General features: G+C 35.6%; 42 protein-coding genes (1 of these 42 running past the window's edge). 17 read left to right on the top strand and 25 right to left on the bottom strand.

From position 1 onward, the window contains the following. Window positions 1-760: 760 nt before the first annotated feature. The 5 genes from JML65_RS18780 to JML65_RS18760 all read left to right on the top strand — a co-directional run bounded on the left by JML65_RS18780 (window position 761) and on the right by JML65_RS18760 (window position 7,137). Window positions 761-1,927, top strand: coding sequence for a T9SS C-terminal target domain-containing protein (locus JML65_RS18780; RefSeq protein WP_202271701.1), 1,167 nt, complete (start codon window positions 761-763; stop codon window positions 1,925-1,927). 140 nt (window positions 1,928-2,067) lie between these two features. Further along, window positions 2,068-4,719 (top strand): 4-alpha-glucanotransferase, encoded by a 2,652-nt coding sequence (locus tag JML65_RS18775; RefSeq protein ID WP_202271700.1) that lies wholly within the window; start codon window positions 2,068-2,070, stop codon window positions 4,717-4,719. Window positions 4,720-4,858: 139 nt separating this feature from the next. Then, window positions 4,859-5,875 carry a hypothetical protein gene (locus JML65_RS18770; RefSeq protein WP_202271699.1) on the top strand — a complete coding sequence of 339 codons (1,017 nt, stop codon included), beginning with the start codon at window positions 4,859-4,861 and terminating at the stop codon, window positions 5,873-5,875. 178 nt (window positions 5,876-6,053) lie between these two features. Continuing rightward, the gene (locus tag JML65_RS18765; protein WP_202271698.1) at window positions 6,054-6,500 is read left to right on the top strand and encodes a hypothetical protein; all 447 of its coding nucleotides are present in this window, start codon (window positions 6,054-6,056) and stop codon (window positions 6,498-6,500) included. A gap of 127 nt (window positions 6,501-6,627) precedes the next feature. After that, entirely contained in the window at window positions 6,628-7,137 is a 510-nt protein-coding gene (locus JML65_RS18760; protein ID WP_047494702.1) for a ferritin, read from the top strand. Between the two features lie 334 nt (window positions 7,138-7,471). Here the strand turns inward: JML65_RS18760 and JML65_RS18755 are convergent, their stop codons facing one another. After that, on the bottom strand, window positions 7,472-7,696 hold the full coding sequence (locus JML65_RS18755) for a hypothetical protein (RefSeq protein WP_047494706.1): 225 nt from the start codon (window positions 7,694-7,696) through the stop codon (window positions 7,472-7,474). 139 nt (window positions 7,697-7,835) lie between these two features. Further along, on the bottom strand, window positions 7,836-10,976 hold the full coding sequence (locus JML65_RS18750; RefSeq protein ID WP_202271697.1) for a UvrD-helicase domain-containing protein: 3,141 nt from the start codon (window positions 10,974-10,976) through the stop codon (window positions 7,836-7,838). Between the two features lie 182 nt (window positions 10,977-11,158). Between JML65_RS18750 and JML65_RS18745 the strand changes: the two genes are divergently transcribed. The 4 genes from JML65_RS18745 to JML65_RS18730 all read left to right on the top strand — a co-directional run bounded on the left by JML65_RS18745 (window position 11,159) and on the right by JML65_RS18730 (window position 14,366). Then, entirely contained in the window at window positions 11,159-11,905 is a 747-nt protein-coding gene (locus JML65_RS18745; RefSeq protein ID WP_202271696.1) for a hypothetical protein, read from the top strand. Between the two features lie 6 nt (window positions 11,906-11,911). Further along, entirely contained in the window at window positions 11,912-12,721 is an 810-nt protein-coding gene (locus JML65_RS18740; protein ID WP_202271695.1) for a hypothetical protein, read from the top strand. Window positions 12,722-12,838: 117 nt separating this feature from the next. Next, window positions 12,839-13,555 carry a carboxypeptidase-like regulatory domain-containing protein gene (locus JML65_RS18735; RefSeq protein WP_237390934.1) on the top strand — a complete coding sequence of 239 codons (717 nt, stop codon included), beginning with the start codon at window positions 12,839-12,841 and terminating at the stop codon, window positions 13,553-13,555. A gap of 76 nt (window positions 13,556-13,631) precedes the next feature. After that, on the top strand, window positions 13,632-14,366 hold the full coding sequence (locus tag JML65_RS18730) for an SIMPL domain-containing protein (RefSeq protein WP_047494717.1): 735 nt from the start codon (window positions 13,632-13,634) through the stop codon (window positions 14,364-14,366). A 119-nt stretch (window positions 14,367-14,485) separates the two neighbouring features. Here JML65_RS18730 and JML65_RS18725 read toward each other — a convergent pair whose 3' ends face one another. The 3 genes from JML65_RS18725 to JML65_RS18715 are packed head-to-tail and all read right to left on the bottom strand — an operon-like array spanning window position 14,486 to window position 16,486. Further along, a complete protein-coding gene (locus JML65_RS18725; RefSeq protein WP_047494720.1) occupies window positions 14,486-14,998 on the bottom strand; it encodes a GNAT family N-acetyltransferase in 513 nt (170 codons plus the stop codon). Window positions 14,999-15,000: 2 nt separating this feature from the next. Then, window positions 15,001-15,222: a PspC family transcriptional regulator gene (locus JML65_RS18720; RefSeq protein ID WP_047494723.1), complete on the bottom strand. Its 222-nt coding sequence runs from the start codon at window positions 15,220-15,222 to the stop codon at window positions 15,001-15,003. A 1-nt stretch (window position 15,223) separates the two neighbouring features. Further along, window positions 15,224-16,486 (bottom strand): DUF2851 family protein, encoded by a 1,263-nt coding sequence (locus JML65_RS18715; RefSeq protein WP_202271694.1) that lies wholly within the window; start codon window positions 16,484-16,486, stop codon window positions 15,224-15,226. A gap of 240 nt (window positions 16,487-16,726) precedes the next feature. Here JML65_RS18715 and JML65_RS18710 point away from each other — a divergent pair, with 240 nt between their 5' ends. Continuing rightward, on the top strand, window positions 16,727-17,407 hold the full coding sequence (locus tag JML65_RS18710; protein ID WP_202271693.1) for a hypothetical protein: 681 nt from the start codon (window positions 16,727-16,729) through the stop codon (window positions 17,405-17,407). Between the two features lie 104 nt (window positions 17,408-17,511). On the opposite strand, the gene bshA is transcribed toward JML65_RS18710, so the two are convergent. Together bshA and JML65_RS18700 are read right to left on the bottom strand one after the other, a co-directional pair. Next, window positions 17,512-18,660, bottom strand: a complete 1,149-nt coding sequence (gene bshA, locus JML65_RS18705) for an N-acetyl-alpha-D-glucosaminyl L-malate synthase BshA (RefSeq protein ID WP_047494729.1) — start codon at window positions 18,658-18,660, stop codon at window positions 17,512-17,514. 4 nt (window positions 18,661-18,664) lie between these two features. Further along, window positions 18,665-20,377 carry a glycoside hydrolase family 3 protein gene (locus JML65_RS18700; protein ID WP_202271692.1) on the bottom strand — a complete coding sequence of 571 codons (1,713 nt, stop codon included), beginning with the start codon at window positions 20,375-20,377 and terminating at the stop codon, window positions 18,665-18,667. A 116-nt stretch (window positions 20,378-20,493) separates the two neighbouring features. Here JML65_RS18700 and JML65_RS18695 point away from each other — a divergent pair, with 116 nt between their 5' ends. Then, a complete protein-coding gene (locus JML65_RS18695; protein WP_084087774.1) occupies window positions 20,494-21,039 on the top strand; it encodes a hypothetical protein in 546 nt (181 codons plus the stop codon). Window positions 21,040-21,267: 228 nt separating this feature from the next. Here the strand turns inward: JML65_RS18695 and ribA are convergent, their stop codons facing one another. From ribA to JML65_RS18655, 8 genes are all read right to left on the bottom strand, one after another. After that, window positions 21,268-21,864, bottom strand: a complete 597-nt coding sequence (ribA, locus tag JML65_RS18690; RefSeq protein ID WP_047494913.1) for a GTP cyclohydrolase II — start codon at window positions 21,862-21,864, stop codon at window positions 21,268-21,270. Between the two features lie 15 nt (window positions 21,865-21,879). Beyond that, entirely contained in the window at window positions 21,880-22,341 is a 462-nt protein-coding gene (locus JML65_RS18685) for a hypothetical protein (RefSeq protein WP_047494916.1), read from the bottom strand. Further along, window positions 22,338-22,952: a DUF4254 domain-containing protein gene (locus tag JML65_RS18680; protein ID WP_047494919.1), complete on the bottom strand. Its 615-nt coding sequence runs from the start codon at window positions 22,950-22,952 to the stop codon at window positions 22,338-22,340. Before JML65_RS18680 ends, JML65_RS18685 begins: the two co-directional genes overlap by 4 nt. A gap of 15 nt (window positions 22,953-22,967) precedes the next feature. Further along, window positions 22,968-23,180 carry a twin-arginine translocase TatA/TatE family subunit gene (locus tag JML65_RS18675; RefSeq protein ID WP_047494921.1) on the bottom strand — a complete coding sequence of 71 codons (213 nt, stop codon included), beginning with the start codon at window positions 23,178-23,180 and terminating at the stop codon, window positions 22,968-22,970. Window positions 23,181-23,211: 31 nt separating this feature from the next. Beyond that, window positions 23,212-24,774, bottom strand: a complete 1,563-nt coding sequence (locus tag JML65_RS18670) for a peptidoglycan DD-metalloendopeptidase family protein (RefSeq protein WP_084087776.1) — start codon at window positions 24,772-24,774, stop codon at window positions 23,212-23,214. Further along, on the bottom strand, window positions 24,771-25,616 hold the full coding sequence (locus JML65_RS18665; protein ID WP_084087777.1) for a DUF4292 domain-containing protein: 846 nt from the start codon (window positions 25,614-25,616) through the stop codon (window positions 24,771-24,773). Before JML65_RS18665 ends, JML65_RS18670 begins: the two co-directional genes overlap by 4 nt. A gap of 111 nt (window positions 25,617-25,727) precedes the next feature. After that, window positions 25,728-26,744 carry a sugar phosphate nucleotidyltransferase gene (locus tag JML65_RS18660; RefSeq protein ID WP_047494930.1) on the bottom strand — a complete coding sequence of 339 codons (1,017 nt, stop codon included), beginning with the start codon at window positions 26,742-26,744 and terminating at the stop codon, window positions 25,728-25,730. A 144-nt stretch (window positions 26,745-26,888) separates the two neighbouring features. Beyond that, a complete protein-coding gene (locus JML65_RS18655; protein ID WP_202271691.1) occupies window positions 26,889-28,316 on the bottom strand; it encodes an oligosaccharide flippase family protein in 1,428 nt (475 codons plus the stop codon). A 100-nt stretch (window positions 28,317-28,416) separates the two neighbouring features. On the opposite strand from JML65_RS18655, the gene JML65_RS18650 reads away from it, so the two are divergent. Beyond that, entirely contained in the window at window positions 28,417-29,754 is a 1,338-nt protein-coding gene (locus tag JML65_RS18650) for a dihydroorotase (RefSeq protein WP_047494938.1), read from the top strand. A 296-nt stretch (window positions 29,755-30,050) separates the two neighbouring features. Here the strand turns inward: JML65_RS18650 and JML65_RS18645 are convergent, their stop codons facing one another. Beyond that, window positions 30,051-32,348: a GH92 family glycosyl hydrolase gene (locus JML65_RS18645; RefSeq protein WP_202271690.1), complete on the bottom strand. Its 2,298-nt coding sequence runs from the start codon at window positions 32,346-32,348 to the stop codon at window positions 30,051-30,053. A 126-nt stretch (window positions 32,349-32,474) separates the two neighbouring features. Between JML65_RS18645 and JML65_RS18640 the strand changes: the two genes are divergently transcribed. The 3 genes from JML65_RS18640 to JML65_RS18630 all read left to right on the top strand — a co-directional run bounded on the left by JML65_RS18640 (window position 32,475) and on the right by JML65_RS18630 (window position 36,542). Then, complete coding sequence (locus tag JML65_RS18640; protein ID WP_047494941.1) at window positions 32,475-33,356, top strand: SDR family oxidoreductase; 882 nt, start codon at window positions 32,475-32,477, stop codon at window positions 33,354-33,356. A gap of 74 nt (window positions 33,357-33,430) precedes the next feature. Continuing rightward, complete coding sequence (locus JML65_RS18635; protein WP_202271689.1) at window positions 33,431-35,629, top strand: M1 family metallopeptidase; 2,199 nt, start codon at window positions 33,431-33,433, stop codon at window positions 35,627-35,629. Between the two features lie 85 nt (window positions 35,630-35,714). After that, the gene (locus tag JML65_RS18630; RefSeq protein ID WP_047494946.1) at window positions 35,715-36,542 is read left to right on the top strand and encodes an endonuclease/exonuclease/phosphatase family protein; all 828 of its coding nucleotides are present in this window, start codon (window positions 35,715-35,717) and stop codon (window positions 36,540-36,542) included. A gap of 2 nt (window positions 36,543-36,544) precedes the next feature. Here JML65_RS18630 and JML65_RS18625 read toward each other — a convergent pair whose 3' ends face one another. Together JML65_RS18625 and JML65_RS18620 are read right to left on the bottom strand one after the other, a co-directional pair. Then, window positions 36,545-37,231 (bottom strand): response regulator transcription factor, encoded by a 687-nt coding sequence (locus tag JML65_RS18625; RefSeq protein ID WP_202271688.1) that lies wholly within the window; start codon window positions 37,229-37,231, stop codon window positions 36,545-36,547. After that, window positions 37,221-38,540, bottom strand: a complete 1,320-nt coding sequence (locus JML65_RS18620) for a sensor histidine kinase (RefSeq protein ID WP_202271687.1) — start codon at window positions 38,538-38,540, stop codon at window positions 37,221-37,223. The genes JML65_RS18625 and JML65_RS18620 overlap by 11 nt, the downstream gene beginning before the upstream one ends. Window positions 38,541-38,775: 235 nt before the next feature. On the opposite strand from JML65_RS18620, the gene JML65_RS18615 reads away from it, so the two are divergent. Continuing rightward, window positions 38,776-41,145 carry an outer membrane beta-barrel family protein gene (locus JML65_RS18615; RefSeq protein ID WP_084087784.1) on the top strand — a complete coding sequence of 790 codons (2,370 nt, stop codon included), beginning with the start codon at window positions 38,776-38,778 and terminating at the stop codon, window positions 41,143-41,145. Window positions 41,146-41,249: 104 nt separating this feature from the next. Continuing rightward, window positions 41,250-43,115, top strand: a complete 1,866-nt coding sequence (locus tag JML65_RS18610; RefSeq protein ID WP_202271686.1) for a M1 family metallopeptidase — start codon at window positions 41,250-41,252, stop codon at window positions 43,113-43,115. Between the two features lie 50 nt (window positions 43,116-43,165). Here JML65_RS18610 and JML65_RS18605 read toward each other — a convergent pair whose 3' ends face one another. From JML65_RS18605 to JML65_RS18575, 7 genes are all read right to left on the bottom strand, one after another. Continuing rightward, entirely contained in the window at window positions 43,166-44,551 is a 1,386-nt protein-coding gene (locus JML65_RS18605; RefSeq protein ID WP_202271685.1) for a phosphatase PAP2 family protein, read from the bottom strand. 101 nt (window positions 44,552-44,652) lie between these two features. Further along, window positions 44,653-45,645, bottom strand: a complete 993-nt coding sequence (locus JML65_RS18600; protein ID WP_202271684.1) for a zinc metalloprotease — start codon at window positions 45,643-45,645, stop codon at window positions 44,653-44,655. A gap of 447 nt (window positions 45,646-46,092) precedes the next feature. Then, window positions 46,093-47,112, bottom strand: a complete 1,020-nt coding sequence (locus tag JML65_RS18595) for a zinc metalloprotease (RefSeq protein ID WP_202271683.1) — start codon at window positions 47,110-47,112, stop codon at window positions 46,093-46,095. A gap of 441 nt (window positions 47,113-47,553) precedes the next feature. Next, entirely contained in the window at window positions 47,554-48,558 is a 1,005-nt protein-coding gene (locus JML65_RS18590) for a zinc metalloprotease (protein ID WP_202271682.1), read from the bottom strand. A gap of 243 nt (window positions 48,559-48,801) precedes the next feature. Then, entirely contained in the window at window positions 48,802-49,443 is a 642-nt protein-coding gene (locus JML65_RS18585; RefSeq protein ID WP_047496819.1) for a response regulator transcription factor, read from the bottom strand. Next, complete coding sequence (locus tag JML65_RS18580) at window positions 49,440-50,225, bottom strand: sensor histidine kinase (protein ID WP_047496817.1); 786 nt, start codon at window positions 50,223-50,225, stop codon at window positions 49,440-49,442. Before JML65_RS18580 ends, JML65_RS18585 begins: the two co-directional genes overlap by 4 nt. Then, window positions 50,204-50,596, bottom strand: partial view of a hypothetical protein gene (locus tag JML65_RS18575; RefSeq protein ID WP_047496813.1) — the 3' portion only. 252 nt of this gene lie beyond the right edge of the window; the window shows 393 of its 645 coding nt (coding positions 253-645); its start codon lies off the right edge, out of view — the gene reads right to left on this strand; it ends in the stop codon at window positions 50,204-50,206. The genes JML65_RS18580 and JML65_RS18575 overlap by 22 nt, the downstream gene beginning before the upstream one ends.

Below are 50,596 nucleotides of genomic sequence, written 5' to 3'. Positions count from 1 at the left end.
ATAGGTGATAGGTGATAGCACTGTCAACCCTCAACTCCTAACTCTGAACTCCTTAACTCATTACTCCTTAGAATATATATTGAAGTCTCAATACTGAGATCCCTACGGGATGACAAAGGAGGTGGAGTATGATAAAGTAATGCTGGACACTGTTAACTCCTAACTATCAACTCTCAACTCTTTTCTATTTTTACAAAGAATGGGCTAAAGCCCGTCTCTACTGAATATCCATATTCTGGATAAACTAACTTTTGTAACCAGGAGTCAATCATTGACCATTCACTATTTATACTCATAACTCATCACTCCTCATTTATTATTTCTGGACTCATTTCATTATTCAATAGAAATGGGCTAAAGCCCATTTACTAAAAATGATTTTCCAATAGGGCTTTAGCCCAAACTTAAGAATGGCAACGTATGCAAGATAATTATACGGGTTTATGTTTGGGCTAAAGCCGATGGATTGTTTTTGTATTTTTATAAGAACGGGCTAAAGCCCGTCCCTATTGAATATCCATATTCTGGATAAACTAACTTTTACAACCAGGAGTCAATCATTGATCGTTCACTATTCATCACTCTTAACTCATCATTATTCTTTTTTGACTGATAACCTCCCTTATTTGCAAAATATCAGTATTTGGATTAATTTATTGTAAATATTATTCAAATACCGGTGTATTTTTGTTTTTTCAATTTTAAAATTATGTAACTTAGTCATAACCAAAATGATTACGAATTCTAGAATATACATATTATGAAAAAACATTTACTCCCTCTATTTGTATTATTATTAGGTACGAATGTTCATGCCCAGCAAGATTTCTTTGCGATAACCGGAAAGGATACCCAGAGTATTAATTTTAATGACTTTCGGGTAATTGATCCTGCAAGTGGACTATCTGGCGAAAAAGTCTTTACAGCAGAATCTTCTGCTAAAGTATTTTCACAGATCAGAAAAACTACGGTAATGGAAGATAGAAATTCTTCCCATAACTCTCAGGCTGCGACGATGGCTGCACTAGCTTATAATTCTTCTAATAATAACTTAGTGTACATACCCATGTTCTCTTCCAATGTTTATATTTTACATCCTGAAACTAAGGAAATCACTTTAATAGAAAATAATATAGGAAAGGCTTCGTCCTGTGATATCAATTCTCATATAACGAGAATGACTGCCGGTTATGACGGCAACATTTATGCTGTGAATAATGCAGGAACACAGTTTTTGCAGATCACGAATAGAAATGGTCAATATGAAGTAAACGACTTAGGAATTATAAAAGATGACAGTTCTAATGGTAAAAATTCATTTACTGCTATAGAAACCGGTTTTGGAGGGGATATGATTGCTGATACAGATAATAATTTCTATATTTTTGCGGCATCCGGAAATGTTTTTAAGGTATCAATAAAAGAGTTGAAAGCAAAGTTTATAGGTAAAATTGCAGGTATTCCCGATAACTATTCTGTAAATGGCAGCGCTGTGAATGCAAAAGGTAAAGTTGTTATTGCAAGTGCAAAGGGAGCTCCTTTATACGAAGTGGATTTAGGGACTCTGCAGGCACAGCAGATTCCGGGAGAACAAAATCTCCACATTTATGATCTGGCCAGCAAATATTTTGCTAATGATAAGGCCTCTTCAGCTAATACATTGACTAATATTGATGTTTATCCAACGAGAGTTAATGAGCATTATGTCAATGTTTATATGAACAATAAAAATATTAAAGGAACTATTCACTTTAATGTTTTTGATATATCCGGAAAAAATGTGATGACACAAAGCTTGAATGTAAAAGATGGCTCTTTACAAGATAAGGTATATTTCAAAAACCTTGTGAGTGGTGCCTATATTATAAGTATTGTTGATGCATCCGGAAAAATATTACTGAATAAAAAGATTTTGGTGACAGAATAAGTTTAATTCTCGAGAACAAAATTTTGTCCATAAAATATAGAACCTTCTTAGATTAATTTGAGAAGGTTTTTTAATGATTATTTGATATTCGATAAGTTTTATCTTTCGATATTAAAATGTAATTTTATAAAAAAATATAGATGAAGCTATACTTTAATGTAGGCTATGTTGCAAAGGCCGGAGAAAATCTGCAATTAATTATTGGTGAGGAAGGAGCTTCAGCCCATATTCATACTATGTTTTATGCAGAGAATGGACTATGGAAGTGTGAAGTAGATTTCTTTTCCAAATCAATTTCTTACAAATATCAGCTTGTAGATGAAAAAGCTCGTGTTTTAAGAGAAGAGTTTGTTTTACATCATCTTAATTTTCCACATAATTATAAGGAGTTTATTATTTTCGATGAGTGGAATAATAAAAACTTTCCTGAGCATTATTTAAATAATAAAATTCTATATAATAAATTGCATGGGTTTCTCCCGGAGAAAGTACCTGTCTTAAAAAAGCATACACATTTATTCAGGTTGGAAGCTCCTATTTATAATTCTGATTGGAAAATTGTATTGTTTGGAAGTACAAAATCATTAGGAAGCTGGAATATAGATAATGCCGTTCATTTGTACCAAACTGACTTTGGAGTTTGGGAAGCCTCCGTTGAAATTCCGGAAAATGAATTTATTCAATTCAAATATTGTCTTTATGACGTCAAAGAAAAAAGGGCAATAGATATTGAAACCGGTGAGAACAGATTTACGGTAGCTAATCCTTTTACAGATGTTCTTCAGATGGTTTCTAACCACTATTTTAAATTCAAGGCATATCAAATGTATCATGATGCCGGAGTAGCTGTGCCCGTCTTTTCCTTAAGAAGTGAAGAAGGATTTGGGGTTGGCGAGTTTTCGGATATTAAAAAGTTAGCAGACTGGACCCAGGAAACTAACCTCGGAATTATTCAGATCTTACCCATCAATGATACTACGGCGAACTATTCCTGGACAGATTCTTATCCTTATGCTGCAGTATCAGTGTATGCACTACATCCACAATATATTTCGCTTGAAAAACTTGATTTTCCTTTACCGGAAAAACTAGTTGATGCTTATCTGTCTGAAAAAGAAGCTTTAAATACCCTTGAGCTGATTGATTATGAAAAGGTGATTGCCGGTAAGTGGAAATATCTGAAAGCCATTTTTAATACAGAAAAAGAAAATGTTTATAAAGATCGAGGTTTCAAAAAATTTATAAAAGACAATGAATCCTGGCTTGTTCCTTACGCCGCATTTTGCGTGCTGAGAGATAAGTATAAGACTCCTAATTTTAATGAGTGGAAAACCCACAAAAAATATATAGCTGGGAAAATCTTACAGTTTTTTACTCCAAAAAGTAAAGACTATGATAGTTCTATGCTTCATGCTTGGGTACAGTATCAGCTTCACAAACAGTTGAAAGATGCTGTTGATTATGCCCATAACCTTGGTATTTCTTTAAAGGGAGATCTTCCTATAGGTATTTACAGATATTCTGTAGAAGCATGGGCAGAACCTGAATTATTCGGTATGGATTTTCAGGCTGGAGCACCACCGGATCAGTTTACAGAGCTTGGTCAGAACTGGGAATTTCCTACCTACAACTGGGAGGCGATGAAGGAAGATGACTATAGGTGGTGGAAAAATAGGTTCAAAGCATTGGAGCAGTATTTTGATGCGATGAGAATTGATCATATTTTAGGGTTTTTCAGAATCTGGAGAATGCCAATTTCAGCTGTACAGGGTATTTTAGGATATTTTTATCCGGCTGTTCCTATTGTTGCTGATGAATTTAAAGCCTGGCAGATTCCGTTTAATTTTGACAGATACTGTAAACCATTTATCAATACTCAGATCTTATGGGATTACTTTGGAAATAATAGTGAAAAAGCCCTTGAATTTATTGATCGTAATCAGGATGGTACCTATTCTTTTAAGGAAGAATTTAATACCCAGAGAAAGCTGGCCGATTTCTTTAAAAAGCATCCTGGTGGAGTGCTTGAAGAACGGCTGATCTCACTTTGTGCCAATGTGTTATTTTTAACGGAGGAAAGAAATGGTGAGCTGGTTTATCATCCGAGATTCAATGTATATCATACAGAATCGTATAAATACCTGCCGGAATCTGAAAAGAAAAGCATTTACGATTTATACCATGACTATTTCTTTAGAAGACAGGACCATCTATGGTACGAAAAAGCTATGGAAAAACTTCCTGTAATTCTGAATGCCACCAAAATGCTGATCTGCGGGGAGGACCTCGGAATGGTTCCTGCATGTGTACCAATTGTCATGGATGAACTGGCTATTATTGCCCTGAAAGTGCAGCGTATGCCTTCAGAAAATATTCCATTCTATAATCCTAAGAATGCCGGTTATATGAATGTGGTTACGGCCTCTTCCCACGACAGTTCTACATTAAGGCAATGGTGGAAGGAAGATTCTGTTTTGACACAGAAGTATTTTAACCAACAGTTGATCCAATACGGAAAAGCTCCGGAAGATCTGAACCCAGATCTTGCTGAGATCATTATGAAGCAGCACCTATACAACGATGCTATGCTGGCTATTTTCCCTATCCAGGAATTTTTTGCTACAGACGCAGAACTGTCCAATAAAAATATTAATAACGAAAGAATCAATAATCCTGCTGTTTTTCCGCATTATTGGCGATATAGAATGCATATAAAACTGGAAAGTCTAAAAGAAAAACAAGTTTTCAATGAAAAAATATCCCACTGGATAATAGATAGTGGAAGAAGATAAATTTAACAGCTGATTATCAGTGAGTTAAAAATATATTAAAAGAAGTTTAATCTTATGATTTAACTTCTTTTTTTTATTTGAATCAAAAAGATAGAATTAAGATATTCTGCTATATATTAACCAATTAACGACTATAGAGATGAAAAAAATATTTTTGGGATTAGCTCTAGGCTTTGGCGTCTTGACGCTAGCTCAGCAATATCCGAATAATGGTTGGGAAGATGATGGTTATTATCAGAATGGAGATGGCTATTATAGCAACGATGATGACAGGAATTATTTTCCGGATGATTATTACTACAACTATCCTCAGGATTATTATCCTGGCGATTATTATCAGAGTTATTATAACGATTACAGAAATAGTATTATTAATATTGACTGGAACGGTTTTTTCGTACAAAACAGATTAAATCGTTGGCAAGTCGACCAGATTATGAGATTGAATAATCTGTATTCAAGTTTTACAACTTGGGACAATTTTTACAGATATAATCCGGACAGATGGTATTATGACAGATTTTATGCACTGGAAAGAATTTTAGGACCTAGAGTTTTTGTCGTTTTCCAAAATAACTATTATCGTGGCTCAAGCCCAATTATTTATTTCCAAAATTACAGAAGAACATATTATGTACCAAGATATGCTGTAATGCCAAGATACAGAAATGTAAATATCAATATTTACAGAATGGACAGATCAAGATTCCGCAGAATGGATAATCCTACTTTTGATATCATCAGAAGAGATAGCAGATCTAATAACGGATTTAGAGGCCCTGTAAGAGATGGCAGTAATTCCGGAGGTTTCAGGGATAATGACAATTCGGGAGGTTTCAGAGGTAATAACGGAGGTGGATTCAGAGGAAACAGTGGCGAAGTCAGAAAAGAAAATAATGGAGGTTTCAGAGGTAATTCCGATAATTCCGGAGGCTTCAGAGGTAACAATGGAGGAGGATTTAGAGGAAATAGTGGCGATGCCAGAAAAGAAAACAGTGGCGGCTTCAGAGGCAATAGTGGTGAAAGCAGAAAAGAAAATAATGGTGGCTTCAGAGGAAATAGCGGAGGCTTTAGACAAAAGTCTGAAAGTTCTGCACCAAGTCAACAAAACCGTGGTAATAGCGGTGGCTTTAGAGGCAGTTTGGTAAGGAATTAATTTTCATATATTATATTTAAGTGGTGTGAAGGGCAGGTTTTTATAATCTGTCCTTTTTTTGTTGTTTTATTGATTTATTTTAATTAAAATTTAACATTATTTATGAATATGTTAATTTAACTTGTGTTTTAATTGTTAATCAAAAAGATGTAACAACAATTAATTAAAATTTTTAAAGATGAAAAAATTAGTTTTAGCAATAGCATTTATCGGAATGGGAAGTTTTGCAATGGCACAACAAACCACTCCTCAGGACAAAGAAGCAAGAAGAGCTGAGATGCAGCAAAAGAGACAGCAAAAAGAACAGGAGCATTTGGCACAAATGCAGAAGGATCTTAATCTTAACCAGTCACAGGTAGCACAAATAAAAGATCTGCATGAAAAAAGAAAGGCTGAAATGAAGGCTGATTTTGAAAAAAATAAAGAGACCAGACAGGCCAAGATGGATGAGATGAAGGCTAAAAGAGCACAAATGGATGCTGATATGAAACAGATTCTTACTCCTCAACAATATGATAAATGGCAGGCTGACAGAAAAGCTAAGATGGAGCAGAGAAGAGTAGCAATGAAAGATAGAAAAATGATGAAGAAGCCCATGAATACAGCTACTCCTGAAGTAAAATAGTAGTTTGTAATTGTAGTTTTTTAATGTGTAAAGGATGGGAGTTTTTCCATCCTTTTTGTATTAATTTTCGGTAAAACTTTTGATTTCGGGCATTTATTCCCTATTTTTGAATATAAATTTAATACTTATGGTTAGCGAAAAAATTGCAAAATTAATTAACGAACAAATTGCCCACGAACAATATGCTGCTCAATACTATCTTTCAATGTCTGCCTGGTTTTCAGGAAAAGATTTAGATGGAATTGCCAACTATTTCAGAGTGCAAAGCAAAGAAGAGTTGATGCATGCGGATAAAATGTTTGATTATTTAAATGATGTAGGGGGAGAAATTATCATTGGAGAAATTGCAAAACCTCCTCATGAGTTCGATAATGCAACAGATATTTTCGAGAAGGCGTTGGCACATGAGAAAATTGTTACTAAAAGTATTTTCAATATTGTAAAGAATGCTAACGAAGAAGGTGATTTTGCAACGACATCTTTCCTACAATGGTTTATCAACGAACAGGTAGAAGAAGAAGCAAGTGCTTCGCAGTATGTGACAAAGATTAAGATGGTTTGCGACAACCCATCTGCATTATATCTTTTTGACCAGGAATTGGCACAAAGAGTCTTTACTCCTGATCCAGCTGCTTAGTACTCAGCTATTTTTAAAATATAAGACCGCTTTTCAACAGAACAGCGGTTTTTTATTTCTATGGTTACAATAGGCTGTAAAAAGCTATAATGGCTGATCAGGGTAACGATGCTACAGAAGGCGAAAAGACACTAGCAAAGAAAATAAAGTCTGAAAATCAATTATTTCAATGTTTGTATTAGATAGCAGCTTATGGGCGGGTTTATGCCAAATAATAGACAAAAGGTAAGAGAATGAATAAGGTAAAATGATCAGCTGGACATTAAATATAAACTTCCAGTTCCTGATGATGCAGCTTTTTAGTTTAATTATTTGAAATAGAGTTAGTTGGGTTTCATCTTTTCTGCCTTTCTCTCTGTACTTTAACCGCTGCGATAAAAGTGATCGCTGTTATTATCAAACTGCCAATGATAGATTTTGCGATGTTTTCTGTGGGCATATAGGGATGTCCGTCATCTGTTACCGGGGGATCTAGATAATCTGCAATATTGTAGATGGCAACAGCAGAGAGTATCATCATAACAATACTTATAAGGACTGAGATTAAATATATTTTCATGGTTAGTTATTGTCTTTTATCAATTCAAATACACGACTGGTTAATGTTTAATGACTAAAAATAATCAAACCTTTTGTATTTTATGGTTTTTTTTAAGACAATTCTATTATATTACTGCGAATAAAGGCATTAGAGAGGTTTATAAATAGATAATTTGAGTTTTGAGAACCTTTTTACCCAGTCTTTCGAGAATATTTTTATATCCCTCCACCTGAGCTTCATCTTTACTTTTTTGTTCCCCGGTTTTGAAATCTACAATGATATACCCTTCATCGCTTTTTAAAATACGGTCCGGCCTTAAGATAAAACTTTCTCCATTTTCTGAAATCATGATGTCTTTCTCATTAATTACTTCCCATTTCTCATCAAAGAACTCGGCATAGGTCCGTACAATTTCCTCTAAAGTGCCCTGAATTTCATTTTTTTCCTCTAATGTAATCTGACCTTCCAGTGCATAACCTTCCAGTACCTTTGAAATATCTTTTTCCGTATTTATTTTTGAGAGAAGTTCGTGAACAAAAAGCCCTATCCTTACTTTTTCATTTCTTACCTGATAATTTTTTGATGGAGTGGCAATCTTTATGGAAGTTGTCTTTTCATTGACATTTTTCAGATCCTGAATATTCTGGGTTTTGAAAGGCGAGCTTTTGTCTTTGGAATACTTTTTCAGCATTTCAGGTTTCACTTCATACAAATCAAACTCATCAGCTTCATCCGTATTTTTTGTTTTAATAAACTCTAAAATTTCCAGATTGTTGGAAGTCTTATTGGGCTTCTGAAGATAGAAGAATAGCTGTTCAACAGGCCTTGTGGTAGCAACATACTGAAGACATAATCGGTCAATCAGGTTTTTATAAGAATTTTTCTTGTTGAATAATTGAATTTCGCTGTCATAGGCTTCCAGATTCTTACTGAACTGATTAATGTTGACTGCTTTTAAAGCGTCATTTTCATGCGTATCAAACCAATTCGTAAACTCATTATCTCTGTTTTTGTTCATCATAGGAATAAAAACAATAGGGAATTCCAGTCCTTTAGACTTGTGAATGGTCATAATCTGAATGGCATCAATATTCTCTGAAGCCTGAATGGTATAGGAAGATGCCTCCTCATCCCAATATTTCAAAAATTCTTTTGTACTTACTCCAGCCGTTTGGGTAAAATTAAAAAGCATTTCCATGAAGTTGAGCAGGAAGTCTGTTTCTTTATTCTCAACGGAAAATTCATTGATATAATATTCTACAAAGTTGTAGAGATTAAACCTTGGAAAGTTATCCTGTTTAAGCTGTAATGAGTATTTTTCTTTAATACCCTCAAGGATTTCTTCATGGCTTTCAATATCCAAAATCTCTTTCATCTCCAATGTGAAATCAGCCATATGAATTTTGCCCAATGTATTCAGATAATACATCATCATGATCAGGCAGTGTTTATTCTTAGGATTTATTTCCCATCTTAGAAATTCAATAACTGCTTTTAATGTATTGGACAGTTCCAAGGTAAGTCCTTTATCGGAGATTGTTTTTATATTGGTCTCTTCACCTCGGTAGTTTACTTTTAAGTTTCCCAGCTTTTGGGAATAGCTGAAAATATCAAAATTTCCACGGCAGAGAATGGTGATATCAGAAAATTTGAATCCATTATCCAGACATTCCTGAATATCTTTTCGCATTTTCTCAGAAGTATCCTCATAAAATTCTTCGTTCGTGAGATTTTCAATGAGGTTTACCTTTACCCTTCCATCCATTGGAGATTTTGGAGTTTGTTCGGCATCCGTTCCAAAAATATTCTGGTGTTCCTCTTCCAGTTCCCCGGAGTGGAAACGGTAGAGTTCATTGTTAAACTGTACAATATTTCTGGCACTTCTCCAGTTATCTTTTAGAACCAGAAGATCAGCTTCTTTAGGAGAAAACTCTTTCTTATTGATAATATCGAGCATCAGCTTACTTTCTCCTCCACGAAATCTGTAAATACTCTGCTTGGGATCTCCAACCAGTGTAAAAGAAGTATTTTCAGAAGAAACACTATGGTCTCTTAACGGAACAAAATTCTGCCACTGCAGTTCCGAAGTATCCTGAAATTCATCAAAAAAGTAATGTTGAAACTGTGAACCTACCTTTTCATAGATAAATGCGGAGGGTTCATCTTTAAGGTTTTCATTGATCAGAATATTAAATTTTGAAAGCAGGACCAGGTCATTTTCTTCCTCAATCTTTTTGAGCTCATCCTGAATATCCTTATTAACTTTTAAAGGAAGAAGTGCCGACAGTATTTTTTCTTTCTTTTGGGTTTCAATATACAGCAGAATAAGCTGCATTCTGTTGTCAAGCAGTTGATCCAGGATCTCTATAATATCAGCTTCCTTATGTTTTGATTTTGAAGAAGCTCCTTTTCTGTAATTGTTGACTACAGATTCTTCCTGAGTAGTAGGAAAGGGAAAACCTGCTCTTTTCTGTTGATAAAAGTCGATAACCTTAAGGAAAAAGCCTCCAATCCCATTTTTTCCCTGGGCAAAATCTTCAACCTCAATATTTCTGGCTTTAAATAGCTCAATAGATTTTGCAGCAAGTTCTGCAGCCTGTTTTTTATGAAGAACAATCTCTTTACGAAGCGTGGTTTTTATAGTGTCATAATGAGCATCATCAAAACTTTTGTTGCTTTTCAGATGTTCGTAATGAATATCTTTCACGAATTCTTTTGCTGAGTCATACAGGTTTTTGTTGAGATTGATCCTTTCATTGTTTTCAAGACTGTAATCTACATAATCCATGAAAGAATTGGAAATCGTTTCGTTTTCACCAATCTGATCGAGCATTTTGTCCACTGCTTCAATCAGGTAAGGCTCAGCCTCAATTTCAAGATTAAAATTTTTAGCCAGTCCCAATTCATAAGAAAAGCTTCTTACCAGCCTTGAGTTAAAACGGTCAATGGTTCCGATATTCAGTGTAGAATAATTATGAAGGATATAGTCCAAAAGTTTTTTTGAACGCAGATGGAGTTCATCAATTGTAATTTTTAATCCTTGTTCAGCAAAAGCTTTTTGAATATTTTTAAGATCCGCATTTTCGGTATAATTACTGGCGGAAAAATTTCCCAGCCATGTCAGAATTCTTTCCTTCATCTCATTCGCTGCTTTATTGGTAAATGTCAGAGCGAGGATATTCCTGATCGATTGGTGTTGATTAGGATAACGGAGACAAATCATCAGCAGTCTCTGAACCAGAGCATATGTTTTCCCTGATCCTGCAGAAGCATTGATGACTGTATAAGAATTTTGCATTGTGAAAAGTAGAATTGAGACTGCAAGTTAGCTAAAATTTAAAAGAAATTTTAACAATTCGCTTCTGCTATTTAACAGTTTCAACAGCAAAAATCGAAAAGAAATACTAAAAGGCGTTAACTGTGGTTAAACTTGTGGAATAATTTAAAAATAATTTTAGCTTTGCTTTATAAAAACAGCCCGTGAAACTTAAACTATTCTTTTTTTTATTTCTTATTTCTTCCATTACCGCCAGTGCTCAAAGTTATATCTTCGGTAAAGTAACTTCAGAGGGAAGTTCCGAAATACAGGATGTCAACGTAATCAATATCAGAACGGACGAACTGGTACTCTCTAACAGCGACGGACATTTTATGATTTCCGGAAAAGCAGGAGATGAATTACGCTTTATAAAACCTGGCTATGAGCGTTTAGCCCATATCGTGTCTCAGGAAAATATCCAATCTCCATTGAATGTCAGTTTAGTGAGAGTTACCATCCAGATTCCTGAAGTTGAAGTGAAACAAGGGCTCACCGGAAATTTAAAAATAGATTCCAAAATATATAACAAACCTAAAAAGGTTGAAAAATTGTCTAGTGAAATAGGGAAGTATATTGCCCAAAAGTCTGATCCCAGAATACTCGCTGCAAGAGCAGGAGAATTTGTACAGCCAAAGGGACAAGGATTTTCAATAGGAAAAGTAAAAAATCAATGGGATGATATCGATTTAATGAAGTATCTCGAGGCGAGCCTGGGTGAAGACTATTTTGTCAGCTTAAAAATAGATAAGTCTCAGATTGATCATTTTATTTCTTACGTTCTTGCGGGTGGTTTTGAAAGGAAGAAAATTTTAAAATATGGCTTCTGCAGTGATGCTGATCTGAACCGGTTTCAACGTTTTGTACTCACCAGAATATCATCCTACCGGGCACCGCAGACTCAAAAATAACCTCATATGAAGACTTTCGTTAAACTGTGCTGGATATTTTTATTTGTGGCCGGAAAATTGTTCTCACAACAGAGCATTACAGGGCAAATTACAGACGGCAGTACCATACATGTAAATCCTGTTTTAATAATAAATATTTCTGCTCAGAAAAGCTCCCTTAGCACTATGTCGGGAAATTTTACGATTGATGCTTCGGAAAATGATGAAGTCAGATTTGTAAAAGAAGGCTATTACCGTTTTGAAAAGAAAATTACAAAAGAAGATTTAGCATCACCGTTACATATAATTCTGAAAAGAATGGAAATACAGATCCCTGAAGTGGAGATTGTTTATAAGCCCACAGGAAATCTGGCAAAAGACTCTAAGTATTTAAGTGAATCCGGAAAATTAAAGGCCTTAAAATCTGATATAACAATGTATATGAAAAGTCCTCTCAATGAGCCTATGCCGGATCATACGATCTCCAAAACATTTACCGGACATGATTTTAATGCCGGCCAGGTAAATGCGGCTGGCGTTTTTAAAGCTATTTCAGGGATCATTAAGAAGGCATCAAAACCGAAAATCACTAAAGCAGATTATAATGAAACTCAAAACTTTCTTACCAGAGTAAAAAGTGAAATTAATCTGGATTTTCTGAAAAAATATGGCATGGATGAAGAGCAGATTGACAGATTCCTTCTCTACGCCAATAAAACCAGGATGCTGGCAAAAAACTACAGGAAAGACTTTCAAAATGATGTGGTAGAATATGAAATAAAAGTGGCCTTTGGAGAATACCGAAAGCTGCATAAACTGGATAGCTGGGAAAAATAAATCAGATAAAATTTTAAATAAAGATTGGTTAATACTGTTGAGAATATAAATATTTTTTGGAGGAAAAGAATTTTTCTTTTATTTCTTTTTCTTTGTAATGCTCTGTTTTCTCAGCAAATGATAACAGGAAGAGTTATTGATGATAATAATGAAGATTTAAGTGGAGTAACGGTCATCAATATGTCTACCGATAAAAAAGTATATTCCAATTCATTGGGAATGTTTTCTATTGAAGCATCTTCGAATGATGAACTCAGGTTTGTAAAAGAAGATTTCAGAAGACAGTCTAAAAGAGTTCTTACAGATGGAGTTAATTCTCAGCTGTTAATACAGCTTTTTCAGATTCCCAAAGAAATAGAAGAAGTGAAAATCGTAAAAAGACTGACCGGTGATCTTGAACAGGATTCCAGAATTGTGGCTAAAGTAGACAAAGGAGAAATAGTTCGGGATGCAGTAGGTTTACCACAGCCTGTTGGAAAAATGAGAGAAAAACCGGCAGAAGTGAAGCAGGTTCTGCTGCCCATACTTTTAGGAAACCTGAATGTTCAGGGAGCTTATGATCTGATAAGTGGTAAAGCCCGAAAACAAAAAAGGTTGTACAGATATGATGATTTACAGGAACATATTGCCTGGATTAGAGATAGAGTGGAAGATGATTATTTTACAAAAGCCGGAATTCCGGCAGATAGAATCTCAGAATTTATAGAATTTTCATTTGTTGCCAAACCTCAGGTACGTACCTATGTAAAAGCAAAAAATCTATCGGGTGTTCTGCTGAGGCTGGAAGAAACCATTCCTTTGTATGTTGAGAGGCTGAAGAAGAGTGGTAAATAGTGTTAAGAAAATCTTAAAATATTGGAATGGAAATTGATGCATTACTGATATTAAATCAATCAAATCCACAAATCTTATGAATAAAAATAGTATTGCAGTAGCAATAGGGGCTTTAGGTTTTGTAATAGGGCTTGGCTTTTTAGGAAATGCTATCAAAAACAGAAATAAATCTGAAAATACCATCTCCGTTACAGGTCTGGGAACAAAACAGTTTGTTTCCGATCTTATTACCTGGTCCGGAAGTTTTTCCAAAAACAATATGGATCTTAAATCAGCTTATGATGAATTGGCTTTGGATAGAAAGGTAATCAATGATTATCTTCTTTCAAAAGGAATTAAGCAAGCTGAAATTGTATTTTCATCGGTAGATATTCAGAAGCAGTTTAGAAGTTATAATGATTCCAATGGAAATTATGTACAGGGTGAGTTTTCGGGGTACAACCTGACTCAAAAAGTTTCTATTGAAAGTAAGGAAGTAGCTAAAATTGAAAACCTTTCCAGAAATATTACCGAAATTATCAATCGTGGAATTGAGTTTACCTCTTCTTCACCTTCTTATTTTTATACCAAGTTAGCGACTGTAAAGCAGGAAATGATAGCCAGTGCGACAAAAGATGCTAAAGAACGGGCTGAAAAAATTGCGGAAAACTCAGGTAGTAGCCTGGGGAATCTTAAAAAAGCAACAATGGGAGTTATTCAGATCACTGCTCCCAATTCCAATGAAGATTATTCATATGGAGGTACTTTCAATACTTCTTCCAAAGATAAAGAAGCCAGTATTACCATAAAGCTGGAATATCAAGTGAATTAGAAATATCAATTGCTTAGGTAGATAATGTTGCACAATTAAAAATGACATATGCAAAAATCCTTTTAGCAACCTGTAACCAATATAAAAATAAACGCCGGAAATATTCCGGCGTTCTTATGTTAAGGATATACAATATCACAAATTTCATTTTTAAGCTCCTCTACATTCTCAGGAGCATAGTTGGCAAGCAGCCATAGGTGTAAAGATTGTTTTCCTTCACCATAGCTGGGCTGTATGTGGTTGGTATCAATCAGGCTGAAACTGTTTCGTTGATAGAAGGAATAACGGCGTTGCGCATCCTCACTCAAATCTGCAGGTTCAATTTCCAAAATGATTTTAGGATAGGTTTCCAATAAATATCCCATAATATGTGAGCCCAGTTTTTTACTTCTGAAGGCTTCAAAAACTTCAAAATGTTCTACAAAAACAAAAGAGCTCATTTCCCATAAGATGAGATAGCCAATAGCTTCAGATTCGTGAACAACAGACATGATTTTTGTCTGTGGATTTGAAAATAGTTCCAGAAACTGTTCTCTATCTCTTTGTTCGTCTACAGGAAACGTGCTGATATAAGAATTATAGATTTCCTGAACTCTATCATCCTCAGCATTAATAATCGGTAAAAATTCCATAATTATAAATCAAAGACGCTTGGTCTTCTTGTGATAAAAATATCTTTAATCCACAAAGTAAATGCCAATCCCAAATAAATGAGAAAGAAAAAACCGGCGGTAGCAAAAGTAGAGTAGATGAAGAAAACCCTTAATTTAGATACAGGTATTCCCAGTTTAGCTCCTGTTCTTGTAAGAACACCAAACCATTCTCTCTCCATTTTATGACGGATATTACTTAGCATTTCAAGATTCTTTTAATAGTTTAAATCCAATACTGCAAGTTAAGCAATTTTTTTCTTCACAGGAATGTTTGTAGTGATAAATCAGGCTCTGGCTTTCCAATGCATTCTTTATATCGAGACCCAGATTTTTCCATCCGCTTATTACTGAATTTTTTTCTGCAGTAATTTGCGTGTAGAATTCCAGAATTTCATCGGCTATTTCTTCATTATGATACCGGTGGTAAGTATATTTTAACGGAAGTACAGTATTTAAGATGAGGAGATCAATAAAATCCTTACTCAACATTTTGGGAGTAGGTTTTGAAATGGCTCCGAAATTGAAATGACAGTCCCAATATTCAGAAGCTTTTACAGGCTGAAAAACTTCATAAAGCTGATCAGCATTTCTAACACTGATTATTTTTGAAAATAAATTCTGATGTCTGTTGTAAAGGTCTGCCAATTGGGAGAGACGGATTGTCGGAAAGTTGGGAGGTCTTAATCTTAAAAACTTAGGATGGAGTTTTAAATCGGATAGCATAAACTTGGTTGTAAGAAAATCAAACTCTCTTTTCCATATTTTCATCTGCCCGTCCAGAGGAATATCAAGCCATCCGGAAATTCCAAAGAATAAAGCTTCCAGCTGCAGATGATTTTGCCGGATTTTATTAATGATACTGAAATCAATACTTTCGGCAATCTGTCTGAAAATATGAGCATTCACTTTTAATCCGAAAGAGTAGGCAAGGCTGTGAAATAAAACAGCTTCGAAATTATTTTTGTGATGAGATAAGTTATGTTCAAGTTCAAGAGATTTTTCGTCCAGTTTTTTCAGAATGTTTCCTTCGTGAAAATGAACCGGAATTTTGTTGCAGTCAAAAATTTTTTCACAGGCTATAAACTGGTTGCCATCAATGAATTTTTTATACTTATGTATTACACTTTCATCAATATACTTGTTCAGTTCTAAGGTAGGGACGTTTTTTTCAGTATGTTCGCTGATCTCCAGATCATGCTGGAAAACAACGTGAAGTATGATATTTTGGTAATTGGGATCCGGAGAATGGTTGTGGAAAATCCAATCAGAAGAACGGACGTGAAGTTCTATATTCCCGGCGATAACCAGACCGTTTGTCTTAATTTTAGCATCCAGAAAATCCGGACCAGCATCTTTATTCCATTTTCCAAAACTAATGATCTCAACAGAGTTCCCCTCAATATCCTTGAAGTCAAAATTTTGGAAAATCTTATAGTTCCAAAGATATTGAAGTAATTTTTCTGTCATAAGTATAACAATAAATATAGCAGAAAATAATACTCCTATCAGCTCCTTTTTAAAATTTATGACAGGCATTCTATATATTTAAAGCGGTGTAGAAAATATATTTATAAAAGAAATCCCTTGCTTGTTTTTTTATATTCTTTCCTTCATTTTAATTAAAGATTATCAGGATCCTTATTTGCAAACAGATAGATAATTTATTACTTTTAATAGGTTAAAAATATGAACATTAACTACTGAATTATGATGAATAAAAAGTTAGTAATGGCTCTGGCATTAAGTGCTTCGACAGCTGTTTTATGTAAAGCACAAAGGATAGCATTAACTCCCAATGATATAATTCCTCATCAGGTAACTGCCGTAAATTCTGACTATAAAGGAAAGTATGCCTTAGAGTTACAAATTCCTTCATCAATAAATAGTAATAATGATAAAAGTTTAGCAGTTGTAAGAAATATTGATTTTCATAATGGTATCATAGAAGCTACCATTTCAGGACAACCCCTTAGGAATGCAGGGGAAACTGCACGAGGTTTTGTAGGCATTGCATTTAGAGTGGCAGATGATGCTTCTAAAATGGAGGTGTTTTATTTGCGGCCTACTAACGGCAGAGCAGAAGATCAGATACGCAGAAACCATTCTACTCAATATATTTCTATACCAGGCTATCCCTGGGAAAAATTAAGGAAGGAGAATCCGGAAAAATATGAAGCTTATGCCGACATGCTACCGGCAGAATGGATCAGGGTGAAAATAGAAGTGAAAGATGAAACAGCAAAGCTCTATGTCAATGGAGCATCCCAGCCTACTTTGATTGTTAATGATCTGAAACAAGGTAAAAACTTACGGGGAAGTATCGGACTCTGGGTGGGGCCCGGTACATTAGGCCATTTTACGGATCTTACCATCACCAAACAGGATTAAACCCGGTATTCGATGGTAAAATTGATAAAGAAATAGTCAATATAAAAGGCTCAGATAATCATCTGAGCCTTAATTTGTATGTCCACATACCTTTTAAAAGAATACTATACTTTCGTTAGTTCCTTTTTAAAATTTTCTATGGTTGTTCTGTACATTTCCTCATAAATAGGAAGTATGTTTTTCAAATCGAATTTTATAGCCTGTTCTTTTGCATTTTCCTTCATTTGGGATAAAAGATCGTCGTTACTCAATAGCTTAATGGTATAGTTACTCATAGCTTCTACATTCCCGATTTCTGCTAAATAACCGGTTTCACCCTGAATATTTACTTCAGGAATTCCTCCGGCATTGGAGCTGATTACAGGGGTGTAAGCTGCCATTGCTTCAAGAGCGGCCAACCCAAAGCTTTCCTGCTCCGAAGGCAGTAAAAATACATCTGAAAGCTGTAATATTTTATAAAGATCATTGACCTTACCTAAAAGACGTATTTTGGAGATAAGATCAGGATTTTCTTCCAGGAATTGGTTTACTTTTTCCATATCAGGACCTTCTCCAATGATGATCAGTTTTGACTTTACCTTTTTATTTACGTTTTTAAAAATCTGAAGTACCTCTTCTACACGCTTCACAGGACGAAGGTTTGAGACATGGATCAGTATTTTTTCATCCGGATTTGCAAACTGTGTTCTTTGACATTCAGAACAGTCATCAAATTCAGAATTGTCAATAAAATTGGTAATAACCTGTATTTCCTTTTTGATATTAAAAAACTGAAGGGTATCTTTTTTCAGACTTTCGGAAACCGAAGTAATTGCATCCGACTGATTGATCGAAAACTCTACAGCATGTTTATAACTTGGATGTTGCCCCACAAGGGTAATATCTGTTCCGTGAAGAGTTGTTACCAAAGGAATATCATTATTATCCTCACGAAGCATTTGTTTAGCCGTAAATGCTGCATAGGCATAAGGAATGGCATAATGAGCGTGAAGCAAGTCAAGCTTATAAAGATTGACAACCCGGTAGATCATAGAACTTAACGCAATATCATAAGGCTGATATTGGAAAAGGGGATAAGTTTGAACATTTACCCTGTGAAAGAAAATATTTGGATTGGTAATGTCTAATCTTGCAGGAAGTGCAGAACTGATGAAATGCACTTCATACCCTTTATTGGCAAGTGACATTCCCAATTCTGTTGCTACAATTCCGCTTCCACCATATGTTGGATAGCAAAGTATGCCTATTTTCATTAGATTATTGTTGTTTTGATGTTGTTAAAGATAGAGTAGGGTTAAGATCTATACCCATGCCTGGTTGTAATTGGTCATTTACCAGTACAGGAAGTCTTCCCCATATTTTTGTTTTTCCGTTCAAAGCATCGGCTGTTGCATTCATAGAATCATCATTGTTTTCATAAGAAACAAGAACCGTTGATACTTTTGAAATATCAATGTCTTTTAAAGCATAAGCACTTCCAAATACATTGAGGATTACATTTTGATTTCTTGTCAGATCACTAAGCGTTTTCTTAGACTCTGCTGATATTTTGTAAGGCTTGTAAGCCGTGGAGTTGTCCTTATGAAAGCCTACAACTACAGTAGAACCTGCCGGAATTGTATTGATTTCGCTTGCTTTTTTTATAATGACATTTGACCCCATTCTATTGGCAAAAGTTTGGTAAGGGGCTTCTTCCAAAGGAACATAATAAATCTGTTTCCCGGTAACAGGAAGAAGTTTTTGATCATCCTTTAATAAAGTTAAGGCATTGGAATATAAATTCTGAACCAATGTTTTATGAGAATCATTATTCAGGTCAGCATTGATGTTATCAGGAATTTTGGGAGTGTATTGAGTTAATCCTAAAAAATATTTTGTAAGCAAAATCTTCTTTACACTTTCTTCCACCCGGGATTGAGGGATTTCTCCTTTATCTATGGCTTTCTGAATCAGTTTTTTACCTTCAGAAACGCCCTGTGAGAAAAGCATAATGTCATTTCCTGCGCTGAAGGCCATGGCATCCAGTTCTCCCGGTTTGTATTTATTGGCTACAGCACCCATATTGAGGGCATCTGTGATGATTAATCCTTTATAGCCTAATTGGTCTTTCAATAAACCTGTAATGATATTTTTAGAGACTGAAGCCGGAATTCCTTTTCCTGATTCTAAACTCGGAACATATAAATGAGCAACCATTACACCACCGATTCCTTTATCCATTAATGCTTTGAATGGTGCTAATTCTATAGTATTAAGCCTGCTGAGGTTATGAGAAACAACGGGAAGATCAAGGTGTGAATCTGTATTGGTGTCACCATGACCCGGGAAATGTTTGATCGCAGCCAATATATTGTTGTCCTGAAGACCATTAGAATAGGATAGAGCAGAGCCAATCACATTATTGACTTCTGATCCAAAGCTTCTGTTACCAATGATAGGATTGTTTGGATTCGTATTGACATCCACTACCGGAGCAAAATCCCAGTTAATACCCATTCTATGGCAATCTTCTGCAATTTTTGCAGACATCTGGTAAATTAAATTCTTATCCTGGATTGCCCCTAATGTCATTGCCCAAGGAAATTTGTGGGCAGTTGCTATTCTTTGGAACAGTCCCCATTCAGCGTCCATGCCGATCATCAACGGAACTTTGGACTTCTGCTGAAACTCATTGACAAGGTTGATTTCTCTGGCTGCATCGTCCTGCATTAAGATCAAACCACCTATTTTATCAGCTGTAACAATATTTCTTACCTGATTGATATAATCCTCTCCTTTATTAGTATATAATGCAACAATAAAGAGTTGTCCCAGTTTTTCATCCTGAGAAAGATTTTTATACGTTTTTTCTACCCATTGCTGTGCCTTTTTCAAATCTTCCTGAGATGTGTTTTTGGGCTGATACTGAGCTTTAATCTTTGGGCTTATCAGTGCAACAATAAAGAGTGAAGTATATACTATTTTCTTCATGACTTTTTGAATAAGAACAAAAATACAATTAAAAAAATGACGAAAACAATGTTTTTTAAATTTTTGGTATATGATTTGAATACGCAATATAAATAATAACTAAACTTTAAATAGAAATGAAAAAAATTCTTCCATTTATATTATTAGCCGGAGTTGGCTTTTTGTCTTTCAGTTGTGATAACAAAGATGATGTTGTCGTACAAAATACAGTCAATGCCCAGATAAAAGATGTTACAGGTACATTTAATAGCAGTAATAATTTTGCATTCAAGCAAGGTATTGCTATTCAGAATACAGATGTAGTACTGGTTTATAGAGATGCCGGAGGTGCATGGCAACAAATTCCTAAAACGGTAGTGTTAGACAATGTAACAGGCATGCCTACGAATAGAGTATTTGAATACAATTTTGTTTTTGATACTCAGAATGTACAGGTAAGATTAGAAAATTGGAACTTTGATTTAACTACTGGTACAACTTCTACAGAGAAAACCAACTGGTTAAATAACCAAAGATTCAGAATTGTATTAGTTCCAGCTGTTTCAGGTAATAACCTCAAATCAGCCAATGCAACTCCACCTGTAGATTATAGCGATTATAACGCAGTAGTAAAATATTATAATCTTAATGATTCTAATGTTTCATCTACAAGAGTAAATTAAGAAATATCTTTTCAGTTTTTTATAATTAAAGAAAGCTCCGGGAGAAATCCTGGAGCTTTTGATTTATACGAAAAATGGATCAACTCTAATAAGATGAAGCCAAGTGTAGCTATTTCTTTTTTGTTGGCAGAAAGCTCCTCAAAAAAGGTGCAGAGCCTCATGTGATGAAATAAGGTATATCTTAGGAAAATAAAAAAGCTTCAGATAGATTCTGAAGCCTGTTTTATCTTAATTATCATTGTCATCCAGGAGATGTCCAAAGAAATCTTTTTTAGTCTGTAAATAGCCTTTGCTTATTTCATTAGCCGGAATTTGTAAAGGAATCCGTGAATTAAGGTGAATATTACTGTCTACCACATATTTTACCTTTTCAGGATTGTTGGTAAGCAGGTTGATATCTTTTACCTCTAATAGATTCAGGATTTCAATAGCTACTCCAAAGTTTCTGTCATCAGCAGGAAGTCCTAGTTCAAGGTTGGCCTGAACAGTGTCTAGACCTTTTTCCTGTAATGAATACGCCTTTAGTTTATTGATAATTCCAATATTTCTGCCTTCCTGACGAAGATAGACAATAATTCCTCCATTTTCATGGATATATTTCATAGCGGCGTCTAATTGCTGGCCGCATTCACACTTTTTTGAATGGAAAACTTCTCCTGTAATACATTCTGAATGGAAACGCACATTAACAGGTTTTGAAAAATCTGTGTTTTCTGCGATAATAGCCATGTGAGGCATCCAGTCGTTTTCATTTTCAGAGAAAGCTATCATTCGGAAATTGCCATGTTCTGTAGGAACATTGGCCTCCGCCTGAGTTTTGATCATTAATAGTTAATTGTTTTAACTTCCTGGTAAAGCATCTTCAATAACAGAAATATTGGTTTTTAAACGAACCAGGTATCTGTTGAGAACCTCATCATCATCTCTATCAAGATTTTGTCTTTGCTTTTGTATTTTCTTATATGATTTTTCGAAGCTTTTAAGGGCTCTGCTCTTTCCGGCAGAGTTATTCGCATCAATGGCATATAAATAGTTCTGAAGACTGTATTTCAAGCTTGTTATTTCATCATTCAACCCATTACTTTTAAATTTAGGAAAGGTTGAAATTATATTTGAAATTTCAGAAGCGTTTATATTTTCCTTGATATTGATATTGAAACTCTTTTTTGAGCCTCTGTCAGAATCAGAACCTTTTGTTTCACTATAAAAATTATTCGACAGCGGGGAAAGGTTAAGCTTTTCCGTTGCGCAGGAAGAAGTTATTATTATAATTAGTACTCCAAAAAAAAATCGTTTTTTCATTTCTGTTGCCCTTTTTGATAAAGGATTGGATTAAGACTTTCATCGTTGTACATTTTCATTTGTTTGTACACTTTCATCTTAATATTACCGTTTTCAATGTCAGCAAGCAACTGATCTATGGAAGTTGATAGATCTTCTTTCTGAGTAAGCAGTACATCCAGTTTAGCCTGGCAATTTTTGCGGTGCTCGTCAGAAGCAGATTCTCTATTCGCTTCCAGTGACATATGATAAACCTTGAGAGCAAGAATTGATAATCTGTCTACTGCCCAAGCGGGAGTTTCTGTATTTATTTTTGCTTCAGGTTTAGGAGTTATATTTTCAAATTTTGTAAGGAACCAACTGTCAATATATTCTACCAGATCAGTTCTTTTCTGATTGGAGGCGTCTATTGTTCTCTTCAATTGAAGAGCCTCAGCCGGATCAATATTTTCATCCCTAATTATATCTTCCAAATGCCATTGAACGGTATCAATCCAGTTCTTTGCATACAAAATCCGTTCCAAACTATCTATTTCGAACGGGTTATTAATTAGAGAGTTAACGTTATCAGACACGTGATAGTCTTCAATACATTGATTGAAGACTTTCCATGCAGTCTCAGTGAAATTCATTAATCGTAAGGAATATTAGTTACTGGAAGAATTATTATTTGTAGAAGAAGTTTTATTTTCAGAACCTGGTTTATCTTCTTCTTTTACCGCATCTTTAAATTCTTTGATTCCCGAACCTACTCCTCTCATTAATTCCGGAATTTTCTTTCCTCCAAATAGTAATACCAAAAGTACTGCTACGATAAGGATATGCTGCCAAGATAAGGCTAGTATTGTTATTGTATTCATCTCTTAAAATTTTTACAAAGTTAAGCTTTTTTTAATATGAAATCCAACCTAATGGATCAACTGGTGTACTTCCGTTCCATACTTGGAAATCAAGGGTATAGGAACCGTCAAAATCCTGGGCTACTGTGCCTACAGGAGTCCCTGAAGAAACCTGTTGTCCTTTAGAAACGCTTACATTTCCTAAGTTGGAATAAATAGTAAAATAGCTTCCGTGTTTTACAATAACAGTTTTGGTTCCATCATTGTTTGCCAGTACTGAAGATACTGACCCTGGGTACACAGATTTAGCACGCGTACCGGCAGGAACAGAAATTTTTATTCCGTTATTTTCTTCTGTAATATTTTTGAAAACAGGGTGTGGCTGTCTTCCAAAGCGGTGGGTGATTTGTCCCGCTCTGTCTGCAGGATAACCAAGTCTTCCTCTGTTGTCTGCAAAACTGCTTCCGGTAGAAGTAGAAACCCCATAGCTTGTCATTGCCTTTGTTTCCGCAGCTTTTTTATCTTCTTCTTTTCTCTTGGCAAGAGCGGCTTCTGCTGCTTTTGCGGCAGCCAGCTTATTGGCAGCTTCTCGTGATTTAGCAGCAGCTTCATCTGATGCTTTTTTAGCGGCTAATCTTTTAGCTTCATCTCTAGCACTGGCTTCTACTTTGGCGGCCTCTTCATTACGCTTTCTTTCTTCTTCAGCTCTTTTTGCGGCCAGCTCAGCAGCTCTTTTAGCTTCAGCTTCAGCCAATCTTCTTTCTCTTTCCAGCGCTTCAGCTCTGGCTTTAGCTTCGGCTTCAATTCTCGCCTTCTCTCTTTCTGCAGCGATTTTGGCTAAACGGATTTTTTCGGCTTCCGCTTTTCTTCTTGCTTCTTCTTCAGCCTTTGCTATTCTTATTTCCTCAGCAATAATTGCTCTGATCTGTCCTTCAAGGGCCTTAGACTGAACCTGTTTTTGTTTAAGCTCAACCGTAAGTTTCGACTCGTTCTTTTTGAATTCAGTAACAAGCTGTTCTTTTTGTGCCCTTTCTGCATTAATCGTTGCAAGATCTTTCTGTTGGTTGATCAACAGATTTTCTTTTGCTTTTACCGAGTTTTGTCTTTGTGCAATTGTTTTTTTGATCTGATTAGCTGCATCAGTGATTTCGGCAGCTTTCTTATCCTGATAATCAGAATATTGTTTCAGGTACTGTACTCTACGTATAGCTTCTCCTAAATTCTTCGAAGAAAGGATAAAGGTTACTTTATTTTGTACACCTTTGTTTTTATAAGCATTTACAAGAACTTCAGCATAATTTTTTCTCAGAACTGCCAATTCCTTATTCTGACGATTGATCTCCAGCTGGCGCAGGTAGATATCATCTTCGATAAATCTTTTTTCTTTCTGGGTATTATTGTAAACCTTTTCTCTTAAAACTAACTTTTGATTAACGTTGGTGAGATAGGCTAAAGAAAGTTTAGATTCGCTTCGGGTTTTGGCTAAATCTGAATTTATTTGTGCAATTTGTTTTTTAAGTTCGGCATTCTGTTTTTGCAGCTGTTCTTTATTCTGCTGTCCCTGGTGCAGTCCGAACACCAAAATACCTATTAAAAAGCTAAATTTTTTAATCATTTAATCTCAATTTTCTTATAACTGGATGGTACAGAATAAGCTGTTTCCATCCTCGAAAAGTCAAATTTCGTATTTTCCATTAAAATCTGACTAGATTTTGAGCCTTTTATAATTATTTTAACATTTTTTGGAAGGCGGATTCCTTCATATTCATTCCAGTCACTGTAAGAAATTTCCAGCTCATCCGGAGATAAAACATCTTTAAGGTTTACGCTCAGTAAATCATAGTTCGTGTCATATTGCAGAACAATTTTATACTCCCTGTTTTTTTCGTCAGTGACAATTTTCTGATTGACCTTTGAGGCCATTTTATATCCCTGTGCATTTTGAGTCAGGGTAAATTGTGAGTCACTGATCTTTACAAAAGTTCTGCCCATCAGTATTTTCTCCAAAGATTTATAGTCGATGAAATTAACATTCAATAGATTATTGAGATAATCAAAATCAGAATCAATATAGACCTTGTTTACTTTATCCTGACCTTTTATCCCTTCAGGAGTGGCAATTCCTCTTGCCACATTCAGGAATACAGCCCTTAAGTTCATCCATACTTTTTTATCATTTTCGATATATACGGTTGCATCCAGGGTAGGTATAAAACTTCCGGTTTCTACACGGACTTTACTATCGATCTTAATCTGCTCAAACTTTGGTGGGATTAATACATGCTCGAAAAAAGTGAGTTTATCGCTCACCGGCTCATTTACATCTTTTGGACTTTTATTATTTTCTGCAGTGGTAATACTATCCTGTGCGTTGCCATTATTATTTTTAATGGCATTTCTTGTTTTACAGGATGATAAGGCAAGAAGTAATAAAAGGAGTGGGATCCAATTTTTCATGTATTTATCTTTTCAATTAAAAAATACGTTGCAATATTAACGCCAAACCACACAAGATGTTTTGTGTGGTTTGATGATATTATATTTATGTTAAATAATTTCTGATCTTATTTATTTAGATAGAAAATCCAAAACGGAATAATCTCCTAAAGAAATTTCTCTTGCTACCCCGAAATACTGAGCAGAATTACCAATCATTGAATTCGAAAGGTTTCCGTGGTTGATTTTTGTATTCTCCTGAATAAGAGAATGCTCAATGTTGGAGTTTACAATTACAGTGTTGTTTCCTAATGAAACACCAGGTCCTATTTTAGAGTTAGAAATTTTTACATTTTCTCCAATAAAACAAGGTGGAATAATCAATGAGTTTTCAATGCTTGCTGAAGCAGGATGGTGTGCCATTGCCTCAGTTTCATAGGCTAGGATTTTACTGTTGGTCTCTACTGTAGCATTCTTGTTTCCGCAGTCCATCCAGTCGTTTACTTTTCCTAATGTAAACTTGGCCCCTTTCGCTCTAAGGTTTTCCAGAGCTGTAGTCAGCTGGTATTCACCACCATTTTTAATATCATTATCCATGATATAATTGATTTCATTCATTAGCTTTTCAGCACTGTTGAAGTAATAGATCCCAATGATGGCAAGATCTGAAACGAAAGTCTGTGGCTTTTCAACGAAATCAGTAATGAAACCGTAATTATCTAATTTTACCACCCCAAAAGCAGATGGATCTTCTACGCTTTTCACCCAGATCACCCCGTCAGAGTTTTTATCCAGCTGGAAATCTGCACGGAAAAGAGTATCTGCAAATGCAATCACTACATCTCCCTGCATAGACTGTTCAGCACATTTTATAGCGTGCGCTGTTCCCAGAGGGTCGTTCTGGTAGTATATACTTCCTTTTGCTCCCAGCTTTTCAGCAATCTGAATAAGGGATCTTTCGATCTCAGGACCAAAATCTCCGATGATAAAAGCTACCTCTTCAATATCTTCTCCTGCTACCTTAGCAATATCTTCTACCAATCTCTGTACAATAGGTTTTCCTGCAATAGGAATAAGAGGTTTTGGAACAGTCAGTGTATGTGGACGTAATCTGGAACCACGTCCAGCCATTGGAACAATAATTTTCATAAATTATATAAGTAAGTTTTGTTTAAGTTTATTCCTTTTGCTAAAGATAATAATTAAAACGTTTTTAGAACGTAATATTTATCATGCTTATGGCTTTGTTTAATGTTTTTCAGGCTTTGTAAGCATCAAAATAGAGACCAAAGTTTAATTCTTTCTGATTCTTGATAAAATAATATTTTTTTCAGAATACAGTAAAATTCCTACGAAGATCAAAAATAATAAATTACTTGTGATGATATTATAGTTGAGGTATTTTACAATGATAAAACTAAAAGCTCCAAGCAGTATCAAAAAGAACGACATTTTCTTCATTCTGTAAGGTATCGGATAATATTTTTGACCTAATACATAAGAAATGATCATCATAATGACATAGGCTCCGAAAGTTGCCCATGCAGAACCAATCATGCTGTGATAATAGGTTAGTGCCAGGTAATTTAAAGCAATGTTAATGCATGCTCCAATCCATGAAATTATGGTCCCTACGCTGGTTCTGTCTGTTACTTTATACCAGGTGGAAAAGTTATAATATATTCCGAAGCAAAGGTTGGCAACAACAATAATCGGGATAATGTCTATTGCGATCCAATAAGATTTGTTGGGGATAAAAACATCTTTCAGCCATGCAATATTGGCAATGATTCCTAAGGCTACAGCACAGGCAAAAAAGGCAAAGTATTCGGCTACCTTAGCATAGGTTTTTTTAGCATCACCTTTGTCCATTTGTTTAAAGAAGAAAGGCTCAATACCCATACGATAAGCTGTAACAAATAATGTCATCAGTACAGCCAATTTATAACAGCCGCCATAAGCACCGGCTTCTTCATCCGAAATATGATTTCTTTGAATTGACTTATCAAAATTTTCATTGACCATAAAAGCCAAACCGGCTAACATAAGTGGAAATGAATACCGAATCATACGTCCAAACAAAGAGGTTACAAACTGGAACCTTACCTTTAGAATAATGGGAAATAATAATAAAAAACCTAAAGCACTTCCGGCTAAATTACTGAAGAACGGATAATCGACATTTTCGTCCAGACCAAAACTTTTTGATATGTTTTCCGGAATCCAGAAGAATAATGCCGCTGTAAAAACAGCCTGGAATATAGCCTGAACAACTCTTACTGCAGAATATTTGATCGGTTTGTTATGGAAACGCAGCCATGCAAAAGGAATCACCAGTAAATTATCAAAGAAAGCGATTAAAGCAAACCATTTAATATACTCAGGGTTATCATGATACCCTAAATAATCAGCAATCGGTTGGTTAAATAAATAACATAGCAGCAGAAAAAGGCTGGAAGTTGAAAACAAAAACCAAAACGAAGTGTTGAAGGTTCTTTTTTCATTACCCTCTTCAGCCGAAAATCGAAAATACGCTGTTTCAAAACCGAAAGAAAGGATAATATTAACAAATGAAATCCATGCGTAAAGCTGTGTGAAAATTGCAAAACCTTCATTGGGAATTTTATAGATCAAAAGTGGATTAAGGATGAATAGAATTATTCTGGGTGCTATAGCTCCTGCTCCGTAGATGATTGTTTGTCCTAATAGTTTCTTGTACAAAGTCGAAATTTTTTACAAATGTAAAACTTTAAGTATTCGTTTTGTGATTTTGAAGGTAATTAAAACATAAAATCTTAATTTTACCGGGAAATAAATTGAAATGAAAGTTCTTATCAAAAACGTAAAAATCGTCAACGAAGGCCAGGTCTTTGAAAGCGATATCTTAATAGAAAATGATTTAATTTCTAAAATAGGCACTGGTATTTCTGAAGATGCAGATCAGATCATTGACGGTTCAGGAAAATATCTTCTTCCGGGCGTTATTGATGATCAGGTACACTTTCGTGATCCGGGGCTGACTCATAAAGGAGATATAGAAAGTGAATCTAGAGCAGCTATTGCCGGTGGAATAACCAGTTTTATAGATCAACCGAATACCGTTCCCAATGCTGTTACACAGGAATTATTAGCTGATAAATATGAAATTGCCTCCCGGAAAGCTTATGCGAATTATGGTTTCATGATGGGAGGAACTAATGATAACCTTGAAGAGGTTTTAAAAACCGATCCCCGAAATGTTCCCGGAATTAAGCTATTCTTAGGCTCATCCACAGGAAATATGCTGGTTGATAATCCTGAAACACTGGAAAATATTTTCAGCAACACAAAAATGCTTATTGCTGTTCATTGTGAAGATGAAGCCACTATCAGAGCTAATACACAAAAATATCTGGATGAATATGGGGAGGATATTCCTGTAAAATTTCATCATTTGATACGAAGTGAGGAAGCTTGTTATAAATCTTCTTCAAAAGCTATTGAGCTGGCAGAGAAAACAGGAGCCCGACTTCATGTATTCCATCTTTCAACAGCTAAGGAAATGAGTCTTTTCAGAAATGATATTCCATTAAAAGAAAAGAAAATTACCGCTGAGGTTTGTGTTCATCATTTAACCTTTACCAATGAAGATTATGAAACAAGAGGAGGTTTGATTAAATGGAATCCTGCTGTAAAAACACAAAAAGATAAAGACGGTCTTTGGGAGGCTTTATTGGATGGTAGAATTGATGTGATTGCTACCGATCATGCACCGCATACTGCAGAAGAAAAACAGAATGTATATACAAAATGTCCTTCAGGAGCACCTTTGGTACAGCACTCATTGGTTGTGATGCTGGAGAATTATAGAAATGGTAAAATATCTCTTGAGCAGATTGTTGAAAAGATGTGTCATAATCCGGCTATCCTTTTCAGAGTTGAGAAGAGAGGTTTTGTGAAAGAAGGTTATAAAGCAGACCTGGTAGTAGTGGATCTGGATGAAAACTGGACGGTTGCTAAAGATAATTTATTGTACAAATGCGGTTGGAGCCCATTAGAAGGGATGAATTTCCATTCCAAGGTAACTCATACTTTTGTAAACGGACATTTGGTGTATGATAACGGAAAAATTGCAGAAGAAAAGTTTGGAGAGCGTTTGCTTTTTGAAGTTCAGAAGTAATTAAATAAAAGATAAAACTGTAAAATCTTAAATTTGCTTTTATAGCTGTAAAAGATATTTAATAACAAGTATATCAATAGAAGCGGGCTTTAGCCCGCTTTTTAATTTTAGAATATCCATTGGCTTTAACTCAAACCTACTATAGCCCAGAATATAAATCAAAAAAAGACTGCATTTAGCAGTCTTTTTTCATAGGGTAAAAGCTTGTGTATTTTTTATAATCATCTACTCAATTAGCTTAATCTGAGAACGTTTGTACTTATTAACTACGAATAGCAGATGGTTTTATGAAACGGTTACTTCCTTGCTTTATTACTCATATAAAACGTAAGCTTCCCTCCATTCATGATCTCGGCATGTTTTAAGGTGAAATTTTTAATTTCTTTTCCGTTTAAAAGAATCTTCTGAACATATACATTCTTTTGGCTTTGGTTGACTGTTTCTATCTCAAAGGTTTTCCCGTTTTCCAAATGTAAAACTGCCTGATCAACGGCAGGACTTCCGATTGCATAATCTTCTGAACCGGGAGCAACAGGGTAAAAGCCAAGTGAGCTCAGAATGTACCATGCACTCATTTGCCCCGTATCGTCATTACCTCCCAGTCCATCAGGAGTAGCTTTATACTGCATTTCTAAAATACGTCGAACTTGTGACTGAGTTTTCCAGGGTTGTCCTGCCCAGTTATAAAAATAGGCAACATGGTGTGCCGGTTCGTTGCCATGTACATATCCTCCGATGATTCCTTCCCGGGTAATATCTTCCGTATCTGCAAAAAATGCATCCGGCAAATGCATCGTGAACAGCTCATCCAGTTTTGAGGCAAATTTTTTCCTGCCTCCCATCATTTTAATCAGTTCATCAGGATTCTGGGGAACAAAGAAGCTGTAGTTCCAGGAATTCCCTTCAATGAAACCCTGTCCATGTGTACTTAATACATCAAAATCTTTTTTGAAACTCCCGTCAGCCAGACGCGGACGCATAAACCCAATGGTTGCGTCGAAATTATTTTTCCAGTTTTCAGAACGTTTGACGAATTGATTATAAATTTCTGTTTCACCCAAATGTTTTGCCAGCTGAGCAATTGCCCAGTCATCATAAGCATATTCTAATGTATTTGAAACTGAAGTTCCATTTTTTTCAGCTGGGATGTACCCCAAATCAATATACTGACCTATACCTTCATAATTCCTTTTATTGGCAGTTTCCACACAGGCTTTAAGAGCTTCTTTAGGATTACCGGTATAATTTCCTTTAATAATAGCATCCGCGACAACGCTTACACTGTGATAACCACTCATACACCAGTTGTCATTTGCATAATGAGACCATATGGGAAGCATTTTCATCGAAAACTGATCATAATGGGCCATCATCGATTTTACCATATCATTATTTCGCTTAGGCTGAATGATATTGAAAAAAGGATGAAGAGCGCGGTAGGTATCCCATAATGAGAAAGTGGTATAATTTGTAAAACCTTCTGCCTTATGAATATTCTGATCCAATCCCTTATATTCTCCGTTGACATCCATATAGACTGTCGGATTAATGAAAGTATGGTACATGGCAGTGTAAAAGTTAGTTTTTTCAGTTTCAGATCCCTGAATGACAATCTTGTTTAACTCCTTATTCCAATCTTCCTGAGTTTTTGCTCTTACCTGATCAAAAGATAAATTTCCGGTTTCTTTTTCCAGGTTTTCCAGTGCATTAACTTGACTTACGGGAGAAATAGCCAGTTTTACTTCGATGGCTTCATTTTCATTGGTGTCAAAATCAAAATATATTTTCAGATTTTTACCGGCGATTTCCGGAAAGTTTTCCGTTTGGTTAAATTTTCTCCAAAATCCTTTATACACCTGTGTTCCATCATAATTTTTCTGACCATATGATTTAAAAGGTTTTGAAAATGTCATCGCAAAATAAACAGTTCTGGTTCTAGCCCAGCCGTTTGTCTGACGATATCCTGTTATTGTATTCCCATTTTCTACCCGAACATAAGTCCAGATATTTTTACTGTCATAATTATAAATTCCGGCCATTAGATCCAGGATGATGTGGGATTGATCCGATTTAGGAAATGTATAGCGGTGAACTCCGGTTCTTGTCGTTGACGTTAGTTCTGCCAGAATATTATAGTCATCAAGTTTTACTTTGTAATACCCAGCTTCTGCTTTTTCATTCTGATGGGAAAACCTGCTTCTGTAACCGCTTTCAGGATGAGAAGATGTTCCGGGGTTCAATTGTAGTTTTCCAACGGTAGGCATGATAAGGAAATCTCCGAGATCAGAATGTCCTGTTCCGCTGAAATGTGTGGAACTGAATCCTGTAATTGTTTTGTCTTCATAGCGGTACCCTGCACAATATTTATAAACATCACCATTGTATTTTCCATTGAGTTCATAGGAAATGGTATCGGTTTCCGGGCTTAGCTGCACTGCTCCGAACGGTGCAGTTGCACCGGGATAAGTGTGTCCCATTTTTTCAGTTCCTATGAGCGGATTTACATATTGGTATAACTTTTCAAACTTTTGAGCGCTAAAGTTTGAACTACAAAATAACAATGATAGAACAAGAGCAGTTCCCGGATTTTTCATGAGCAACGATATTATTAGGGCTTAAAATTAATTAAAAAAATAAAGAATATTATTTATGGCATTATTTATAAATTTAATTTAGGGACAATCCGTTCAATATTTATTATTTTTAGAAAAATATTATACATGAATTTATATACACAACCAATGTTGCGTGAAGGCGCACTGAAAGATAAAGTAGCGATTGTAACGGGAGGAGGAAGTGGCCTTGGGAAAGCCATGACTAAATATTTCCTTGAGTTAGGAGCCAATGTGGTGATCACTTCCCGAAATATTGAAAAACTTCAGGCTACTGCCAAGGAGCTGGAAGAGGAAACAGGAGGGAAAGTTCTATGTGTAGCTTGTGATGTGAGAAACTGGGATGAAGTGGAAGCAATGAAAGAGGCAACCTTGAAAGAGTTTGGTAAAATAGATATCCTTTTGAATAATGCGGCCGGAAACTTTATCTCTCCAACAGAAAGGTTAACGCATTCTGCTTTTGATTCTATTTTAGATATCGTTTTAAAAGGAACAAAGAACTGTACACTTTCAGTGGGTAAACATTGGATAGATACTAAACATGCAGGGACTGTTTTAAATATTGTGACCACTTATTCTTGGACGGGGTCTGCCTATGTTGTTCCTTCAGCATGTGCTAAAGCAGGTGTTTTGGCTATGACGAGATCTTTAGCTGTAGAATGGGCGAAATATGGAATCCGTTTTAATGCGATAGCGCCTGGACCGTTCCCAACAAAAGGTGCCTGGGACAGACTGTTGCCTGGTGATTTACAGGAAAAATTTGATATGAGGAAAAAAGTACCTTTGAGAAGAGTGGGAGAGCATCAGGAATTGGCAAACCTGGCAGCCTACCTTGTTTCAGATTATTCTGCTTATATGAATGGTGAAGTGGTAACGATCGACGGTGGCGAATGGCTTCAGGGAGCAGGAGAGTTTAATATGCTGGAAGATATCCCTCAGGAAATGTGGGATGCTTTAGAAGCCATGATTAAGTCTAAAAAATCAAATTAAAAAAAAATAAATAAAAGACTCCTGAATTTGTAACAATTTCAGGAGTTTTTTTTACCTATGTATAAAATAATTAAATGAATTGTAAACTTCCAACCCTGGTTTCTGCAGTTGCATTTTTCCTTTTTTCAGGATCTGTATATGCACAGGAAGCCCCCAAATATGATTATGTAGAGGCCTTTAAGCCATTTTTTTATCCTCAGACAGGCACGGAAACCCGTTCTGCAAGCGGTCAGCCCGGTCATGCTTATTGGCAGAATTCAGCAGACTATCATATGAATGTCAGTCTGAATGAAGATAAAAAAGAAATTGCAGGTACTGCTGAAATCACTTACACGAATAACAGTCCTGATGCATTGAATTTTCTTTGGTTACAGCTGGATCAGAATTTATTTGCAAAAGATTCCCGGGGAAATGGAGTAGTTCCTATGTCAGGAAGCCGAAACGGAGCCCATGGTGAGGAACTGAATGGAGGATATCATATTAAATCGGTAAAACTGGACGGTAAAGAAGTACAATACACCATTACAGATACAAGAATGCAGATTGACCTTCCTAAGGAACTGAAAGCAAAAGGAGGTAAAGCAAAAATTGCCATTGAATATTCTTTTATCTCTCCGGAATACGGGTCAGACAGAATGGGGGTTCAGGATACAAAAAATGGTAAAATATTTACCATGGCACAGTGGTATCCAAGAATGTGCGTTTACGATGATGTATTGGGATGGAATACGATGCCTTATCTTGGAGCATCGGAGTTTTATTTGGAATATGGAAATATTACTGCGAATATTACAGTGCCTGCCAATCACTATGTGGTCGCCTCCGGTGAGCTTCTTAATGAGAAAGAAGTTTATACTAAGGAGGAAATCAACAGATGGAATGAAGCCAGAAACAGTGATAAAACAGTAATGATTCATTCTGAATCTGAAATTGGCAAAAATAAAACGGCCGGAACAAAAACATGGAAATTTAAAATTGTACAGGCAAGGGATTTTGCCTGGGCATCATCTTCAGGGTTTATTATAGATGCATCAAGAATCAATCTCCCAAGCGGGAAGAAGTCACTGGCTATTTCTGCATATCCTGCAGAAAGCGCAGGAGATAAAGCATGGGGAAGATCTACGGAATATACCAAGGCTGCTATAGAGCACTACTCAAATAAATGGTACGAATATACTTATCCGGCAGCCACTAATGTTGCAGGAAATGAAGGCGGAATGGAGTATCCGGGAATTGTATTCTGTCATATGGATTCAAAAGGAGAAAGTCTTTGGGGGGTTACCGATCATGAATTTGGACATAATTGGTTTCCTATGATCGTAGGTTCTAATGAAAGATTATTTGCATGGATGGATGAAGGGTTTAATACTTTCATCAATGGACTGTCAACGGAAGCTTTTAATAAAGGAGAATATTATAAAAAACCAAACCTTGCCCGCTCAGGAAGCTATCTGATGGGTGATCATCTGGAGCCTATAATGGTAGGACCGGATAATATGAAGGAAAGAAATATTGCCGCTTTAGCCTATTATAAACCAGGTACGGGATTATCCGTTTTAAGAGAAGCTATTTTGGGGTCTGAGAAATTTGATAAGGCATTCCGAACTTATATCAACCGTTGGGCTTTTAAACATCCTACTCCCTGGGATTTCTTCCATACGATGGAGAATGTTTCCGGAGAAGAGCTGAACTGGTTTTGGAGAGGTTGGTTTTTTAACAAGTGGAAAATTGATCAGGCGGTTAAAAATGTAAAATATATCAATGGCGATTTTAAGAACGGGGCTGAGGTGACGGTCGAAAATTTAGGACAGCTACCCATGCCTACTACCGTTCAGGTAAAATTCAAGGATGGAACGCTGAAAACGGTAAAAATACCTGTGGAAGTCTGGAAAAGAAATACAGAATGGACTTTCAAAGTAGAGGCTGCGAAGGAAATAGATGAGGTAAAACTGGATCCGAATGCTGTGGTTCCCGATATTAATGTGAAAAACAATACTTGGACATCTTCTGATGCAAAACCTGTGGAAAAAATTAATGCAAAAGATTTTACAGGATCATATGCAAGCAAAGAGATCAATTTTAAGATCACATTTGTGGAGAAGAACGGACAGCTTTTGGGAAGTGTAATGGGGCAGCCGGAATTTCCTTTTGAATATGTAGGGGATAATAAATTCACTTTTGACCCCGCTGAGCTGACCGTTGTTTTCAGTAAAGATAAAAAGATGATTACGCTTACAGAAGGAGGAAGAGAATTCAAATTCAATAAAGAATAATCTTAATTTAACAATATTATCATATGAATAAGACTTCCCTGTCACAGAGAAGTCTTATTTTTGTCTCTTATTGATAAAATAAACTATGAATTTCAGATTTTCAATTATGCTCCTAATGCTTTTTGTATTGGGATTTTCACAGGATCTTACAGTGATGAGTTTTAATATCCGGCTTAATGTAGAATCGGATAAAGAGAATGCGTGGCCTCAGAGAAAGCAGGATGTAGCAGATTTACTAACCTACTATCACCCGGATTATTTTGGAGTTCAGGAAGCACTTCCTGAGCAGATGAAAGATATTAAAAGCGGATTGAAGAATTATGACTATATCGGGGTAGGAAGAGATGATGGAAAAGAAAAGGGAGAGTTTTCTGCTATTTTTTATGATACCAACAGGCTGGATGTGATAAAATCCGGAACATTCTGGTTATCTGAAACTCCGGAGAAACCTTCCAAAGGATGGGATGCAGCATTGAACAGAATCTGTACTTATGCTGTGTTTAGGGATAGAAAATCTAAAAAAGAATTTTTAGCAATGAATCTTCATTTTGATCATGTTGGTAATGTGGCAAGGGTCAAGTCTTCGGAATTAATTATAAAAAAGATCAAAGAACTTAATCCAAAAAACCTTCCTGTCACCTTAAGTGGAGATTTTAACCTGACAGATGACACAGAACCTATTAAGATTCTTTCTCAGCATATGAAAGACAGTTTCTATCATTCGGAAACAAAACATTATGGCCCGGTAGGAACCTTTACAGCCTTTAATGTCAATGAAGTACCTAAAGAAAGGATTGATTATATTTTTACAAAAGGGTTCAAAATCAAATCAAATAGACATATTAATGACAGAAGGGAGAACCTGCTGTATCCATCGGACCACTTTCCGGTGATTACTGAGCTTTCTTTCTAAAATTAATGTGTTGGAAAATCAACTTCAAATCCAATTCCTCTAAGGGATTGGATTTTTACTTCCTGGTCATGGCTGAAATATTTTCTGAGCCTGCTGATAAATACATCAAGGCTTCTTCCTGTAAAATAATCATTGGTTTCCCAAAGGCTATCCAGGATGTTGTCTCTCGTTATCGTGGTATGATTATGCTTCAAAAGATAGACAAGAAGTTCCTGTTCCCGAACGGTAAGGCGTATATTCCCCTCGCTGTGTGAAAGTAGAAGTTTACTGGTGTCTAAAGAGTATTCTCCAATTTTAATATATGTTTCTACAGCAGTAGGTAAGGTTCTTTTCAGTATGTTTTTTATTCTCAAAGTTAGTTCCTCAGGATCGCAGGGTTTGGCAATATAATCGTCTGCTCCTATTTTCAATCCGGTTAACCGGTCTATTTTCTGATTCTTGGCGGTTAAAAAGAGCAGTGGAAAGTCACTTTTTTCCTTCAGGATCATTTTGGCTAAAGAAAAACCATCAATATTAGGCATCATAATATCCAGAATTCCGATATGGAAGGGAAGTCCGGAAGGGAGAATTTGTACGATACCTTCGGGGTTTTGAAACCAGCTGACTTCAAAATCTTCAAGTTCAAGATATTGTTTAAGGATCATTCCGAAATCTGGATCATCTTCTGCTAAAAGGATTTTAGTTTTCATAAGGAATAGATATTTTAAAAGTAGTTCCCACTTTAGGCTGGCTGGAAACCTGTACTTTGCCATGATATTCGGTAACAATTCTTTTGACGATATAGAGCCCCAGTCCCAATCCTTTATTGTTATGGATGTTGTTGGCCTGTATTCTGTAAAATTTTTCGAAAATATTTTTTAATTCTTTAGTTTCCATACCAAAGCCATTGTCTGAAACCTCAATTTCTAAATGCTGTTGAGAACTGCTGATATTAACTATTATATTGGAGGCACCATATTTTACACTGTTCTCACAGAGATTTTTAATAACGGTTTCCATCAGATTTTTATCAAACGGAAGTTCCTGTGATATATTATTTTCAAGTGTAAAATCTGCAGTAGAATAGGTGAAGGCCAGATCCTGAATAAAGAAGTTCCAATCTTCAGGCTTTACAGCAGTCACTTTATCCGGGATTTCATCTTTGTGAAGTTGGGACATAAGGGTCTCAAGTCTGTAAATCTGCCGGTCAATAAGGGGAAGCATTTCCGGGTTCCAATCTTTCTTTAGGGTTTTAGCGGCTATTTTTAAGGTGGCAATTGGGGTTTTGAATTCGTGTGAGATATTGTCTACTACCGTGTGAAGTACCTCTACCTGTTTTTGCTGTCTGATCAGGTTCTTAACGGTGAAAATATACAGCAGAAGAACGCTCGCAAGCAGGATAATACAGCAAATAATCAATAAAGTAAGTTCTTTAAAAACAATAATCTTGATGTTGGCAATTTCAAATTCAGTTTTGCTTTTGACCAGAAAAGTATTTTTTCTTTCAATTTCTTTATTGTTACTGTCATTCCTTTGGGTAGAAGAGGTTTCCCAGCTGCTGGTTGTTGAGATTTTAGAATTTTTAACCTTATTTTTTGTTTCATAAATAATGATAGGCTGATCAATTATTTTGGTGCTGTCTGGGAGATGTATGATGGAATAGTATTGAATTTTTGCAGAAATGTCATAGCCTTCTTTTTTGAAGCGGCTACTGATATAACGGTTTAGCTTTTCTCTGGTAGGTTGTCTGTTGGCCAAAAAATGGGTTAAAAACTCTTTGTTGCTGATTTCCTTATCATAATATTTGATAATAATACTCTGAAGAGAATCATCTTTCATCTCTTTTGTACTGACATCCTCCAGTTTATCGGTGTAATTGGATAAGCCTTCCTGAATAGACCTATAGATATCCCTTTCTTTTACCTGATAGGTTTTGTAAATAAAAAACACCTGGATTCCCAATAAAATCAGGAACAACGTAGCGAATAGAGGAATAAGGTATTTGCTTTTGGACATCATTAAAACAAAGATAAAGCTTTAGCTATTTTCGGGGATATATATTTTGATATTAACCTTTTATTAACCCATGATTCAATGTGTTTTTTCTTGCCTCCTGTAAAGAGGAAAATAGAAAAATAACCGTTAACCCATCATTAACCTCCTGTTAACCGAAATTTCCCTGCTCAATTCGGAGTTTTGTCCCATAAAACAATAGGACAATCTTGTTTTATATCATTTTAAATTAAATGTTATCATGTACAAATTTCTTTTTTTTCTGTGCTTGCCCATGTTGATGCTGGCTCAAAAGCAAAAACTTTTGGGAACGGTTGAGAACACGGAAAATGAAAAGCTTTCCACAGTACAGGTGGAACTGTATAATTCCAGGAATGAATTAATCAAAACTTTAAAGACGGATGGTAACGGTAATTTTACGCTGGAAAATATCTCTGAACAATATGTGAGACTGGTAATAAAAAATGAAGGATACTCTTTATTTGAAAAGAAACTGGATCTGCAAAAGCCTGAGCCGCTACATATCATCATGAAAAAAGAGTCTCAAGAAATAGGAGAGGTGGTGATGACCAAACGGAAGCCTTTGGTGAAAAGAAAAGTAGACCGTCTGGAGTTTAATGTGGAGAACAGTAATATCTCATCACTCAATGCCTGGGAGATTTTGAAAAATACACCTAATGTAACGGTTAATAATAATGTACTTGCTGTAAAGGGGAGTACCGGGATTTTGGTGACTATTAATGATAAAAAGGTGATGCTGACAGGTGATGAACTAAAAAATCTTTTGGAAAATACGCAGGGAGATGAGGTGAAGTCTGTAGAAGTAATCACTAATCCCCCTGCAAAGTATGAGGCATCAGGGAGTGCGGTACTGAATATTATTATGAAAAAAAACAAGATTGAAGGGTACCGGGGAATTCTCTCTTCAAAATATGTGCAGACACAGTACGCAAAAGGTGTTTTCGGACTTTCTCAATATTATAAAAAAGATAAACTCTCTGTGATGGCGAGTTATTATAAAGGGATGGGTACTTACTATAGGGAAGGAACAGATTATGTCAATTATCTGGAAAGCCAGAAGAGATGGGTAAGTACGATGAACAGGAAGGATAAAAACTATAACCAGAATACCCTGAATTTTAATGTGGAATATGAGCTGGACAGTTTGACCAGCTTAAGCCTCAACTATTCAGGGTTTTTCTCTCCAAAGTCTCATGGAATATACAATGTCCCTACAATAATCTATAATAATCAGAATATTGCTGAGTCTGATTATACCACAATCAATGATCACCAAAATCGCAGTATTAATAATTCTTTAAGCTTTCAGGTGGATAGGAAATTGAACAAAAAAAGCAGCCTTTCATGGATTAATTATTTTACAGGAAACAATGCCGATAAGTATCAAAATGTGATCACTTCCCTGAATTTTGCAGGACAGTCTCCGAGAGAAGAGAATTTTATGACTCAAAATAAAACTGATGTTCAGCTGTATTCCACACAGGCAGATTATCACTGGAAAAATGAAAAATTTGACCTGGAATCCGGAGTGAAATACAGTTTTGTAAAAACAAACAGCAGATTGGATTTTTCTGATAATGAAAATGGAATGCTGCAGTACAGACCAGATAAAAGCAGTATTTTTGATTATAAGGAACACAATTTTGCCGTTTATTCTTCTTTGGGATACACTATCGGAAAATGGAACTTCAAAGCCGGACTTCGTGCAGAAATGACCGATCTGGAGGGAATTGTTTCTGAACCTTATGACCGGAATAAAAATAAATACTGGAATCTTTTCCCCACTTTTTATACACAATATACTACGGAAAATAAACAGGAATTTGGATTTTCCTACGGCAAACGTATCAGCAGGCCTACCTATTCATGGCTGAATCCTGCAAAGTCTTATTATAATCTTTTCTCTTATTATCAGGGAGATCCCAAATTAAAGGCAACCATTACTCATAATCTTAACTTTACCTATTCCTGGAAAGAATGGAATCTCGATCTATACTACCGAAAAGAGATCTATCCTTCTATGGAAATTTCCTTCCAGGAGCCCAGTACCAACAGTTTGATCTACTATTTTACCAATATTGAAAAAGGGGAAGCTTTCGGACTGAGTTTATATAAGAATTTTCAGATAAAGCCATGGTGGAATCTTATTCTGTCCGAAAATCTGGAACATAATGAAAATTATTTTAAAGGTACCGACGGAATACTGTACAAAAATAAGGTATGGAACTGGGTTTCCAATGTTTCTACAAGCTTCACACTGGATAAAAGCAATGACTGGAAGCTGGAAGTCGGCCACCGTTACTATTCTCCGGGAATACAGGGAACCTTTAGAATTTCAAATGCCTGGACTGCTTATTTTGTAATGAACAGGAAGTTCTTTAACAAGAAGCTTGATGCCAGTTTTATATTCAATGATATCTTCAGAACCATGGGGCAGAAAGTGAGTACTCAATATGCTAATCAGGATAATTATTTCCTGGATTATAGTGATACACAGGGTTTTACTTTTTCTTTGAAGTTCAATTTTGGAAACCAGTCTGTAAAGAATGCTAAAACAATAAAGAAGACAGAAGAACAGGAACGATTGTAAATAATTAAACAATATGCGGTTATTATTAGATATTCTTATTAAAGAATTTGCTGCTCTATGTCACATTTTCGCTATTTTTGATACCAATCTTAAAAAAGATAGTTATGAAGAGAATTTTTTCCGGTGTGATGGTGGTGGTTTCATTGTTCCAGCTTTCTGCACAGGAGTTATATATGCCGAGAAATATCAAGAAAGCCTACGAAAAAGGAACGCGCGACATTTCGGGAGCGCCGGGTAAAAACTATTGGCAGAATAAAGGGGTTTATAATGTTGAAGTAAAGGTAGATGCCAATACAAAAACAGTTTCAGGAAAAGAAACAATTGTTTATACTAATAATAGCACGGATAACCTTAATGAATTGGCTATCAGGTTTGTTAATAACCTTCATAAACCACAATCTCCAAGATCGGGAACAGTCTCTAAAGATTTTTTATCTTCCGGACTCAAGATCAAATCATTTATTGTAAATGGTGAAAAGTATGATATTGATAGTGATGATTGGGGAACTGTTGAAAAAGTGAAATTGAAATCAGCTTTAAAATCAAAGGCTAAAGCTGAAGTTAAAATAGAATGGGAATACCCGCTTTCAATACAGAGTGGAAGAGAGGGACAGATAGATCCTGAAACTTTTTATGTAGCTTATTCTTTCCCAAGAATTTCTGTATATGATGATTATAATGGATGGGATATGCTTCCCCATTCAGACAGACAGGAGTTTTATAACGATTTTAATGACTATAGTTTTGCCATTACAGCACCTAAAAATTATGTAGTCTGGGCAACCGGGGATTTTCTGAATCCCGATGCTGTCCTTCAGCCGGAATATTTAAAAAGATATAAAGCTTCTCTGAAGAGTGATAAGCTGATACATATTGCAACAGAGCAGGAAATGAAGTCCGGGAAAGTAACCAGACAGAATAAATGGAATGTTTGGAAGTTTAAAGCGAATCATATTACTGATTTTTGTTTTGCATTAAGTAATCATTATGTATGGGATGCGGCCAGTGTTCAGCTGAAAACAAAAAGAGCGAGTGTCCAGGCAGGATACAAAGCCGGAGCAAAAGATTTCGAACAATATGTGGGATGGATGCGCTATAACCTGGACTGGTTTTCGAAAAAATGGCCAGGAGTGGAATATCCTTATAATGTCATGACAGCCATTCAGGGATATGCTGATATGGAATATCCAATGATGATTAATGATACCAGTATCCCGGATGACCTTCAGGATGCAAGACTTACAGCCGATCATGAAATTGCGCATACCTATTTTCCTTTTTATATGGGAATTAATGAAACGAGATATGCTTTTATGGACGAAGGATGGGCAACAACACTGGAATATCTTATAGGAATTGATGAAAATGGTGAAGAGAAAGCAAAAGAGTTTTATAAAAACTTTCGTGTAAAAAGGTGGATTAATGATCCTTCCGCAGAGCAGGATCAACCGGTAATCACAATGAGTACACAGGTAAGCGGTTCTGGCTATGGGAATAATTCTTATGTAAAAGCGTCTTTATCCTATCTTGCCTTAAAAGATTATCTGGGAGACGAATTGTTTAAAAAAGCATTGCTTCACTATATGGATAACTGGAATGGTAAACACCCTGTTCCCTGGGATTATTTTAATTCTATGAACACAGGGTCCGGAAAAAATCTGAACTGGTTCTTCCATAACTGGTTTTATACCAATAATTATATAGATCTAAAAGTGGCAGGAGCTTCCCAGATGAATGACCTGCTTACTGTAAATGTTATCAATATAGGAGGATTTGCTATTCCGTTTGATGCTATTCTGTCTTATGAGGATGGAACAACAGAGAAGCTGCATTTTTCACCTTCCATTTGGGAGAAAGATCAAAAGCTGTCTGATCTTGTGATTCCGATCAAGAAAAAAGTAAAATCGGTACAGCTGGATGGAGATCTTTTTATGGATTACACTCCGGGAGACAACAGTAAAACACTATAATAAAACACTATAAAAGTAAAAGCCTTCATATTATTGAAGGCTTTTTTATTTTAAAAATAGGCTGTTAACCGTAAACCTAACGTGATATAATTGATTCTTTCTTTAGCAATGACATGATTAAGTTCTTCATTTAATTCATCATTCTCTTTTATCTCATCACTAAAATGATATCTGATGGTAGATTTTATCTGGTTGTAATCGGCATATAATGTAAGCCCTATTCCTGGGTTGAATTTATACGTAAGGGAAGTTCCTGCGTTCCAACGGAAAGCGGGCTTAGGTTTATAGCGGGCAATTGGAAGCTCATGAGTTGGAGTATCTATGCTGTCGCTTTTTATAAATACTTTTCCGCTTGCAGTGGCTGCATATCCGGCGGTAGCTTTTAGGGTAAATTGCCATTTGTCTGAAAACTCATGAGAAAAATAAGGCCCTATCCCGGCACCCAGAAAACCTAAAGATTGGGTAATGATGTTATAATCCCCAAAATTTTCTCCGTCATCTAAAGTTTCTCTCAGGGGCTTTACAGGAAAACTGCTAAAGCTGATGTCGGCTCCGATACCCCATTTTTTTGAAAAGAAATAAGCTCCTTCCAATCCACCTTCGAAACCTACCTGTTTTTTATTGTCAAGATCAGATTCTTTCAGGAAATTTGTTGTACCCAGTGCTGTACCCAGTTTTATAGCTAGAAAAGAAGGGTAGTCATTTCCCTGTATCTTCGATAAAAGACTTAAATTATCCCCTTTGTTTTTATATATTTTATCTATAAAAAAGTAGCCTAATTCCGTAGATATAATACCTATTCCGGCACCTGCCAATACATCAGGGAGCCAGTGTCTGTTGTTTAAATTCCGTCCTAGTGCTGTAAGGGTAGCTGCACTATATCCTCCAATACTGTACGCAGGGTTTACCATTCCATATTCTTTATGTAGAAAGCTTGCATTGGTAAAAGCCATTGCAGAGTGGCCGGATGGGAATGAATTGTTTTTAGAGCCGTCCGGTCGTTCCACTTTTGCTGTATATTTGATGGAGTTTACTACAATACCCATAATGGCTAAACTGGTAACATAAGAAAGTGTAGCCCTTCCTATATTATTCCGTCCTTTTACTCCGGAAAGTTTTAATCCGTAAACAGCTACGGCGGGAGCATATTGCAAATAATCATCGTACTTTGCCTTGAATGTTGGAAGATAGCGGTTTCGGACTTCGCGGATATTTTCCTTCTCTCCCCAGGTTGCCGCTGCCGCTGTAAAAAGTATGGCCGGAGCTACAGATTTTTTCACCCATTCTTTCTTGAAAAAAGGCGTTTTATTGTCAACAGGTATATCGGAACTGATTAATGAAATATCTTTTTGAAGATTTCGGGACTGAACAGTATCTTGTGCATGATAACAACACAAATGTAAAAACAGGCTTGCTGCTAATATTATTTTTTTCATCCTTATTTGTCCTGAAGTTTAAAACCGCATAAAAGTAAAAAAAAAATCCATCCCTAAATTGGGATAGATTTTTTTTAAGCAAATCTTAATATATTGATAACTTAGTATAGTCTTAAACCTGATCTTGGTCCTGATGCTGAAACTACAGCCTGCATTCTTTGTTTTTGATTGGTTGTAAACATTACCATGATCTTGTCATCTACATAATCCATATAGTTCATGAAGATTTGAGAACGGCTTACTCCACCGCAAGCACGGCTAAGAGGATAAGAAGGTGTTCCGTAATTTGGACCAGGCGAAACAGGAGTGTCATTAGAATAATCTGTCTGGCAGCCTGCATCTGAAGAACCCCAAAGGTGAGGAAGATTTAAATAATGCCCCACTTCATGAGTGGCTGTTCTTCCCAAATTGAAAGGTGCTGAGGTTCCTGAACCAGTTCCTATATAAGGAGCAGCTATTACTACACCATCTAAAGAACCTGTAATAGTTCCCGGATAATAAGCATATCCAAGAGTACCCCCTGTCATTTTATTTACTACCCAAATGTTTAGATAATTGTCCGGAGTAGTAGCTGCAATCCCTGTGCTTGCCGATTTCATCTTATTTTCATCAGGATTCCACAGCGTTGTACTGCTTTGTTTTCTCACTGTTTTAGCCAATCTGAATCTGATTTTAGTATCTCCGGCCTTTACAGGAACGAATTCTGATGGGGTGTTGCTGTTGTCTGCATTCGTAGCTCCGTAATCTCTGTTCAGTACATCAATCTGGGATTGTAATCTGGTATCGGATACATTTTCACTGCTTGTGTTGTATACCACATTGAAAACTACCGGGATTTCTACAGTGCCATCTGCTAATACTTTACCTACTTTTATATCGTTAAGACGCTTTTCTGTAAACTCTTCAATAGCGTTAACTCTCGCTCTGGCTGCAGGATCAGTACTTAGAATTTTGTTTCTCATTTCATCGGAAGGGCAGGATCTTCTGCTGGCCGTTTCCTGAGGTTGCATGTCCTGTTGTTCTGTTACAGAATTGACATCGTTGTTACAAGAAGCCAGAAATAGAATTCCAGCTCCAAAAAGAAGTTTTTTCATATTATATTATTTTGGTTTTGAGTTTGTGAATTTATATTAAATAAACTTAATGTGCAAATTATTTCTTAATTTATTTAATTATCATTAATCTTTACTGTTAATGGTTGTGATTATCTTAATTAAATTTAATTTAAATTGAATTTTAATCAATTTTAATAATTTCGTTTTTATATTTCACTTTTTTGTGTTTTTTAACTAAAAAAAATACTATTGTTTTTGATTTTTTATTGAAAATTTAATCGCATAGTAGATTCATTTCATACTGTGGAAAGGAAGCTAATTGTTCCGTAAAGTTTGTCATGATCATTATCTACATTTTTTAGCTGGTGGATAATGACTCTTTTATCATTGTGATTTTTAGGAATTTAAATCACTTGAAATAAAAAATCCATCTCAATTGAGATGGATTTACAAATATTAATTAGAATGGTATTTAGATTTATTTTATTATAAAACTCTTAATCCTGTTCTTGGACCTGATGATGCCACTACAGACTGCATTTTTGTTTTTTGGCCTGCTGAGAACATAAACATGGCTGCATCATCTACATAATCCATATAATTCATAAACATTACAGATCTTTGCACTCCGCCACAAGTATTATAAAGCGGATAGGTTGGTTTTCCTGCATTATCTCTGGTTTGAGTTGGAGTGTCGGCAATCAGGTCATTTCCACAATTGGCATCTCCCCAAATATGTCTTAGTCCTAAATAGTGGCCCACTTCATGTGTTGCTGTTCTTCCTAGGTTGAAAGGGGAAGAAGCACCTGTTTTCCCAAAAAATGGTGCTGCGATTACTACACCATCATTCCATAAGCCTGCAGACTCAGGGAAGGTTGCATATCCAAGAATTTCTCCCTGAGTAGATGGCATTCTCCCTACGATCCAAAGGTTAAAATAATTGGTGGGATTAGTGGCATCTATTCCTCCTGTAGAGGCTTTTTTCATCGTGTTGTTTGCTCTGTCGGTAGCACTCCATGATGTTTTGGTTGTGGACTTTCTAATGGTATTTACCAGTCTGAATTTTACTGCTACATCTCCGGACTTTACCGCTTGAAATTCTGTAGGTATTTTTGAAACATCGCTGTTTGTTCCGCTATAGTCGGCATTTAATACAGCAATTTGTTCTGCGATTCTGGCATCTGAAACATTTTCTGCTGCTGTATTGTATAAAACATTTACAACTACAGGGATTTCAACAGAACCGTCTGCAAGAACTTTTCCTAATTTTAGGTTGTTAGCAAATCTTTCAGCATTGGCTTCAATATCTGCTACTCTCTGTCTGAGTGCCGGATCTTTTTGCAGTGCTTCTTTTCTCATTTCCTCTGATGGACAAAATCTTTTTGACGCTGTTACACTGAGAGAATTTGCTGCATCTGTAGATTCTTGTGTTTGGTTTGCAATGTTGTCGCTGTTACAAGCTGACATGAAGCATAGCACAATAGCTCCAAATAATAGTTTTTTCATATTGTTTTTTTTGTTTGAGGATGTGAAATTATATTATTTGAAATTGATATGCAAATTTTTTTGACAATTATTTGATAAATATCTATTTAATAATTGTTTTTATTGGTTATTTTACATTTAAATTAAATTTTTATTGAGTTTTAATTAAATTAAAGAATTAGGTTTTTATCTTTCACAAGATGCTGTGCTTTTAATGTAAATAGCTATCAATATTATTTATTTGAAAGAATATTTTTATTTTACATTGGCCTGTTGCAAACCCTTTTTTTTGCTGTTAAAAATTTTCCTAATCTACTAACTTTTGTAAAGTTTGTCATGTTAACGCTCTTAGTTTTTTAGGTGGATGGACAGTGCTTTTTGGGAATTTAAATTATATGAAATAAAAAATCCATCTCAATTGAGATGGATTTTAATTCTTATATAAAATTGTAATCAGATTGATTATAATACTCTTAGTCCTGCTCTTGCACCTGATGCCGCCACTACGGACTGCATTCTTGTTTTTTGTCCAGATGAGAACATAAACATAGAAGCATCATTTACATAATCCATGTAATTCATGAACATAACAGATCTTTTCACACTATTACAAGTATTGTATAACGGGTACGTTGGTGCACCCCCATTAGATGTTGTTTGTGTAGGAGTATCATCCACTAGGTCATTTCCACACATTGCATCTCCCCAGATATGTCTGAGATTTAAATAATGTCCTACCTCATGAGTAGCCGTTCTGCCCAGGTTGTAAGGAGAAGAAGCGCCTGTTTTTCCAAAGAATGGGGCGGCAATTACCACTCCATCAAGCCATAGTCCAGCAGATTCTGGAAATTTAGCATAACCAAGAATGCTTTTTCCCTGAGAAGTCATTTTACTTACCACCCAAATATTGAGATAATTAGTTGGGTTTGTAGCGTCTATGCCGCCAGATGAGGCTTGTTTCATGGCGTCATCTGTTTTCCAGCTTGCCTTGGTTGTGGATTTTCTTATAGTATTGACTAATCTGAATTTAATTTTTGTATCCCCTGCGTTTACAGGCTGAAATTCTGTAGGTACTTTAGAGGCATCAGTGTTTGTTCCTGAGTAGTCTGCGTTTAATACATCTATCTGTTCTGTAATCCTTGCGTCGGAGACATTTCCAGCTGCATTACTATAGACTACATTTACCACAACAGGAATTTCTACAGTTCCGTCTGCCAATACTCTTCCGAGTTTTTTGTCATTTACAAACCTTGCTGTATTTGCTTCCAGATCAGCATACCTTTGTCTGAGTTCAGGACTGTTTTTTAAAGCTTCCTGTCTTAATTCTTCTGATGGGCAGCTTCTTTCCATAGCTGCTGTTGAAGCTGCTGCAGGGTCTGCTGCTTCTTCATTTTGATTCGAAATGTTGTCGCTGTTACAAGCTGACATGAAGCTTAGCACAATAGCTCCAAATAATAGTTTTTTCATATCGTTTTTTTGTTTGAGGATGTGAAATTATATTATTTGAAATTGATATGCAAGTTATTTTGCAATTTACTTAACAAATTACTATTTAATCGTACTTTTGATTGGTTATTTTGTATCTAATTTGATTTTTTGTTGAATTTTAATTAAATTTTAAAATGTAAGTTTTCTATTTCATGAAAATAGAAGCTTTAAATGTAAATAATTACAATAATTATTTATTTTATAGAATATTTTTAATTTATATTAGCCTCCAAAACCATTTTTGATCGCAAAAACGGCAAGTCCTACACGGGTTTTCAAATCCAGTTTTTCACATAGCTGATCACGGTAGCTTTCTACTGTCCTTGGGCTGCAGCACATTCTGTCTGCAATTTCTTTGTAACTGAGCTCAGTAACCGTGTATTTCAGGAATTCCTTCTCTCTTTCGCTAATTTTTATAGTGATTTCTGAGCCCATATCTTTATTGAGCGTAGAGAATATAATTTTTGAAGCCCAATCAGGATAGAAGAATCCGTCAGAATTTAACCTTATAAGTGCTGTTTCAAGATCTTTTGGATGTGTGTTTTTTAGCAGATAGCCTTTTGCGCCACTTTTAATCATTTTAATGACGCTATTGTCATCACCCTGCATGCTGAGGGCCATTATTTTGATATCAGGATGGTTTTTCGTAAGCCAGGTTGCGGTTTCAAATCCATTCATAATTGGCATACTGATATCTAACAGTATGATATCGGGAATTTTGTTACCTTCTTCAAATTTCTGAATCAGGTCTTTTCCGTTTTCACAGACATAGATGACCTCAAACTCATTAAAATTACCAATAATACCTTCCAGTGCTTTGGCAATAAGTATATGGTCATCAACAATTACAATTGTTTTTTTCATGATTGCTTTTTTAAAATAATATGAAGATACGTTCCTGTGTTTTTCTGGCTTTCAAAATGAAAGTCGGCACCGATGATTTTTGCCCTGTTTTTCATGTTGGTGAGGCCAATCCCATTAGATGCTGTCTGGCTGGTGTCAAACCCAATCCCATCATCATGAATGGAAAGTTCCCAAAGGATATCTTCAGAGGTATTTAATGTAATAAAAATATTCTTACAGTCCGAATGTTTTATACTGTTCTGAATAAATTCCTGAGTGATTCTGAGCAGTACATTTTTGTGAACAAAACCTAAATCAAGCTGATCAAAGTTGTAGTTAAAACTTACCGTACATTTTTTAAAAGAATTGGTAATGTCTACCTCTTCCTGGATTAATGTTTTTATTTCTTTTTGGTTGATATTATCATCAGTTAATGTTTTGGAAAGGCTGCGGAGATCCTGTAAAGATTGGTTGATAATCTGGGAAACCTGCTCAATCCTTTCACTGGCTTCCGGAACTTTATTCTCATAAAGCATTTGCTGGGTATAGAGACTTACCAATGTCAGTTTTTGACCGATATTGTCATGAAGTTCTCTTCCGATCTGCTGCATGGTGGCCTGTTGGATTTCCAGCTGGGTAGCCAGAAGTTCCTTTTGATGGATCTCATTTTTTATTTCAATTTCATTCAGATATTCTTTTTTACGCTGTCTGTAATTTCTGATATAGATAGCCACTGCAACGATAAACATCACAAAAAATATATTAAATAAAATAATGACGATTAAGAGTTCTGTTTTCCCCATATAAATGAACTTGCAAATAAAAGATACATCACTACACCTGAGATCAGAAAATAACTAAAATAAATATTCCAGATTTCCATATAATTAATCAAAACAGAGAACAGGGCCATGAAAGGTAATGTTCCAATATAGGAAAGTGTTACCCCCAGGTTAATATAAAACATCCTGTTTTTACTAAAATTAAGAATATCCTGTGAATTAATTTGCTTATAATATTCCATCACTACAAGAAGCATTAAAATAAGACAACCAAAGGTATAATTAAATGCAAATACTATTTTACTTCCCGAAAAATACAATTCATTGGGGATGAATGAAAGCAGGTATAAAACTGATAAGACATAAAATAATTTGGGTTTTCCTAAAGATTT

This window comes from Chryseobacterium sp. KMC2, from assembly GCF_016756935.1.
Classification (GTDB): Bacteria; Bacteroidota; Bacteroidia; order Flavobacteriales; family Weeksellaceae; genus Chryseobacterium; species Chryseobacterium rhizosphaerae.
The sequence above is the reverse complement of the archived record's forward strand: the minus strand, read 5'-3'. Positions and strand labels throughout refer to the sequence as shown.

Coding starts and splice junctions, on each gene's coding strand:
- JML65_RS18720 (WP_047494723.1), bottom strand. CDS start 15,222: ATGCTAAGTAATATCCGTCATAAAATGGAGAGAGAATGGTTTGGTGTT.
- JML65_RS18725 (WP_047494720.1), bottom strand. CDS start 14,998: ATGGAATTTTTACCGATTATTAATGCTGAGGATGATAGAGTTCAGGAA.
- bshA (WP_047494729.1), bottom strand. CDS start 18,660: ATGAAAATAGGCATACTTTGCTATCCAACATATGGTGGAAGCGGAATT.
- JML65_RS18610 (WP_202271686.1), top strand. CDS start 41,250: ATGAAGAGAATTTTTTCCGGTGTGATGGTGGTGGTTTCATTGTTCCAG.
- JML65_RS18580 (WP_047496817.1), bottom strand. CDS start 50,225: ATGGGGAAAACAGAACTCTTAATCGTCATTATTTTATTTAATATATTT.
- JML65_RS18605 (WP_202271685.1), bottom strand. CDS start 44,551: ATGAAAAAAATAATATTAGCAGCAAGCCTGTTTTTACATTTGTGTTGT.
- JML65_RS18715 (WP_202271694.1), bottom strand. CDS start 16,486: ATGACAGAAAAATTACTTCAATATCTTTGGAACTATAAGATTTTCCAA.
- JML65_RS18700 (WP_202271692.1), bottom strand. CDS start 20,377: ATGAAGAAAATAGTATATACTTCACTCTTTATTGTTGCACTGATAAGC.
- JML65_RS18775 (WP_202271700.1), top strand. CDS start 2,068: ATGAAGCTATACTTTAATGTAGGCTATGTTGCAAAGGCCGGAGAAAAT.
- JML65_RS18585 (WP_047496819.1), bottom strand. CDS start 49,443: ATGAAAAAAACAATTGTAATTGTTGATGACCATATACTTATTGCCAAA.
- JML65_RS18755 (WP_047494706.1), bottom strand. CDS start 7,696: ATGAAAATATATTTAATCTCAGTCCTTATAAGTATTGTTATGATGATA.
- JML65_RS18625 (WP_202271688.1), bottom strand. CDS start 37,231: ATGAAAACTAAAATCCTTTTAGCAGAAGATGATCCAGATTTCGGAATG.
- JML65_RS18670 (WP_084087776.1), bottom strand. CDS start 24,774: ATGATTAAAAAATTTAGCTTTTTAATAGGTATTTTGGTGTTCGGACTG.
- JML65_RS18640 (WP_047494941.1), top strand. CDS start 32,475: ATGAATTTATATACACAACCAATGTTGCGTGAAGGCGCACTGAAAGAT.
- JML65_RS18760 (WP_047494702.1), top strand. CDS start 6,628: ATGGTTAGCGAAAAAATTGCAAAATTAATTAACGAACAAATTGCCCAC.
- JML65_RS18750 (WP_202271697.1), bottom strand. CDS start 10,976: ATGCAAAATTCTTATACAGTCATCAATGCTTCTGCAGGATCAGGGAAA.
- JML65_RS18675 (WP_047494921.1), bottom strand. CDS start 23,180: ATGAATACAATAACAATACTAGCCTTATCTTGGCAGCATATCCTTATC.
- JML65_RS18635 (WP_202271689.1), top strand. CDS start 33,431: ATGAATTGTAAACTTCCAACCCTGGTTTCTGCAGTTGCATTTTTCCTT.
- JML65_RS18590 (WP_202271682.1), bottom strand. CDS start 48,558: ATGAAAAAACTATTATTTGGAGCTATTGTGCTAAGCTTCATGTCAGCT.
- JML65_RS18600 (WP_202271684.1), bottom strand. CDS start 45,645: ATGAAAAAACTTCTTTTTGGAGCTGGAATTCTATTTCTGGCTTCTTGT.
- JML65_RS18695 (WP_084087774.1), top strand. CDS start 20,494: ATGAAAAAAATTCTTCCATTTATATTATTAGCCGGAGTTGGCTTTTTG.
- JML65_RS18710 (WP_202271693.1), top strand. CDS start 16,727: ATGATGAATAAAAAGTTAGTAATGGCTCTGGCATTAAGTGCTTCGACA.
- JML65_RS18595 (WP_202271683.1), bottom strand. CDS start 47,112: ATGAAAAAACTATTATTTGGAGCTATTGTGCTATGCTTCATGTCAGCT.
- JML65_RS18650 (WP_047494938.1), top strand. CDS start 28,417: ATGAAAGTTCTTATCAAAAACGTAAAAATCGTCAACGAAGGCCAGGTC.
- JML65_RS18770 (WP_202271699.1), top strand. CDS start 4,859: ATGAAAAAAATATTTTTGGGATTAGCTCTAGGCTTTGGCGTCTTGACG.
- JML65_RS18735 (WP_237390934.1), top strand. CDS start 12,839: ATGATAACAGGAAGAGTTATTGATGATAATAATGAAGATTTAAGTGGA.
- JML65_RS18660 (WP_047494930.1), bottom strand. CDS start 26,744: ATGAAAATTATTGTTCCAATGGCTGGACGTGGTTCCAGATTACGTCCA.
- ribA (WP_047494913.1), bottom strand. CDS start 21,864: ATGATCAAAACTCAGGCGGAGGCCAATGTTCCTACAGAACATGGCAAT.
- JML65_RS18630 (WP_047494946.1), top strand. CDS start 35,715: ATGAATTTCAGATTTTCAATTATGCTCCTAATGCTTTTTGTATTGGGA.
- JML65_RS18665 (WP_084087777.1), bottom strand. CDS start 25,616: ATGAAAAATTGGATCCCACTCCTTTTATTACTTCTTGCCTTATCATCC.
- JML65_RS18620 (WP_202271687.1), bottom strand. CDS start 38,540: ATGATGTCCAAAAGCAAATACCTTATTCCTCTATTCGCTACGTTGTTC.
- JML65_RS18730 (WP_047494717.1), top strand. CDS start 13,632: ATGAATAAAAATAGTATTGCAGTAGCAATAGGGGCTTTAGGTTTTGTA.
- JML65_RS18645 (WP_202271690.1), bottom strand. CDS start 32,348: ATGAAAAATCCGGGAACTGCTCTTGTTCTATCATTGTTATTTTGTAGT.
- JML65_RS18765 (WP_202271698.1), top strand. CDS start 6,054: ATGAAAAAATTAGTTTTAGCAATAGCATTTATCGGAATGGGAAGTTTT.
- JML65_RS18685 (WP_047494916.1), bottom strand. CDS start 22,341: ATGAAAAAACGATTTTTTTTTGGAGTACTAATTATAATAATAACTTCT.
- JML65_RS18615 (WP_084087784.1), top strand. CDS start 38,776: ATGTACAAATTTCTTTTTTTTCTGTGCTTGCCCATGTTGATGCTGGCT.
- JML65_RS18780 (WP_202271701.1), top strand. CDS start 761: ATGAAAAAACATTTACTCCCTCTATTTGTATTATTATTAGGTACGAAT.
- JML65_RS18680 (WP_047494919.1), bottom strand. CDS start 22,952: ATGAATTTCACTGAGACTGCATGGAAAGTCTTCAATCAATGTATTGAA.
- JML65_RS18740 (WP_202271695.1), top strand. CDS start 11,912: ATGAAGACTTTCGTTAAACTGTGCTGGATATTTTTATTTGTGGCCGGA.